Here is a 57,671-nt window from a genome sequence, read left to right on the forward strand (position 1 = left end):
AGGATTACATCGCCTACTACAACCAAGACCGCATAAGCCTCAGACTGAATGGCTTGAGTCCGATACAATTTCGGACCCAGGCACTAAATCAATAGCGTCTCCTGTCCAACTTTTGGGGGGCAGTTCACTAGAAGGCCTCTTTTTTTTGCGGCATTCGCCCGGGCCGCAGTGCGCAGGACGCGGTTTTGGCGGCTCAGCACCACGTGTTCTCAGGGTGCAGAATGGTGGTAGATGTTGATCTGGAGAAGTTCTTCGATCGGGTTGACCACAATACTTTGATCGATCGTTTGGGCAATCGGATTGCGGATCGGTCGGTTATCCGGCTGATTCGGGCGTATCTGGATGCAGGAACGCTGATCAATGGCGAGGTCGAGAAAAGCCGCTGCGGGGCGCCACAAGGCGGCCCACTGTCGCCGTTGCTGACGAATGTGCTGCTGGACGAAGTGGACCGGGAGCTTGAGCGCCGAGGCCATTGTTTTGTGCGCTATGCCGACGATGCGAATGCGTATGTTCGTAGCCTCAGTCCGGCGATGAGTCAGTTTCTGGAGTCGGGCAAACACCCTTTTGGCTATCGCTGCGTTGGCGAAATGCAGGCCCTGTGGGAAATGGTGTTCACCCGGCCGCCCAAGGTTCCAGCTTTTCTGGCGAGGGCGCTGGCGAACAAGGGGGCACAGCGCTATGAGAAAATTGGAAAAATACTAGGGGACTTCAAGGATGCCGGACTGTACCCGCTTCAACCGCGATTGGCGGACGTTCAAGCCAAGACATTGGTGGTGTGGGGGAGCAATGATCGGGTCTTTGATGTTTCGTGCTTGTACGAGGTCCGCCGGCTTTTGCCACAGGCCAGTATTTGCATTATCGAGGATGCGGGGCATGTACCCTACCTAGAGTATGCCGAGCAAACCCTGCAGGCTATCCAGCGGTTTCTTGCAGGGGCTCAGGCGTTGCCTGACCCTGTATGAGAGCGCCTGTAAACCTTAGGTAATTGAGGTTGACCCCTATTGAACCTATGAGTAGTATCCAACGGGTATTCAGGAATCACTCCTGCAATGCCCTCAAGACACAGGAAGTCTTAAATGTATTACCGACTATCAGTGCTGAAGAGCTCCCTCGGATCATCCTCCGAGTCCAACACTGCCCATCTTTCGGTTTTCAAAAGCAATATCTGGCGTCGCTAATCCAGCAACCGCCGGTGTCTTGCTGCCTGTTTCAGTCAAACACCCCCTTATTGGTAATTCATTAATAGCCGAGCGCTGTTGTTCGATTTTTCGTGGCTGTTCCCACGAGAATCGTAATACGCGAATGGTGCGCTGAAGTTTTGTCTCTTTTTGAGTAAGTACTTTTGCGGGCCCTAGTGGGCGCGTGGCTGATGAATCCTTCACATCAATAATTAGCCGGCTGAACTACCAGACAGCATGAGGCGTCGCCCTGCGCGCTCGATTCTCTGCTGTGTGAGCCTGTTATCAATAAAAAGGAGTTATATCATGCGTGGGATAACCACACCCGTGAGCGTTCAACTACATACTGAACGTTTGAAATGCGACCCGCTTGTAGTCTATGAAGCGGCGACAAAAGTACTCGGTGCCGATAAAATCTTCATTCTCGAATCGCTGTCCGGCCCCAGCCGGGATCGCAAGGCGACAATAATCGGAATAGAACCCCTGTTGGCGGTAAAGATTTATGAGGGGTATGCAACACTCGAAGCTAATGAGCAACTGCTCAGTTATTTAAGAAGTGCATTGTCGGCACAGGAAATAGTTCTGGATGACCAAGGGCGTATAAGTATTCGTTCGAACGATGCGGTATGGAATTTGCTGCGTGCGTTACAAACGCCATTTGAAGTTCCGCGTCAGACTAACCCCAGCCTCGCTTTTTTTGGCTATCTCTCTTATGACTGTGTTCGGTTTGTCGAGGATATTCCCGACCTCACCGAGCGAACCAATGATTATCCGATCATTGCCTTGACCGTGTTTCAGACGCTGGTGTACTTCCACGCCAATGGAACAGTGGACGTCATGGTTAACAACAGTCCACTCTGGAAATCCTGTAGCACCGATGACTACGTTGCGCTGCTGGCGGACGCTAAGGGTATCCCGGCTGTTGACTCGCCGATTATTTACCCATCGGCCACGGTCGCGCGCGATACGGTGCAAAAGGAGCAGTTCCTTAGTTGGGTCGACAAGGCGCTGGAGCACATTCGCCAAGGTGATATTTATCAGATCCAGTTGGGTCATGAGGTGCAGGTGGATACGCCGGTCAAACCCTTTGACGTGTATCGGGCGCTGCGCAGGAACAATCCGTCTCCCTACATGTATTTGGCCAACCTGGGTGGCGTTGACCTGATTGGCGCAAGCCCCGAGCTATTTGTTCGCATCAAGGACGATCTGATCGAGATGAGGCCCATCGCCGGTACCGTGGGCAAAACCCCTGGCATACCGTCCAGCGAGCTGATCCTAAGCATGACGCGCTCTGAAAAAGAGCGGGCTGAACATTTGATGCTGGTGGATTTGTGCAGGAACGACATTGGTCGTGTCTGCCAGCCAGGTTCACTTGAAGTCGATGAGTTAATGTTGGTCGAGGAGTACTCCCACCTTTATCACATGGTCTCCAACGTGCGTGGCTTATTGCGAAAAGGCTTCGACGCCTTTGACGTGATCAAGGCTTCTTTCCCCGCGGGAACCATGACCGGTGCCCCAAAAATACGTGCGATGCAGATTATCGAAAGCATGGAAAACAATCGTCGTGGGATATATGCCGGAGCAGTCGGCTTGATCGGATTCGACGGCAGCATCAATACAGCTTTATGCATTCGCTCGGCGGTTCATAAAGACGGTACTTATTACCTGCGTGCGTCGGCGGGCGTGGTGGCCGACTCGGTTCCGGATAAAGAGTGGACCGAAACCTTCTACAAAATGAGCTCTGTCTATCGTGCGGTTACTGGAAAGGAGATGCTGCAATGAAAGTTTTTCTGATTGATGCCTACGACAGTTTTGTATTCATTATCAGCCAGTATCTTGAACAGCTTGGACTGGAAACCCATGTGGAGCGCAATGATGTTCCAAATTTGATCGAACGAATCGAAGCGTATGCGCCAGACTTTTGTGTCTTGGGCCCAGGGCCTGGGCATCCACAGGATGCGGGGTACATTGAAGTAATCCAACATTTTAAAGGGGGACTGCCGATATTGGGCGTCTGTTTGGGGCATCAAGCCATCGGTCTGGCGTTTGGCGGGGCGGTCATTCGAGCCTCCCATGTCATGCATGGCAAGATCAGCATCATCGATAACGATGGGCGAGGTGTCTACACCCATACCGGGGGGCGTTCGATCAAGGCGACTCGCTACCACTCGCTGATTATTGATAACCAGGGGCTGCCCGGTGAACTGGCAGTGACGTCCACCTCGACGGATGATGGATACATCATGGGTGTACGGCACGCTGACTACCCCATAGAGGGTGTCCAGTTCCATCCCGAAAGTATTTTGACGGAGGACGGCATTGGAATATTCAAGAGTTTTATAGAACAACACTGTCGCCAAGCAGGATTGTAAGCGGCGCACAGCGGGTCGCTTGTTCAGTGGCCCGTTTTTAATTGAGCTGTATCAAAAAAGCTTCTATGAGTGGCAGGGACTCATCGTGGATGACTTATTTTGGATAAGCAAGAAGATGTAATCCTGAGGATCAATTTCAAAGAGGTATTGGATGACTTTTCCGTGCTGGCCAGCGACTTGCACCGGCGAGATTGGGAAAGCCATCTGCGCAAGGTGCTGCGTCGTATTGGCTATCAAAGCTATTTGCTGAGCTTGGGCCCTTCGACCACCAGTGACCTTTTTAACAGGATCATGACGACCTATTCTTCCGGCTGGGTCAGGCGGTACAAGGATGGGAATTTCATTCAGGTGGACCCGATAATCAGGCATTGCCACCATCACTTCGCGCCCCTTTTCTGGGGATTGGCGCGCAGACAGGCGCGAGGCCGTTCCAATCAGCTCTGGATTGGTGCGACTCTCATAACCTCAATCTCTCGAGCCGCCCGGTTCGGACCCGCATGCCGGGTGGTGTGGCAGGGGCACGGTCTTATGAAGACCGCCCCCTATTCCGATGCATTTCAAACGCTCGGCGTTTATATCCGGCCGAGCAACAACAGCACCAGCAGGACCACCAGCACGACACCCAGAATACCCGACGGGCCATAACCCCAGTTACGTGAGTGCGGGAATACAGGCAGGCCGCCAACCAGCAGGAGGATCAGGATAATGATCAGAATGAGGCTCATGGTTTTTTCCTTATAGATCTTGTGCCAAGACCGGTTATTAAATAACGCGCCCATTTAATTAAATACAGACGCCTTAACAACTCCGACCGTCTCACTCGATAGAAAATTCAGTGTTTTCTTAAAGCATTTTGTTCAGTGGGTTATTTCTTTTAACTCGTGCGCAAATCCATCTTATCAGTTGAAGTTTATTGAACTTAGGCTATACGCAGGCATCCGACCGAGCCCAAGGTTTGCTTGGGGCATTCATCAATCTGATGGTGCGTGGGTGCAGGAAAAACCTTCGCTACACTGCCGGTCACTTCTTTGGTGAACCACAAGGCTACTTCCTATGCAAAACCGCATGATGATCACTGGTGCCGGGTCCGGCCTGGGTCGTGAAATCGCTCTGCGCTGGGCCCGGGAGGGTTGGCAGCTGGCGTTGTCGGATGTCAGCGAGGCCGGTCTGCAGGAAACCCTCAAGCGGGTGCGCGAGGCGGGTGGTGACGGGTTCACCCAGCGCTGTGACGTGCGTGACTACAGTCAGCTCACGGCCTTTGCCCAGGCCTGTGAGGTGAAGCTGGGCGGCATCGATGTGATCGTCAACAATGCTGGCGTGGCCTCGGGGGGCTTCTTCGCCGAACTGTCCCTGGAGGATTGGGACTGGCAGATCGCAATCAACCTGATGGGCGTGGTCAAGGGCTGCAAGGCATTCCTGCCGCTGCTGGAAAAGAGCAAGGGCCGCATCATCAACATCGCCTCCATGGCCGCGCTGATGCAAGGCCCGGCCATGAGCAACTACAACGTGGCCAAGGCTGGCGTGGTGGCGTTGTCGGAAAGCCTGCTGGTGGAGCTCAAGCAGCAGGAAGTGGGCGTGCATGTGGTGTGCCCGTCGTTTTTCCAGACCAATCTGCTCGATTCCTTCCGTGGGCCAACCCCGGCCATGAAGGCGCAGGTAGGCAAATTGCTCGAGAGTTCGCCCATCTCGGCGGCCGATATCGCCGAGTACATTTACCAGCGCGTGGCTGAAGGCGAATTCATGATCCTGCCCCATGAACAGGGGCGCATGGCTTGGGCGTTGAAACAGAAAAATCCGCGATTGCTGTATGACGAAATGACGCTGATGGCCGACAAAATGCGCGCCAAGGCACAGGCCGTTAAAGGCTAATTCGGGTTTGGTCTGTCAGGTAAATTACCAGTCTGTGTAGGTGGTGACTGATTTACCCGCAAGGCATTGCCGGTGCTTCTTCAAGCGCGCATGGTCAAGGTCCTGTCACTCGAAAAGGACAACCGCCATGCTGGTCTTGAGCCGCGCCATAGGCGAAGTCATCTCCATTGGCGATGACATCGCCGTGCATATCCTTGAAGTAAACGGTGCCCATGTGAAATTCGGCATCCAGGCACCGGTGGACGTCAATGTTCATCGCGCCGAGGTGTACCAGAAGATTCTCGAACGCCAGGGCTCGCCCACCCATCCAGTGCCGTTACCCAATCCTTAGGCGGGAAGGTCAGTCGAACAGATGCTTGGGCACATCGTGCTTGAGCATCAACTGGCATTGCTCGCTTTCAGGGTCGAACACGATCAGTGCCTGGCCCTTGGTCAGCGCCTGGCGCACGCGCAGCACGCGGGTTTCCAGGGGCGTGTCGTCGCCATTGTCGGTGCCGTCACGGGTGACGAAGTCTTCGATGAGGCGGGTCAGGGTGTCGACTTCAAGTGCATCGTAGGGAATCAGCATACAAGCCTCAGGGGTCAGGTCCCGGCGATGCTACTGTGCCGGGACCTTTGTTTCCAGTACCAGGTGCAGGCCGCGTCAGGACTTCTGGCCGACCAGGCTGTCCACCGACGGCACGCGGGTGTCGCTCTCCATTTGCGTCTCATGCTCGATCTGATGACTGAACCGATCCAGGGAACCCTGGGCCGGTTGCGCATCGCTGGCGAACACCGGTGGGCTCAGAATGTAGGCGCCCAATAAGCGGCTCAGGGCGGCCAGGCTGTCGATATGGGTACGCTCGTAGCCATGGGTGGCATCGCAACCGAAAGCCAGCAGGGCCGTACGAATGTCATGGCCGGCGGTGACGGCTGAGTGCGCATCGCTGAAGTAATAGCGGAACAGGTCGCGGCGCACCGGCAGGTCGTTGTCCGATGCCAGGCGCAGCAAGTGCCGCGACAGGTGATAGTCATACGGCCCGCCGGAATCCTGCATCGCCACGCTCACCGCATGTTCGCTGGAGTGCTGGCCCGGGGCAACCGGGGCGATATCGATGCCGACAAATTCACTGACATCCCAGGGCAGGGCGGCCGCTGCGCCACTGCCGGTTTCCTCGGTGATGGTGAACAGCGGGTGGCAGTCAATCAGCAGCGGCTCGCCACTGTCGATGATCGCCTTGAGTGCCGCAAGTAGCGCAGCGACACCCGCCTTGTCATCCAGGTGACGGGCGCTGATATGCCCGCTCTCGGTGAACTCCGGCAGTGGGTCGAAGGCCACATAGTCGCCGATGCTGATCCCCAGGGAATCGCAGTCCGCACGGGTGGCACAGTAGGCGTCCAGGCGCAGTTCCACATGGTCCCAGCTCACCGGCATTTCATCCACGGCGGTATTGAACGCATGCCCGGAGGCCATCAACGGCAACACGCTGCCGCGAATCACGCCGTTATCGGTGAACAGGCTGACACGGCTGCCTTCGGCAAAGCGGCTCGACCAGCAGCCTACTGGGGCGAGGGTCAGGCGGCCGTTGTCCTTGATGGCGCGCACGGCGGCGCCAATGGTGTCCAGGTGCGCGGAAACGGCACGGTCAGGGCTGTTTTTCTGGCCCTTGAGGGTGGCGCGAATGGTGCCGCGCCGGGTCATTTCAAACGGGATGCCGAGTTCTTCAAGGCGCTCGGCGACATAGCGCACGATGGTGTCGGTAAACCCGGTGGGGCTGGGGATGGCGAGCATTTCCAGCAGCACTTTTTGCAGGTAGGCGAGATCCGGTTCGGGGATGGTTCGGGTCATGGAAACTCCTGATGAGTTGAGGGCATCGATGGTTTCGATGAGGGACAGGCGATACATCGCTCAAGTTGCCGGTTGACTATGGGGAAACAACAAATCCACAAACCTCTCCGCCGTCGGTTGCGGTTCATGATTGGCCAGCCCGGCCCGTTCATTGGCTTCGATAAACACGTACTCCGGTTGGTCGGCCGCCGGCACCATCAGGTCCAGGCCGACCATGGGAATGTCCAGGGCGCGGGCAGCGCGTACGGCAGCGTCCACCAGCGTTGGATGCAGGATCGCGGTGACATCCTCCAGGCATCCACCGGTGTGCAGGTTGGCAGTGCGTCGCACCGCCAGTTGCACGCCACGGGGCAGGATGCTGCTGTAGTCGAAACCTGCGACTTTCAGGGTGCGTTCGGTTTCCGCATCCAGCGGGATTTTGCTCTCGCCAGCGGTAGCGGCCTGGCGACGTCGGCTCTGAGCTTCGATCAAGGCGCGGATGGAATGCTGGCCGTCGCCGATGACCTCGGCGGGGCGCCGGATCGCCGCGGCGACCACTTCAAAACCAATCACCAGGATGCGCAGGTCCAGGCCCTCATGGAAGCTTTCCAGCAACACGCGGCTGTCGAACTGGCGCGCTGCTTCGATGGCTTGCTGCACTTCCTCGATCGTTTGCAGGTCCACTGCAACACCCTGGCCTTGCTCGCCATCCAGCGGCTTGACCACGATGCGCTGGTGTTCGTCGAGAAACTCCAGGTTGTCATCGGCACTGCCCGCCAATTGCTGTGAGGGCAGTTGCAGGCCAGCGGCCTTGAGCACCTTGTGGGTCAGGCTCTTGTCCTGGCACAGGGTCATGCTGATGGCGCTGGTCAGGTCGCTCAGGGATTCACGGCAACGCACGCGACGCCCGCCATGGCTGAGGGTGAACAGGCCCGCCTCAGCATCGTCCACCTGCACATCAATGCCGCGCCGATGGGCTTCTTCGACGATGATGCGCGCATAGGGATTGAACTCCGCCTGCGGTCCGGGGCCCAGGAACAACGGCTGGTTGATGCCGTTCTTGCGCTTGATCGCAAAGGTGGTCAATGCACGGAAGCCCAGCTTGGCGTAAAGGCTCTTGGCCTGGCGGTTATCGTGCAGCACCGACAGGTCCAGGTAGCTCAAGCCCCGGCTCATGAAGTGCTCCACCAAGTGACGCACCAGCACTTCACCGACGCCAGGGCGCGTGCAGTGTGGGTCGACGGCCAGGCACCACAGGCTGCACCCGTTTTCCGGATCCTGAAAGGCTTTCTGGTGATTGAGGCCCATCACACTGCCGATCACCGCGCCGGTGTCTTCGTCCTCGGCCAGCCAGTACACCGGGCCGCCTTGATGGCGCGGGGTCAGGCGCTCGGCGTCGACGGGCAACATCCCGCGGCCTTGATACAGTTGGTTGACGGCCTGCCAGTCCGCCTCGGTCTGCACCCGGCGAATACGAAAGCCGCGAAACACCCGGGTGGCGGGGCGGTAGTCGGTGAACCACAGGCGCAGGGTGTCGGACGGATCCAGGAACAACTGTTGTGGATCAATCCCGAGAATCTGCTGAGGCGCGGCTACATATAGCGCGATGTCGCGCTCGCCGGGCTGCTCATTGAGCAGTTCCTGGGCAAGGCTGGCCGGGTCGGGAAAGGTGTGGCCGATCAGTAACCGGCCCCAGCCGCAATGCACCGCAATCGGTTCGGCGGCCAGTGGGCTGCCATCTTCGGCCAGGCGCGCTTGCAGGCGCTCGTAGGTAGGTGCCTGGCCCTTGAGCAAGCGTTGGCTATAAGCCGCGGCATTCGGTTTCATGAATCAGATTCCTTGTTCGCTGAGCCACAGGTTCAGCGCCGCCAACTGCCACAGCTTGGAGCCGCGCAGCGGGGTCAGTTGGCCCTGCGGGTCGGTTAGCAAGCGGTCGAGCATGGCCGGGTTGAACAGGCCACGGTCCTGGCTAGGGTCCAGCAGCAGGTCACGCACCCAGTTCAAGGTGTCGCCCTGTAAATGCTTGAGGCCAGGCACCGGAAAGTAACCTTTCTTGCGGTCGATGACTTCGCTGGGGATCACCCGGCGTGCGGCTTCCTTGAGCACCTGTTTGCCGCCGTCGGGCAGCTTGAACTTGCCCGGCACACGGGCCGACAGTTCCACCAGGCGGTAGTCGAGAAACGGCGTACGCGCTTCCAGGCCCCAGGCCATGGTCATGTTGTCGACCCGCTTGACCGGGTCATCCACCAGCATCACCGTGCTGTCCAGGCGCAGGGCCTTGTCCACGGCGGCATCTGCGCCCGGCATGGCGAAGTGTTCGCGTACGAAGTCACCGGCGGCGTCGTTGGCGGTCAGCCATTTCGGTGCGACGGTGGCGGCATAGTCGTCGTAGCTGCGGTCAAAAAATGCCTCGCGATACGCGGCATACGGGTCGCTGGCGCCATCCACCTGTGGGTACCAGTGGTAACCGGCGAACAATTCGTCGGCACCCTGGCCGCTTTGCACCACCTTGCAATGCTTGGCTACTTCCCGCGACAGCAGGTAGAAGGCAATGCAATCGTGGCTGACCATCGGCTCGCTCATGGCGCGGAACGCCGCTGGCAGTTGCTCGATGATCTCGCTCTCGGCGATACGCAGTTGGTGATGGCGAGTGCCGTAGTGCTTGGCGATCAGGTCCGAGTACTGGAACTCGTCGCCGCGCTCGCCGCCGGCATCTTCAAAGCCGATGGAGAAGGTCGACAGATCCTGCACACCGACTTCACGCAGCAGGCCGACGAGCATGCTCGAGTCAACACCGCCGGAAAGCAGCACGCCTACATCCACCGCGGCACGCTGGCGGATGGCTACGGCTTCGCGGGTGCTGTCGAGCACACGGTCGGTCCAGTCTTCCAGGCTGAGGTTTTGCTCATCCGCATGGGGGCCATAGGGCAGGGTCCACCAGGTTTTCTGCTCGGTCTTGCCGCTGGCATCGATACGCATCCAGGTAGCAGGCGGCAGCTTTTCGATACCCGCCAGCAAGGTGCGTGGCGCGGGTACAACGGCGTGGAAGTTCAAGTAATGGTTAAGCGCCACCGGATCGAGGATCGGGTTGATATCGCCACCCTTGAGCAGCGCCGGCAACGCCGAGGCAAAGCGCAGGCGCTGGCCGGTGCGCGACAGGTACAACGGTTTTACCCCGAGACGATCACGGGCAATGAACAGGCGCTGGGCGTCACGCTCCCAGATGGCGAACGCGAACATGCCATTGAGCTTGGGCAGCAGCGCTTCACCCCAGGCGTGATACCCCTTGAGCAGCACTTCGGTGTCACCGCCGGAATAGAAGGCGTAGCCCAGGGCTTCCAGCTCTTCACGTAATTCGGGGAAGTTGTAGATCGCGCCATTGAACGCCAGGGACAGCCCCAGTTGGGCGTCAACCATCGGTTGGGCGGAGCCGTCCGACAGGTCCATGATTTTCAGGCGGCGATGGCCCAGGGCAATCGGGCCTTGGGCGTGGAAGCCCCATGCGTCGGGGCCTCGGGGGGCGAGGTGATGGGTGATGCGTTCTACGGCTGCCAGGTCGGCAGGTTGATGATCAAAGCGTAACTCGCCAGCTAATCCACACATAAGTTCCTTACCGGTTTTTCCGTTGGGGAGGGGTCAATACTCACTACGCCAAACGGCGCGTACCCAGAAACTGACCCAGTGCTATGCGTGGAGTTTTAGACCGATAAGTTATAAGGCAGATAGCCTCCTTGCCTTCAACCTCGCTCTTTTCGGACTGCGGCCTGGCCTCGAACCAAAGCGCGCAGGGCAAACCGGTTGGGGTGGCAAGCCTCGGCTACGCTGGCCGGTACCGGCAGTGGCTCATCATTCAGCCAGGCCGCCAACAGCTCACCGCACAGGGGCGCAGTGACCAGGCCGCGGGAGCCATGGCCACTGTTGAGATACAACCCGGGCAGCCACGGGCACAGCGTATCCGGCACTTGCCGGGCGTCTTTGCCGAGTACGGCATAAGCCTGCTGGAACGCCCCATGCTCGGCCAGCGGCCCGACGATTGGCAGGTAGTCGGGGCTGGTGCAACGAAACGCAGCACGGCCTTCCAACTGTTCGGCTGCCAGGCGGTCGGCGCCCAAGCGCTGCAGCAGGTCTGTGGAGATCTCGCGCAGCATCTCCAGGTTGCCAGTGTGTTCGGCGAGCGTGGGCGTGAGGTCTTGGTTGTTGAAGTCAAAACTGGCGCCCAGGGTATGTTCGCCAAGCCGGGCGGGTGCGACGTAGCCTTCGGCGCAGACCACGGTAGCGAGGGCCTCACTGGCCGGGGTTTGCGCCAGCCGGGTGATCTGCCCGCGAATGCGCTTGAGTGGCATGTCTGCGCTGAAGGAGAAACGCTTGATCTCGGCCGCCCCGGCGAGCACCACTACGCTGGCGCTGGCCAACACACGATCGCCTGCGCGGGCGTGCCACTGGTCGTCGAGCCGGTCCAATTCAAGCGCCTCATGGTGGGTGAGCACTTCAATCAGAGGATGTGTCGCCTGCCATTGGCACAGTGACGGTGGATGCACCCAGCCGCCCTCCGGGAAAAACAGGCCGCCGTGGGCCAGTTGGATTCCAGCCTGTTGTTGCGCCTGTTCGCGGTCCAACAGGTGCAGCAGTCCCGGTGCAAAAGCCTCGGCCAGTTGGGCCTGACGCTGACCTTCCTTGGCGTCAAAGGCCAGTTGCAACACGCCACAGCCATCCCAATCGACGCCTCGGTGTAAGTGCTCCAACAGGCGCCGGGTGTAACCGAAACCACTGAGTATCAGCTTGGATAATGCGGTGCCGTGGGCCGAAAGCTTGAGGTACAAGACGCCCTGAGGGTTGCCCGAGGCTTCCTGCGCAAGGTCGGCATGGCGCTCCAGCAAGCTGACGCGCCAACCACGGGCGGCCAGGCTGGCAGCCGTTGCGCAACCGGCCAGGCCAGCGCCGATAACCATGGCGTGGCGTTCACCGTCGATGGCTGGAGGGCGGGCGAACCAGGGTTTGCTTTTGGCAGGCGGCGGCGTGTCAGCAGGCCAGCCGAGAAACTCGCCGCGCAGGATCTCCCACTTGTGCCCGATGCCCGGCGTGCGCTTCATCTTGAAGCCCGCTGCGTTGATCAACCGGCGCACCCAGCCGGTGCTGGTAAAGGTGCTGATGGTCGAACCCGGCGCCGCCAGGCGCGCCAGCTCGGCGAACAACTCTGCGGTCCACATATCGGGGTTTTTCGCCGGGGCAAAACCGTCGAGGAACCACGCATCGACCTGTGCATCCAGTTGCGGAAGTTGCTCCAGGGCGTCGCCGATCAGCAGCGTCAGGGTCACGCGGCCGTTGTCCAGTACCAGGCGCTGGAAGCCTTGATGGATAGCGATGTACTGCGCCAGCAGTTGGTCGGCCAATGGTTGCAGTTCAGGCCAGAGGGCGAGGGCACGTTGCAGGTCGGCGTGGCTCAGCGGGTATTTTTCCACGCTGACAAAGTGCAGCCGCGCACCAGCCACCGCGTGTTGCTCAAACAATTGCCAGGCGCAGAGAAAATTCAGGCCCGTGCCGAAGCCGGTCTCGCCAATCACCAATCGCCCGCCCGCAGGCAAGGCGGCGAAGCGCTCCTGCAAGCGGTTCTGCTCAAGGAACACATAGCGAGTTTCTTCAAGGCCCGACTGGTCGGAGAAGTACACATCGTCGAACACCCGCGAGTGAGGGCGGCCTTGGTCATCCCAGTCGAGCTGGGCGTGGGTGATGGGGGTCATGGGCGGCTCATAGAAATACAGCAGGCAAAGACAAGGCGGCCATTCTAGCCGATCAACCGTGTTTGAATTGACCCAAGGCAAGTGCGGTTGGAATTTCCTGCCCCCGGGCGTTGCCCAATCCGCTAGTCTTTAGCCATCTTGAAACGGAGCTGCCCATGTTCGAATCCGCCGAAATCGGTCACGCCATCGACAAAGACACCTACGACGCCGAAGTACCGGCCTTGCGCGAAGCCTTGCTGGAAGTGCAGTACGAGTTGCAGCAGCAGAAGCGCTTCCCGGTGATCATCCTGATCAACGGCATCGAGGGCGCCGGCAAGGGCGAAACCGTCAAGCTGCTCAATGAATGGATGGACCCGCGCCTGATCGAAGTGCGCACCTTCGATCAGCAGACCGACGAAGAACTGGCGCGCCCGCCGGCCTGGCGCTACTGGCGGCAACTGCCCGCCAAAGGCCGTATGGGTATTTTTTTCGGCAATTGGTACAGCCAGATGCTGCAAGGACGGGTACATGGGCAGATCAAGGATGCGCGGCTCGACCAGGCCATCGCCGGTGCCGAGCGCCTGGAAAAGATGCTCTGCGATGAAGGCGCGCTGATCTTCAAGTTCTGGTTCCACCTGTCCAAGAAACAGATGAAGGCACGCCTCAAGGCCCTGGCTGATGACCCTCTGCACAGCTGGCGCATCAGTCCGCTGGACTGGCAGCAGTCCAAGACCTACGACAAGTTCGTGCACTTCGGTGAGCGCGTGCTGCGCCGCACCAGCCGGGATTATGCGCCATGGCATGTGATCGAAGGGGTGGACAGCAACTACCGCAGCCTCACCGTCGGCAAGATCCTGCTGGAGGGCCTGCAAAACGCCTTGAAACAGCCCAAGGGCAAGGCCAGCGGCATGAACCCGGCACCTTTGCCGTCGGCTGTGGACCAGATGAGTCTGCTCAATAGCCTCGACATGACCTTGCGCCTGGACAAGGACGACTACGAAGAACAGCTGATTACCGAGCAGGCGCGGTTCTCCGGCCTGATGCGCGACAAACGCATGCGCAAGCACGCGCTGGTGACGGTGTTTGAAGGCAACGACGCGGCAGGCAAGGGCGGGGCGATCCGCCGTGTGGCGGCGGCCCTGGACCCGCGTCAGTACCATATCGTGCCGATTGCCGCGCCCAGTGAAGACGAACGTGCGCAGCCCTATCTGTGGCGGTTCTGGCAGAAGATCCCGGCGCGGGGCATGTTTACCGTGTTCGACCGTTCCTGGTACGGCCGCGTGCTGGTGGAGCGGATCGAAGGCTTCTGCACGCCAGCAGACTGGATGCGCGCCTATGGCGAGATCAATGACTTTGAAGAGCAGTTGCGTGATGCCGGCGTGATCGTGGTCAAGTTCTGGTTGGCCATCGACAAGGAGACGCAACTGGAGCGCTTCCAGGCTCGTGAAGAAATCCCCTTCAAACGCTTCAAGATCACCGAAGATGACTGGCGCAACCGCGACAAGTGGGACGACTACCGTGCGGCGGTGGGTGACATGGTTGATCGCACCAGCACCGAGGTGGCGCCCTGGACCCTGGTGGAAGCCAACGACAAGCGCTGGGCGCGGGTCAAGGTGCTGCGCACCATCAATCGGGCGTTGGAAGAGGCGTTCGATAGAACCGACAAACACGACAAAAAGAAAAAGAAATAGCGTGGATCGAGCCTGATTCAAATGTGAGAGGGGGCTTGCCCCGATGGCGGCCTTATAGCCGACCTGATCGTTGAGGTGTGCGCGTACCCCCTGTGGGAGCGGGCTTGCTCGCGAAAGCGGTGGGTCAGTCAACCTCATTGTTTGCTGGGCCGACGCCTTCGCGAGCAAGCCCCCTCCCACATTTAGACTGCAGCGTATCCCAATTGAGTGACTTGCCCCTAGAATGCGGCTCCACTTCCTCTGGCATCTGGGGCACTCATGCACATCTCTTCCGGCCGCTGGGTCTATGGCTTTGGCTTGACTCTGTTGACCGCGTTTCTGTGGGGCATCCTGCCGGTCAAACTCAAGCAAGTGTTGCTGGTGATGGACCCGATCACCGTCACCTGGTTTCGCCTCACGGTCGCCGGCACCTGTCTCTTCCTTTACCTCGCTGCAACCAAGCGCCTGCCCAGTCGTAAAGTGCTCGGCCCCAAGGGCGGCTGGCTGGTGGGCATGGCGGTGTGTGGTCTGGTGGGCAACTACGTACTGTATCTGGTTGGCCTGAAGATGCTCAGCCCCGGCACCGCCCAACTGGTGGTGCAGATGGGTCCGATTTTCCTGATGATCGCCAGCGTGTTTGTGTTTAAAGAGCGTTTCAGCCTGGGGCAGGTTATCGGGTTGGTGGTGCTGATCGCAGGCTTTGGGTTGTTCTTCAACCAACGCTTGGTGGAACTGCTGACATCCATGGGCACCTACACCGCCGGAGTCCTGACGATCCTGCTCGCCACCACCATCTGGGTGTTCTATGCGCTGGGGCAGAAGCAATTACTGACGGTGTGGAACTCGTTGCAAGTGATGATGGTGATCTATCTGTCGTGCGCGGTGTTGCTCACGCCGTGGACGCATCCGCTGGAGGCATTGCAGTTGAGCCCGCTGCAAGGCTGGTTGCTGCTGGCATGCTGCATGAATACGCTGGTGGCCTATGGCGCATTTGCTGAAGCGCTGGCGCATTGGGAGGCCTCGCGGGTCAGTGCGACCCTGGCGTTGACACCGTTGGTGACCTTCGTGGCGGTGGCCTTGGCGGCGTGGTTGTGGCCGGACTATGTGCAGGCCGAAGAGATCAATGCCTTGGGGTATTTCGGTGCATTCGTGGTAGTGCTGGGTTCGGCGACCGTCGCGCTGGCGCCGTCGCTGCTCGCCGGGCTCAAGGCCCGGCGGCTGCGCATGACGGTTTAGCTACCGAGCATGTTTTCCGGGCGTACCCACTGGTCGAACTCGGCATCGGTGAGGTAGCCCAGGTCCAGGGCGGCTTCGCGCAGTGTCAGCCCTTCGGCGTAAGCCTTCTTGGCGATCTCTGCCGATTTGTCGTAGCCGATATGCGGGTTGAGCGCGGTGACCAGCATCAGGCCGCGCTCCAGGTGCGCGGCCATTTGCTCGGCGTCGGGTTCAAGGCCGGCAATGCAATGCTCCTGGAAGTTGTTGCAGCCGTCGGCCAGCAGGCGGATCGATTCGAGCAGGTTGTGGATGATCACCGGCTTGTACACGTTCAACTGCAAGTGGCCTTGGCTGGCGGCCATGCCGATGGTCACGTCGTTGCCCAGCACCTGGCAGGCCAGCATCGACAGTGCTTCGCACTGGGTGGGGTTGACCTTGCCCGGCATGATCGAGCTGCCCGGTTCGTTGGCCGGCAACTTGACTTCGGCAAGGCCTGCACGTGGGCCTGAACCGAGCAGGCGCAGGTCGTTGGCGATTTTCATCAGCGCCACGGCCAGGGTTTTCAGCGCGCCGTGCAAGGTCACCAGCGGCTCGTGGCCGGAGAGGGCGGCGAATTTGTTCGGTGCGGTCACGAACGGCAAGCCCGACAACGCCGCCAGCTCGGAAGCAATCGCCTCGCCAAAGCCATGGGGCGCATTGAGCCCGGTGCCGACGGCGGTGCCACCCTGGGCCAGCTCGCACACGGCGGGCAGGGCGCTGCGGAGCGCACGCTCGGCGTAATCGAGCTGGGCGATAAACGCCGAAAGCTCCTGGCCAAAGGTGATCGGCGTGGCGTCCATCATGTGCGTGCGCCCGGTCTTGACCAGCTTCATATGCCGTGCGGCCAGCTCCGCCAGGCCACCGGACAAGGTGGCGATCGCGGGCAGCAGTTGCTTGTTCACCGCTTGCACGGCGGCGATGCTCATGGCAGTCGGGAAGCAGTCGTTGGAGCTCTGGGAACGGTTCACATGGTCGTTGGGGTGCACCGGGCTCTTGCCGCCACGGTTGTTGCCAGCCAGTTCGTTGGCGCGGCCGGCGATTACTTCGTTGGCGTTCATGTTGCTCTGGGTGCCACTGCCGGTCTGCCAGACCACCAGCGGGAACTGGTCATCATGTTGGCCGTCGAGGACCTCGTCGGCGGCCTGTTCGATCAGGCGGGCAATGTCGGCGGGCAAGTCGCCGTTGCGGTCATCGACCCGTGCGGCAGCCTTCTTGATCAGGGCCAGGGCATGCAATACCGCCAGCGGCATGCGCTGCTCGCCAATCGCGAAATTGACCAGCGAGCGTTGGGTTTGCGCGCCCCAATACGCGTCATCGGGGACCTGTACTTCTCCCAGGCTGTCGGTTTCGATACGGCTCATCGGGCACCCTCCTTATCCAGTCGTGATTGGTCAGTTTAGGCCTTGGCGACCACTGTGGGTTCCCTAAACACGCATTTGTGCGATTGCGCCCCGCAAAACCAGGGCCTGTAAGGGGGTGGGGTTGAGCCGCGAGGTTTTTTAGGCGCAGAATGGTCGCCCTTGGGGGTAAGACCTCGCCTGCTAGAAAAGGAAACTCGATGACTCGTCTTCGTGCCATCTGTACCGCGGTTGCTCTGGTTTGCGCCAGCGGCCAGGTTTTTGCCGATACCGCCAGCCACAACGCCAGTGCCGAAGCCTTCCTTACCCTGGCCCACGCTGACAAGCTGGGGACCCCGGTGTACATGCAAGTGCAGCAAATGTTCGCCCAGCGTTTCGAACAGACCAAGGCGCCCGCCGCCAAGCAGTCCGTACTGGACAGCTACCAGGCCAAGGCCAACGCCGCCCTCGACCAGGCCATCGGCTGGCCGAAGCTGAAACCGGACATGGTCAAGCTCTACACCACCAATTTCAGCGAATCCGAGCTCAAGGACCTGGTTGCCTTCTACCAGTCGCCACTGGGCAAGAAAGTCCTGGAAAAAATGCCACAACTGACCCAGCAGTCGGCCCAGATGACCCAGGCCAAGCTGGAAAGCGCCGTGCCGGTGGTGAACAAGCTGTTGGAAGACATGACCAACGAGCTGACGCCAAAAGCCGCCGCACCGGCCAAGAAGAAGTAAGCAGGAATGACCATGCAACAGCGTATCGAAACGGCGCTCGCCGCCCTGGGCCCGCAACACTTGAGCGTGCTGGATGAAAGCCATATGCACAGCCGTGGGTTGCAGACCCACTTCAAGGCCGTGCTGGTCAGCCCGCAGTTCGAGGGGCTCAACCGCGTCAAGCGCCACCAGAAGGTCTACGCCACCCTGGGTGACCTGATGAGCGAATTTCATGCGCTGGCGCTGCATACCTACACGCCTGATGAATGGGCGAAAATCGACGCAGCCCCGGCCTCGCCGACCTGCGCCGGCGGGCATTGAGCGCAGCCTCGACCCGCGCCAGCGGGTCGAGGTGATGCCAGCCCCCGAATACATAAAACATCTTCTTGCACCACCTTCCCCCCTCCACCTTCCCTAGGCTTTCAAGACTACTTATTCACAAATGAGGTCTTGAGGTCATGTCTAATGCCATCCACCGAAATACGCCGTCCCTGGCCGCTGTCGACCCGCGTGGATTGATTGTTCGTAATATCGAGTATCACCGCTCAACGGCACAGGTTGAACCGCAAGCGCGTATTCATCGTCAGGTGTTTGGCAGTTCCGGCTTGATGATTGAGCAGTGGGATCCGCGCCTGCTGCAATTGTCGCGCTCAGAGGCTGGCACTCAGGCCAATCAACGCATGGTCTACAGCCTTGGCGGGCATGCATTGCGCATCGACAGCGTAGATGCCGGCTGGCGGCTCTCGTTGCCGGGGGAGGCCGGGCAGTTACTGGAAGAGTGGGATGGGCGGGGGGCCCATCAGGTGCATCACTACGATCAATACGTGCGGCCCGTCGCCGTTTTCGAGCAAGCGGCCAATGATGAGCAACCGCAGTGTGTCGAGCGTATTGCCTATGCTTCACCCTCGGACCATGAGGCCGCACGCAATCGCTGTGGCCGGGTGATTCGCCATGATGACGGCGGCGGGTCGTTGTTCCACGAGTTTTATGGGCTGCACGCAGACGTTGTCCAGCAAACCCGACGCTTCCGGCAGGCGACCGCTGCGCTGGATTGGCCGCTGGCCGATGCACAACGCGATGCGCGCCTGGAACCTGAGCGTTTCCACACATCAACGGGTTTCAACGCGCTGGGTGAGCGCTTGCATCACTCGGATGCCAAGGGCAATCGCCTTGAATATGCCTATGGCATTGACGGCCAGCCGGCGAGCATCGTTGTGTTGCCCACGGGCGGCGTGCGTACGCAGTTGATGGACCAGCGTCGCTACAATGCGGCGGGCCAAGTGATCAGTGAGCGCGCCGGGAATGGCGTTGTGCGTACCTTGCTCTACCGTGAAACCGATGGTCGCTTGCGGCAGATGAGTGCCCGTGTGCAAGGGGCGACGAGCACAGCGCTGCAAGATCTGACCTACGATTATGATTGCGTCGGCAACATTGTGCGGATCGATGATCTTGCCCAGCCGACACAATGGTCGAGCAACACCCGGATCAGTTCGGCCAGCGTCTATGAGTACGACACGTTATCGCAGTTGACCAAGGCCACCGGACGCGAAACCGCCGGCAACCAGGGTGGCCCCGCGTTACCGGCGAGGGTGGCGTTCGGCGCGACTGATGACAGCGTCTGGCGCAGCTACACCCAGCAGTTCAGCTATGACGCAGCCGGCAATTTGCTTGAGTTGCAGCATGTGCCCAGCAGCGGCACGGGTTTCACGCGCCGGATGAGCGTAGCCGCCACCAGTAATCATTTCGTGCCGCAGGCCGATGGCAGTGCGGTACCGGGGTTGGGGCAGCACTTTGACCGTAACGGCAATCTGCAAGCGCTGGAGGGCCATCATGGGATGGGCTGGGATGTGCGCAATCAACTGGTGCGCATTACCCAGGTGCTGCGCGAGGGCGGAAGCAACGATGAGGAACGCTACGCATACGATGCAACCGGTCGACGCATCCTCAAGCGCCGGGTAACCCAAGCCAGGGGCGTGTCGCATACGGCGCAGGTGCGCTACTTGCCAGGGCTGGAGATTCGCCATGACAGTGCAACGGGTGAGCAACTGAATGTACTCAACCTCGATGTCGGTACGCTCACTGTCCGGGTACTGTCCTGGGATCGTCATCCTTCGGGGGGCAGCCAGGATACGCAGATCCGTTACGGCTTGTCGGACCACTTGGGCAGCAGCACCCTGGAACTGGGTGAGCAGGCGCAACGGCTCAGCCAGGAAAGCTATTATCCCTACGGCGGTACTGCGTGGTGGGCGGCGAAAAGCGCCAGCGAGGCGAGCTATAAATTCATCCGCTATTCGGGCAAGGAGCGCGATGCCAGTGGGCTGTCCTACTACGGCTTCAGGTATTACGCGCCGTGGTTGTGTCGCTGGATCAGCCCGGACCCGACTGGCGATGCCGATGGCTTGAATTTGTACGCCATGGTCGGCGGTAACCCCGTCACGAAGGTCGATGAGCATGGGCTGACAGCCACACCGGCTTTGGAGCAGCCTAGCCAGACACAACTGCGCAGGCCTTCCATCAGGCGCAGGCTCGCGCATATGGAGCGTGTTTTTCGACCCAGGATACAGGCGGGTGCGTCGGCCGCGATTCGCGATGGTTTATCCACCTATATTGCCAATGCTATTTCGACGGGCGTCGATCTGGCGATTAACAACATCCAGCCCACGGCGCAACGCAACCAGATCTTGCGCCTTACCGTCGCGGTGCTGGATGCAGTGTCCACGGCACATATGAGCACCGGTGTCGCGGGTAACTGGACGCGATTTGCGCCGCAGATCGGTGCTCTTTTTGCAGGAGCGGCGGGTATGGGGTATGCCGTTTATGGCGACTCGATAGGTGATCAAGCCGAGCACAGCTGGGACCCGGTGGCGGTCCGGCGGTTGGGCGGGCATGTACGCGCGCTCTCCAGGGAACTCGTGCAGCAGGTCATTCGTGGGCACGGCACCGGTGTCTCCTGGGGCAGCACGCCTCTGCGCGGTAGGGTCACGCACACCACCGCAGCGACGGCGGCCTATGGCCTTGCAACCGTGGCCAACGCGATATACGGCGAAGAAGTGCCTGCGCTGATGCTGCCCAATGTCACACCGGCAATAGAAGCCTACGATGCAGCGATGGGAACGATGATTCGTGGCGGTCACCCGACGGCCGTCCACGATCCCCATGGCCAAACCCTGCAACGGCCGGACCCTGCCGCATTGGCCCACGGTGGGCTGAGCAGAATGTTCAATCAGGTGTGGACACACTGGGCCGCGTCCGGTGTCGAGGTCTTGACCGCCAGGCTGACGGGCTTGCCCTTGGCTGCCCAAAGCCGGATGACTCGCAACGTGGTGATGGCGGCCCGCGGCGTGATTTCCGCGCTGACCGAATGGCGGGGCTTTTTCGTCCAGTTGGCCAGGAGCGGGTATTCGACCTTGGAGTCGAGATGGCGCCGCGGTCCGCAGCCTGGGTAGGAGGACCAATGGGCCGCCGTCCTGCCGGTTGCCACGGCTTCACGCCTGCGTTGATCGTTCCCGCGCTCTGCGTGGGAGCGATCCAAACCTGGGGAACGCGCACTCTCTGGCGATCCGATCTGCCGGGCCCTTATCGTTCGTCAGTCAGTGCTTTGGAGGGGGCAGCTTGCAGCTCTTCGTAGGTATCGTTTTCATCTTCATTGACGGTATACCAGGCCCAATAAGTGGTACGCCGCATGAATCCTGCTGCGGTCAGTGTCTTTGTCGGGCGCCCGAGAGGGTCGTAGAACTGGCGGTCACTGTGGCCCAGCTCACGCATGGATTGATCATTGACGTAGGCGTGCTTGTCAGCGAAGTAGGGGCGGTAGACGCGAACGACCAGACCCTTGTTGTTGTATTCGACACGCTCGCTGACGCGCCAACGGGGGGCTGCATGCACTTGGCGCAGCTGTTTTTTCAAGGAACCGGGTGCCGTATCGGGTATCTCGTCGACCAGCAAGTTGCCCTTGTCGTCGACCGCATTGGCCAGGCCAGGCTCAGTCTTCTGCTTGGTCTGCAAGGTACGACTAAAGCCATCCCAGCAGGTCAGGGTCATGCGGATCTGTTGTTCGGCATCGTCCGGGTAGCGGTCGGCTTGCAACATGAGCCCATGGACTGGGGTCCGGCTGGCTTTGTCGATCAACGCCTTGAGTTGTCTGTTGCTGTCGCTGAGCCCCTGACGCGCGCGTGCGCCCAGGCGTGCCCTCGCGCTTGCGCGGATATGCCCGCTGGGAAGCAGATAGGCTTGGGCGACCCACTCCGGCTTGACGAGGGCCAAGTCGACCGCGCCCATCCAACTGAATGGGGCGTAGCAGTGTAGGTTGGCCATGTTTTGCAACACGCTTTGCGCGTGTTCTATGGCAAACCCGGGCGTTACATCCTTGAGCGGGCGGTAGCTCTCCAAGGCGGCGAAACCCACTCTGAGACTTTGTTCGTGACCGTGAAAGGTGTTGACGAGCAGTAGCCCGAAACCGTCATACAGCGCTTCTTGAATAGTGCCATTGGGGTCGACGATTTTTGTCGGCAGCAGCAAGCGATAGTCGTATTCGGCTTTGGTCACACAACCGTCGGGCATTTTTACACGCACGGTTTGCAACGTGTAGGGGTCATAGTTGAGTGTTGTTTCGCCATGGGCCTCGGTGGCCCGCAGCGCCCTTATCCGATAAAACTGGGTGGCTTTGCCATAGCGGGGAAAGTGCCGGCGAATCGACCACAGGCGGTTTTCCTCGGGCGGCGCCTCGCCGTCGAATAGAAAAAACAGCTCCATGGTGTGATAGCCACTGTCGCTGAGCTTTTTTACCAGATCAACTGCAGGTTGGTTGGGCATCGCCGGTATGTCCTTGTAGACATTCAGAGCGTTGTCATCCAGCTCTGCGGTTTCCAGGTAATCGGTCAAGGCCTGGGCAGTGGCGACGCCGGGCTCCAGGGTTTTACCGAGGCTACCGGCTTGCCGATAGCGTTGCACCGACAAGCTGCTCAGTTCACGCTTGGCACCTGCTGCCAATGGCCCGTCGCGGTTGTCGATGAACCCCTCATAGGCGATACGCCCCAGGTCTAACCCGCCGGCCGCTGGGGCTTTGCCCAGCACCAGGGTATTTTGTCGTTGGCGGTAGGGCAGGGCCAGGCGCCAGTGTTGTGCGTCGTCCAGATGAATGTGCTGTGCCAGCGTTTCGCTCAGGTAATAGGACTGTTGCGCGCTGTCATGGGTATCGCGCCACCAGCGCTGGTGATGTTCATCGATCAGCACGGCAGGCGGTGAGCTGGAGGCGCTTGTACGGCGGGCACAATGCAGGGTGACACCATGCACCAGGCAGCCATAGGCATCCCAGCGCAGGTTGATCTGGTGCTGGCACACCGGATCATCTTCCACCCCTTCATATTGATAGCTGATCGACTCCAGGGCTAATGGCAATAGCCGAGCATAGGGCGTATGGGCACTGTTCGGCGCCAGTTCACGGATCAGATAACGCTGTTGCGTGACAGCATAGGGCACGGTGCCTTGCGCCGGGTGCGCCGCTGCCACCTCCACGCGTAGCACACTGCCGCTGAGTGCGCGTGCCACTTCGCGTGCCAGCGGTGGCGCAGGATCGCTGATCAAGTCGTCGTGATGATCCAGCGGCTGTGCCCCGGATATCGCCTTGTATCGGCTGACCAGCGTGCGGCCCATCACCTTGGCCTGTGGGTCGTGCGTGCTATGGCCGAGGGTGGGCATGTCGATGGATTGCCCGGTATGAAACCAGGTTCTGGTGCGCACGGGGGCGCTGAAACCCTGGCTGTGTTGCGTGTCTTTGCTGCTCTCGGTGTCGGTTTGCAGCACCAGCCCGAAACCACGAAATTCGCGGTCTGTGCGGTCGTAATAAGCCTGGCGATAGCGCCAGTGTTGTGTCAGCCGGTTGCCGGTGATTTCGTCTCGTTGGGTGTGTTGGCTGACCAGCAGCAGCGCAAAGGGTAACTGGCTGATAGCCGGCTGGCCGTTGGCATGGCGCTCACGTTTTTCATCCAGCCATTCCTGGGCACTGCTGCGATATTTGATCGAGGCCTGAGCCCCCATGTTGTTGTCGGTTCGCAGGAGCAGCCAGGGCTTTTGGGTGAAAAAGTCGTAGCGCCAGTGCATGCGGGTCTGGTGGGCGGCGGTCAGGATCAGGCTAGGGCAGCCCAGGCCGTTCACGTCGACGACGTTGACCTGACAGTGGTCGTCGTAGCGCACGCCCTCTGGCCATGGAATTTTGATCGCATCCACCTCGAAGCCGTTGCCGCCTTTATTGAGGAAAATACTCAGGTGGTCGGCGCTCAAATACAGCAAGTCCGTAGCGCCACCTCCATTCAGGTCGACGAGCAGTACATGGGTTGCCTTGAATATTTCATAACGCAACGGCAGCGTGGCCAACACAAACCCTCGGGCAAAACGTCCTCGACCCAGGTTTGGCCAACATTTCACTTCGTTATGACGTATACGCACCAGATGCTGCTGGCCCGTGGCGAGCACATCGCTGAACGCCACCAGTTCGTTGGGCGAGGCAGAAACGATCGGCAAGGTGTCGTCGAGCGTATGAGGCACCTCAATGGCGGGTTCGAAGCCTTTTTTTCGGCGATTGGCATACAGGCGCACACTACGGGGGCCGATCATGGCAACGTCAGGATGTCCCGTCCCCATCAAGTCGGCGAGTATTCCCTGGGGATGGAAAAATTCCGACGGGAACGCATCGAACGGCGTGAAGGTTGACCAGTTGCGCTGTTCGTCCAGGCTGAAAAAACCGCTCATCCCCGGTTGGGCAACCAGCCAGTCCAGACGGCCATCGCCGTCCACATCGGCCAGCGCCTGGTGGATGGGCCGAGTGCTGTCGGCGACCGGCACCCGCGCCAACTCCTGGGCCGCGCCGTAAATCACCTCGTCGCCGGTTTTCGTGTGCTGCGCCCTGACGGGTTCACGGTAGTACCAACTCTTGTCGGCGCGATACAACACACCGGGTAGGCCTTCGCCATACAGATCGACCAGTTGATAACGCTCACTGTCATGCAGCCCGGGCAGCGAACTGAAGGGCTGATAGCTGCTCTGGTCCACCTTGAGCTGGCTCGATTGGTAAAAGCACTCCAGCGGCGGGCGGCTCACGCTATTGCCCAAGCTGTCAAAAGCCTGCTCATGCACCCCCATCAACAGGCTGACATGGCTGGGGGCGCGGTATTCCAGCAGCAGACGTTTGACCAGCACCGGGTCGGCGCCCATTTGTGCTTCCTTGGGGAAGTGGTGGAACATCAGAATCTGGTTGCAACGGCGCAGGGTGCGCAGCTCGAAGCCGAATGAAAAATCCGAGCAGGGGTCGGGGCGTGCCGGCCATTCCCGTGTGGCCTGGTACGTCGGTCGCTGATCCAGTTCAAGGTCACGTTCGCCATAATCAAAGAGCAACTGAAAGTGCCAGCCTATGTCCGGCTTATCGTCGGTCTGCCAGAGGTAGAGCTGTTCCTGCTCCTTGGCGGTGAAGTTGCCGTAGCAGACGCGTTCCAGGTAATGCTGGGCGCGACAGTCCCTCGGGTAGTGTGAGGGATCGGTTTCTTTTTTGTAGTGATAGTAAATGTGCTCGCCGTGGGCATTCAGGCTTTCCTGCAACAACCATTGCGCTACATGGTGCGGGTGGTCCGGATCGGCAATCCGGGCCAATGCGGTCTTCCCGTAAAAGTGCTGACTGCCATCGGCACTTTGTATCAACCAGAAGCCTGCCGTATCGGTTGCCGAGTGCCAGTGCTCGATACGGTCGAAGTGGCTCTCGATCCTGGGAAAGTACCGGGTGACCGTGTAGGCGATGGTCAGTGGCAAACCATTGAAAGAGGTCGTGGACCGGCTGACGATCGCACCTGCGGCGTCGCGTTCGGGTAGCCATATTTGCGCATCGGGGCCCACCAGTACGTCGTGCTCCGTGTAGGCCGGCACGCCATGGGAGGTACGTCGGCTGACGGCGCGCAGGGGCACTCCCCAGCCCAGGCCGAAGGGGCCGTTACCGGCGCCGCTGTGGTAGGTCAGCGACATGACGGGCGTGTAGCCGCGCGCGGGAGAGATCGGTAAGGGAATCTCAAAGCTTGCCGTACCACTGGAGCCGATATCTCCCCAGCCCTTGCCGGTGCCTTGGATGGCAGCACCGCCTTTGGGCAGCGCCGGGGTGTTGACCTGCAGTTTGAGAGTGTCGTCGCTCATGCCTGACCCCGGCTCGCTGGGGCGGGGGCGCGAGGGTGTGCGTGATCAATCAGTTGGGCGAGCAAGGAGCTGCTGTCGGCTTGCATATTCATACGTTCCTTCACTCCCGCCGATGGGTTCGGCGGGAAATGAAAAAACGCTATCACGCAGGTTAACGGGGCCGGGCCTAGGTATTTACACCGCCGTAGCCCAGCATCTGTGGCGGTAAGCGTTTGTTCCCGTTGGGCTGCGCAGCAGACTCAATCGTATTCTGCCCCTGTAATTAGATACATAAAACCGCTCGCAATACCCCCACTCCACAGAGCGCCTCCCTAGACTTTTTTGACCTTAGCTAATCAGGTCATGAGTTTATGTCTAATTCTCTGCATCGAAATACACCTACCTTGAAGGCCATGGACCCTCGTGGACTGGCCGTACGTACCCTTCAATATCACCGCGAGAACGTGACGCAGACCCCGCAGGCACGGGTCACACGACAGGTGTTTGGAACCAGTGGTTTGTTGCTCGGTCAGTGGGACCCACGACAATTGGCGCGCGGTGCTGTGGGTGTGGCGTCGCAATCGAACATTTACAGTCTGTCGGGCGAGCCAGTGCACACCGAGAGCGCCGATGCCGGCTGGCGCTTGGTATTACGCGGTGAAGCGGGGCAGCTATTGCATCGCTGGGATTCGCGTCAAGCCCATCAGGAGTGGCGCTACGATCGCGTGTTACGCCCCGTGGCGGTATTTGAACAGGCTGCGGATGAGCCACGGCCGCGTTGTGTCGAGCGCCTGACCTATGCGGCAGCCGAGCCCGCGGAGGCGGCCGGCAACCGTTGTGGTCAACTGATTCGTCATGCGGACCCGGCCGGCGTTCTGTGGATGGATGAGTACGGAGTCGGTGGGAGCCTCATCAATCAGACCCGACGGTTTCGCATGGATACGTCGACAGTTGACTGGCCATCGAGCGATGACAAACAAGCCGAACAGTTGGTGGGCGAAGCCCATACCACGACCTGGCGCTACGATGCCTTGGGGGCGCTGCTCGAGCAGGTCGACGCAAAGGATAATCGCCGGCACTGGCGCTACGGGCAACAGGGCTGGCTGAAGGAAGTAGCGCTGACCCTGAAGGGGGGAACGCGTCAGGTGTTGATGGACCAGCGCGTGTACAACGCCAACGGGCAAGCGGAGTCCGAGCGTGCGGGCAATGATGTCACCAAAGTAGCGAAGTATGCTGCTGAGGATTATCGCTTGCTGCAACTGACGGTGTATCGCAAGGGCGAGGCCACCACGCCTTTACAGGATCTTGTGTACGAGTACGACCCAGTAGGCAATATCCTCAGTCTCAGCGACCAGGCCCAGCCGACCCAATGGCACAGCAATGCGCGCATTGATGCGGTCAGTCGTTACCAGTACGACACGCTGTACCAGTTGACCCAGGCCAGCGGTCGGGAAAATGTCGGCAACAGAGGGCAGGCGGCGCCAGGGCGGGTGACGTTCGGTGCAACCGACCCCGGGCTCTGGCGCAATTACACCCAGCATTATACCTACGATGAAAATGGCAACTTGACACGTCTTCGCCATGTGCCGGGTAGCGGAACAGGTTACACCCAGGACATGCGTGTGGCTGCGGGTAGCAATCGTGCCTTGTCAGTCACTGACGGCGCGCCGGGGCACTGGGCGACGATGTTTGATGCCAACGGTAATCAGCAAATGCTGGGCGGCGGCCAGCAGCTCGGCTGGAACGTGCGCAACCAACTGACTCACGCGACCCAGGTGCAGCGAGAGCAGGGTGACCCCGATGTGGAAAGTTATCTCTACGACAGTCAGGGCCAGCGGGCAGCCAAGCTCAGAAGCCAGCAGGTCGCAAGCACCCCCCATACACATCTAACGTATTACTTGCCGGGTTTGCACCTGCACATACAACCCGGCAAGCGCTTGAACGTGCTGGACATTGATACGGGCGGCGGCCGGGTCACGGTGTTGCAGTGGGACGCCGGTCGCCCCAGTGATATGAGTGCCGAGCAGTTGCAATTCAGCATCCTCGATCACCTCAATAGCCATTCACTGGAGTTGGACGAGCAAGCGCAGTTGCTGAGCCAGGAGCATTATTATCCTTATGGCGCAACGGCGTGGTGGGCAACCAACGGTACGCAGCGAGCCAACTATAAGGTGCGCCGCTACGCGGGTAAGGAGCGCGACGCAACCGGGTTGTATTACTACGGCTCGCGCTATTACGCGCCGTGGCTGCAACGCTGGATCAGCCCGGACCCGTTGGGTGATGTGGATGGTCTGAACCTGTATGCGATGGTCCTGGGCAACCCCCTGCGGTTCAGGGATGCCGATGGCACGCAAACGTCGTTTGGCGAGCAGTTCCAGCCGGGGCGAGGCGACATAATCTTCGGTTTGGCTCATACGGTGGGCAGTTACCGCAGCTTCTGGTCGATACTGAGTGGGCGTGGTGACACGATGGCGGCCTATTTTCCAGGTGCGGATCTACAGCGCTGGACTGCCGGGCTGGGGTCCAACGTTCGCCAGTTCTTCACTTTCCGCGAACTTGCGCCTGTCGAGTTCACGGACTTGGTGACGCCGGTGCCGGGTGAAGATTCGATAGCAACACGTCTCAAGGCAGAACTTCGTGAGCAAATATCGGCCAACGTTCAGCCCTTCTATGAAGGTATTGTTGCGAGGTACTCAGGTTGTACGGCGACCACTTGCAACCAGCAGTTCGCGAGGAGATTTGTACGTAATCTTGCGGCAGGAAAATATTCAGCCGAGGCAACTGCTATCCAATTCATCGGCGAGGGTTTACTCGGTATCCAGCAAAAGCTGGTCAATCGAAGCAGCAAATCCGCTTTGGAAACCCTGACCGATCCGCAGAGTAACGCGGTGGTCCATTTCGCCCTTGACGATCTGGCGATCGGGCAGGTGGTCAAAAAGTCACGACCATCGGCTACGGCCTCGGAGCTGCGCTGGCTCTATCGGCATCGAGCGCAACTGGGCGGCAGGGTAATTTTCTATAGGGGTCAACGCAGGGTCGATGCGCCGTGGGAGGCTAACCCAGCCAAGTGGAGCGCCTACAGCCCCAGAAGCGCTACGCCTGCACGTGCAGGGCGGCGCCGCTGATTGAGGCATCACCGTGGCGGTGACTCAACTGAGTCGCCACGGTGGCTTCACGTTTCAGCTGTGGGAAGACAGTTCGTGCGCAGGCGGCTCCCAGGTATCGTTTTCATCCTCGCTGACGGTGTACCAGGCCCAGTAGGTGGTTTGTCGCACGCTATCCCTGGCCGTGAGGGTGCGGGTGGGGCGACCGAGGGGGTCATGGAACTGTCTGTCACTGTGCAGGAACTGGCGCAAGGCCTTACCGTCGATATACCTGTGGCGGTCGGCATAATAGGCGCGATACACCCGAATGATCTGGCCCTTGGGGCTGTACTCGGTGTGCTCGCTGACACACCAGCGCGGGTCAGCCTCAACCGTCTGGAGGGCGCCGTTCCTGGCGCTCAGGTCACCGTTGTCGGCCACGGCACAGGCTGGTCCCGGCTCGGCTTTTTGTTTGCTTTGCAAGGTGCGCCCAAAGCCGTCATGGCAGGCGAGGGTCATGTGGATGAGTTGCTCTTGGTCGTGGGTATAGCGGTCGGCGGTCAATATCAGGCTGCGGGCGGGTTCGCGCCGGGTCTTGTGGATCAAGTCAACCAAGGCTTTTTCACTTGTACTCAAGGTTTTTGCCTTGTTTTTCAGGCGCAGCCTGGCAGTGGCGCGTATATGCCCGTCGGGCAACAGATAGCGTTGGCTGACCCACTGCGCTTGCCTGTCCGCCGCAGCGATCGAGCCCATCCAACTGAGCGGGTCGTAGCAACAGGCACTGGCCGCCTCGCCGAGAACCCCTGCGGGTGACTCAATGGCGGAATCGACGCCCGCGCCCATCGGCCTGCGATAGGCCGACAATTGCCCAAAGCCGACGGGCTTTCCCGCTTCTTGCCCTTGGACGCTGGTCGCGAGCACGCGACCGAACGCATCGTACAGCGCTTGCTCGCGTGTGCCGTTAGCGTCGGTAATGCTGGTCGGCTGGAGCAAACGGTAGTCATGCGTGATGTGGGTGATGCAGCCGTCGGCGTGTTTGACTTGGATAACCTGACACCTGTAAGGGTCATGGGTCAGCGTGGTTTCGCTCTCGGCTTGCGTCAGCCGCCAGGCCTGTAAGCGATAGAAACGCTTGGCGTTGAGGTAGCGAGGAAACTGGCGACGGATTGACCAAAGGTCGGGAGGCGCTTGGCGCTCCTGGTCATTGGCATGAAAAAACACGGCCATGGGGCGATAACCGATTTGGCGCAGGCGGCTTGGCAGGTCTTCGGCGGATTGGCCCGGCATGTCGGGAATTTTTTCCAACGCTTTCAACGCGGCGGGGGCCAGTTCGGCGGTTTCTTGATAATCGGCCAGCGCCTGGAAGGTTGCGGTTCCAGGCGCCAAGGTCTGCCCCTTGCTGCCTGGCTCGCGGTAGTACTGGATCGACAAGCTGTTCAGCTCGCGTGGCGCTTGCGGCCCCAGTGGCCCTGAAAGCCGGTTGACCAACGTTTCGTAGTTGATCGCCATCGCGTTCAACCCCGCAGGTGGCTGGCCCTTGGGCAGGGTCCAGGCGTTGTCGCGCCGACGATAGGGCAGACCCAATCGCCACTGGTCGTTGTGTGACTGATGAATCCATTGCGCCAAGGTTTCGCTCAGGTAAAACACCTGCTGCGCCGGGTCGTGGGTGTCACGCCACCATTGCTGCTGATGCTCATCATCGAGCAGTCCCGGTGGTGCATCCTTGGCGGTCGTGCGCCGTGCGCCATGAATTGTGACGCTGTGAACCAGGCTGCCATAGGTGTCCCAGCGCAAGTTGACCTGATGTTCGCAGACTGGATCATCGGGTACCTGCTCGTACTGATAACTCACGGACTCCAGCGTCAGGGGCAGCATTCGCGCCCAGGGTTTTGAGCCAGGTGCCAGCCGGCGGACCCTATAGCGATACTGTTGCACCGAGTAGGGTGTCTGGTTGGCGGAATCGAGGGCGAATACTTCCACCCGTAATGGCAGGCCCCGGAGCGCGTAGGCTGCCTCCCGTACTTGCTGTGACGTGGGTGATGCGATCAGGTGGTCTTGATGGTCGGTCGGTTGTGGCTGCTCAGGGGCATCATGTTGCCCCAGCAGCGTGGGGCCGAGCTTGATAGCGTCAGCGTCATGGCGGCTGTAATCGTCCTGGGGCATATCCAGCGCTTGACCGGTGTGAAACCAACGTTTGGTGCGCACCCCTGCTTCGGGCGCCTCGCCGGTTCGGGTTTCGTTGTCGGTTTGCAGTAACAGGCCGAAGCCCTGGAAGGCCCGCTCATCGGCATCGTAATACGCCCGACGATAGTTGAAACGTTGGGTCAGGGTGTTATTGCTGATCTCATCACGCAGTACTTGACGATTGACCAGAGGGAACGCGAAGGGCAGCCGGCTGACGGCGGGCTTGCCGTCGGCTTGAGGCTGCTGTTTCTCATCCAGCCATTCCTGCGCGCTGCTGCGGTAGCTCACGTTGACTTGCGCGCCGAGGTTGTTATTGGCAATGCTGAGCAAACAGGGCTTGTTGTCAAAAAAAGCATAGCGCCAATGGCGAGGGCGCGGATGCATGACGCTGATGATCAGGCTGGCGTAACCATCGCCTTGCAGGTCCGTCACGCTCACTTGGGATAAGGCGTCGTACTCCACGCCTGACGGCCAGGGTAATACCAAGGGGGTTGTGGCGAAGCTATTACCGCCCTGATTGATGAAAATGCTTACCCCCTCGGTCGTCAGGTACAGCAAGTCGCTGGCACCACAGCCATCCAGATCCGCCAGCAACACGTTGGCAGCGTTGAACGTCGTCTCCCTGAACGCCAAGGTGGCCAATACCCGACCCTTGCCGAATCGCCCGTGGCCCAGGTTGGGCCAGCATTTGATTTCGTTGTAACGGATACGCACCAAGTGCTGCTGGCCGCTGCCGAGGATGTCGCTGAAGCCGACCCAGTCGGCAGGAGAGCGGGAGAAGGACGGCAAGTTGTCGCCGTCTACCCTGTGCACCCGCTCGATACCCGGGCCGAAACCGTTCTGGCGATTGGCGTACAAGCGCACACTACGCGGGCCCACAAGTGCGAGGTCACCCAAACCACTGCCCATCAGGTCGGCAAATATTGCGTCAGAGTGCAGCAATTCCACCGGCAATGCGTCGAACGGCACAAACCCCATCTCTTTGCCTTGGGGGTCAAGGTTGAAGAAACCACCCATGCCTGGCCGGGCAAGGACCCATTCCGGGCGACCATCGCCATCGATATCGAGTAAAGCCTGATACACGGGGCGTGAACCGTCAGCCACGGGAATGGCGGGCAGTGCTTGGGTGGGTGTGTAGGTCACCTCATCGCCCGTGGAAGCGTCGGCCCGCTGAGGCGCTCGGTAATACCAGGCTTGCTCACCACGATACAAGATCCCCGGCAGGCCTTCGCCGTATAAATCCACCAGTTGGTAGCGCTGGCCGTCATTGAGGCCGGGCAAGTCATCAAAGCGCTGGTAGCGACGGATGTCCAGTTTCAGGCGTGAGGGTTGATACAGGTATTCTTGCGGTGGCAGGCGGCTGAGTATTCCTTGAGCGTCAACGGCCTGCTGGTGTGCCGCGAACAGGGTGCTGAGCCCATTGCGAGCGGTTTGATGCTCGAGCCACAGGCGCTTGACCAGCACTGGGGTGGGGCCCATGTCGGGCTCATCTGCAAAGGCGTGGAACATCAGGATCTGCCGACATAGGCGCAGCGTTCGAAGCTCAAAGCCGTAGATATAACTGGAAAATGGATCGTCGCGCAGGGCCCATGGCTTGAGCGCGTCGTAGGAGGGTAACGCGTCGCTGGTCGTGGTGCGCTGGCCATAGTCGAACACCAGGTAAAAGTGCCACGCCACACTGGAGAGGTCGTCGGTCTTCAGCAGATAGGGGGTCTCTTTTTCGCGGGCTTTGACGTTGCCGTAACACACGTTGTGCAGATAACGCTGGGCCCGGCTGTCATGTGGCTCGGTTTGGGGCTCGGTCTCGGCCAGGTACTGGTAGCCGATATGTTCGCCATGGGCGTTCAGGCTTTCTTCAAGCAGCCATTGCGCCACATGGCTTGGGTTATCCGGATCGGCGATGCGCGCCGAGTGGGTTTTGCCGTAGACATGTCGGTCGCCATCAGGCGCCTGGATCAGCCAGAACCCGGCGGCGTCGCCCTCTGAGCGCCAATGCTCGATGCGCTCGAACCGGCGCTCGACCCGGGGGAAGTAGCGCGTGACGGTGTAGGTGAGGCCCAGCGGCACCTGGTCAAAACTGTCGCGCTGTGTCTGTACGAGTATGCCGTCGGCGGTGCGCTCGGGCATCCAGGGTTGTGCATCCGGACCTTGGAATGTATCGGCTGCGGCGTAATCGGGAACGCCTCTCTGGGTGCGCCGTGTGACGGCGCCAGGGTTGACGTCCCAGCCGAAACCGAACGCACTGTTACCCGCCGTGCTGCGATAGATCAATGACAGTGTGGGGGCATAACCCCGACCGGTAGAAATCGGCAACGCAATCTCGAAGGTCGCCGTGCCGTCGACGCCCACGTTGCCCAAGCCTTTGGCGAGCCCTTCGATGGCGTTGCCCGCAGTGGGCAGCGCTGGCACCTTGAGGGGTGATTCATTCGCTTGAGTGCTCATGCTTCACTCCTGCCGGGCCTTGCGGTATAGCGCACATGAATGATGATGTCGGTGATGGATTCAAGCAGGTTTTTCTGGTGCAGCGGATTGGTAAAATTCAAGCTCCAGCAAGACACGGCGCCGGTGTATTCAAACGGCAGGTAACGCGGATCGTTGTCGAAGTTGAGGGTAAACAGGCCGTCATCATCCAGCCCGCGTGACAAAGCGATTTGCTGGTGTGCCTTGAGGTCGATTTGGAGGGTGCCATCGGGCAGCTGAATTTCATTACGGGTTTGGGTCAGTGTCGCCTTGATGTCTTCATAGGGCCCCAGCGTGGCGGGGAGTGAGACGCTGACGTGCTTGATTCGCCGCAAGGTGTGTCCAGGATAGTCTTCATTCAGCAACTCGTGGCTCAGGGCAAAACCAATCGTGCCGCTGCTGACCAAGGCAGTCTTATGCTCGGCCCAGGTCTTGGCGGGTTGAGAGGATTTTCCTTCGGTTGTGACCGAGCACTCGATCAGGCGATGGCGCAGTGACACGGTTTTGCTGATTTCCAGCTCGCGGGGCGTGTGCTGCAGGTACGCCGTGTTCATTTTCACCAGGTTCAGTTTCAAGCCTTCGGCACTCAGCAGTCCTCGGGAGGAGTGGTGCCAAGCCTCACCTTGAAAGAACTGGCGTCTGTCGGCGGTTTCATACTGCCAGCAGGCTTCAGCGGCCAGGCACAGGGAGTGGACGCTGTCATACAGAGCGTAATAGAACGTGCTCAGTTGCGCAGTGAGCCATTGATAAAGCTGCGCCCCTGTAAAGCGCATGCCGAGCAATTGGTAGGCTGACTTGGCCTGGGCCAATGCGGTGTGGGCACTGCGCAGTTGCAGGCGAGTGGCTTTTTCCTGCTCGGCGTGCACGAGCAGCAGGGCGTCGATCTGGGCCAGCTCCAGGCGGGCCTGTTGTTCGGCGTGGGTCCACTCCTGGGCGCGACGATTGAACTGCTCGGTGCGCTCCAGCTCATTACCGTTGGCGCGGGCAGTGTTGGCCTCGCCCTGGGCGAAGGCTTGGAACGCATGAAACGCGCCCTCAAAACGCATGCCTCCGAACGACGTGCCGAAGATATTGGGCGCGAGCATGGCGGCACCAGCGCCCATACCGGCAAGCGTGATTTTTCTCTCCCAGGCGGCGCTCTCCAGATAGTGTTGGCCGGCTGAAATTTCCCCGGGGCTGATGCCTTCGCTGAGCTGGCGCGTCAGGAAATCCAGCCGCCCCTGAACGATTGAGCGGCTGCGACGTAGCGCGTCTTTGTTTTTTTCATCGATGGCCAGTGCCTGGGTCTGTTGGGTCAACACCAGTTCGGCCAATTGCCAGGCGTTTTGCTGTTGCACCTCAAGGTAGTGCGCCTGTTCCTGGCGCTCGATCAGCGTGAGCAGCGTGTTGCCGAACTGCGCCAGACTGTCGACCGCACTCAGGGCATGCCCCTGCATGACCTGGAACCGGTAGTGACCCACTTCAGGACGGACCGGTGGCAGGGCACTGGCGCCACCCGCGGTACTTTGTGCGTTCCGTGCCAGCAGGGCGGCGGGGGACAAGGGGGGCGCAAAGAGGGGTTGGCGCAACGGCTTGCCAGCAATGTCCAGATGATGGCGCAGCCCATGCAGGCGACTTTCCAATGTGTCCCAGCGTGCCACCAGTTGCGTGTTTAGCGGGCGGTATAAGTAGGGGCTGTCCGTGAGCCAGGCGCGTTGACCCGTGGTTTTACACTGCTGGGACAGTCGCGTGGTGTATTCGAGTTGATGTTCCAACTGGCGTATTGCCGGGGAGGATGTTTTCGCCAGTGTTTCCAGTGTGCGCGCGGTCCAGGTATCGGCGCGCGTGACCGACGGGCGCATGCCGAGCAGGTTCTGCGCCTGCATGTACCAGAGTTTGGCTTCGGCCAGGCTGTCGGGGCTCAATTGGCGATAGGCCGCGTCGCCCCGGTTGAGCAGAATATCTACATTGAGGTAATGCAACGCCTTGCGCAGGTAGGTCGGAAAGCTGAGAGCCAGGTAATGTGGGCTCTCGGGGTGTTGGCAGGCGTAGCTCAGCTCTACGGGCTGGCTTGGCAGCGAACTCAGCGCCCCGGCGTTGGGTTGGCGAGGGTCGAACAGGTAGTGCAACCAGGTTTCGGCGTGAGCGTACTGCTGTTGCTGGTTGAAGTAATGGGCGATGGTCCAGGGCAAATAGATAAACAATTCACGCAAACTTTTGCCGTGCGCACCCTGGAAGTCCAAGGGTACGGGAGAGGCGTCAGCAGCCAGTGCCGGTTCCGTCAAGTCCTCAGGGGATCGTAAAAATGAAGGGTCGAAGCTGAGCGTCTGGGTCAATTTATGCGCAACGCTGGTATTGAGTCGGATTGCCGGGATCGTCGGGCTGAAGCTGCTGGAAAAATCAATGGATTCGACGGTTTCTCCGGTTTTTTGCGGTCGGCGCGTGATGCGCGGGGAATGTGCAGGTTTGTCGACGGCAGGGGAGGTACCGAGGGCGCATTTGACGGCCTTGAGTGCATAGCCGAGAACTTTCACCTTGTTCTCTTGACTCTCAAGCGTGATGACACCATGGATCAAGGTGATGGCTGATGCGGGTTGCTTATTGGGTAACGTTATCCGCGCACTCGCCAGATGGCCGGCTGCTAATTCTGGGGATGCGCCGGCCAGACTTTCGTGTTCGATGTCCGTGAAGTTAAGGATTCGGGCGGTGTTGTTATTGATGGCTTGCGGGGTGGGCACGTCTGCCAGTTTGGACTGCATGATGACGTGCTTGTAGAAACGCAAAATGGGCGCTGAAGTGTTGGTGGACTCTAGCCTCACGTCATTCACAAAGTGCAGTTTTTGGTTGGCGGGCTCGTCACCTGGCAGGTTATAGCCGCTGTAGCGGTCGAGTATCATCAGGAAGGGATCCTGATAATGGGTATATAAGTGCAGGAATGCATTTTTGTTAAGACGCTTCCCTGCCAGTGAGAATTCAAAGGCGGTATAGGATTGACCTTCATACCCTCTTCTCAAGTCTTTCCTCGTTATCGTCTCTTTTTTGTCGAGGCTAAACAATATGGAGCCTTTGTCATAAATAGCGTTGGAATAGCTTTTTCCGGTCCTGGGGTTTTTGAAAAACATCGAGTGATACGTGGCCTTCACTTCGGGGAATATCGCGCAGTCGATCCTCAGAACCGAGCCGCTGATGAGTTCAACTTCGGATAAAGTCGGGTCATGCAACGCAGAGTTGGTGACGAGGGTAATGCTCATCTGGGTGTAATGGGAGGCAAGGGTGATGCTGTAAGTCTGCAGGAAGGGCTTAGCGATTTTCGAGGTGAAGACGAACTCGTTGGTGACGGGATCAAAGTTTGTGGTGGCAGTATCGGTGGCGACTATATCGGTGCTTTTGGATTCAAAGTTCCACTTCTGTTGATCTTCTATTTGGGGTGTTTGAGCTTCCAAGGCTACCGTTCTTTTGTCCTCTCCCTGCGCTACGTGAGTCTTGAATTGTAAGTTGTCCTTGTTTATATCGAAAAACAGACGGAAGTATTGGTGGGCGAACGAGGGGAGCAACACGCTGGAAAATACGTTGTCCTGATCGACGCCGCCCAACAACGCAATCTGCAGTGGCGTGTTTTTTGTGGACTCATAGGCTTCCAGTAACCTGACCGTTTCCCGAGCAACGTCGGAACCCGGCACAATCTTGTATCGGCCAGGGCTGCCCGCAGACGCGACGATTTTTATACCCAATGACTGATCGACACTGATGGCCTGGAAGAATTCGCCCATTTGGTCGCTGCCATGATTCAGCGTATTGGCCCTTATACCCAGGAACAGTGAGTGAGGGGCGCGGCTATCGACCACGGCAACGGTCTGCGTGATGCTGCTAAGTTGCGCCGGCGTGAGTGCGTTGATACCCCGCGTAACGCAGTGTTCTTCCAGGCCTGTGTGCGGAAGGCTCCAGGTGCCATCCAGTTTTTTATAGGAAAAGCACAGGCGAAACTTCACGAACCGGCCGTTCAGCCACTCACCCTGGCGTTGTTTTTCGTCGTCGTCGTCCTCGCTTCCGTTGTAGCCATTGCCGTTTCCCTGTGCCTTGAAGTATTGGGAGGGCGCAGGCTTGATGCTCTCGGCCCAAACAATGAACAACCGATGGTTGAACATCACGGGGCGAACACTGTGGGCGGGCGTCTCGGCGGCAAACGTCAGGTTGATGGGTTTCCAGTCTGACCAGGCGAGGGGCGCAGGTGCCTCGGCCTTGAGGGTGGAGCGTTTGGACAGGTCCAGCGAGCGCCAGTAATAGAGCTCATCGGTGGTGGATTTGCCGACGAAGTAATAGGTGCTGGTATCCCACTGTTTGACGTCGCCATCGATGTAACCATTGAGCGTCTGAATGTTGGCGACTTCTTCGAACCGTGACAGGTAGCCTTGCACGGCGTTCTGCACGGTGGCGGGTTGAATGCGATGCTGGTTGAGCTCGTTTTCCAGTTGCTCAAAGCTCTCGCTCTTGTCCTCGCGCAGCGTGGGGTCGAGGAAGTTTTGCGGGTGATAGCGCAGTTGCTGGCTGGCGCTCCACAGCGGGTAAGTGTGCAGGGAGGTCTGCCAGGCCAGGGTCTCGTGAGGCGACATGCCCTGTGTCTCATAACCGGGTTCCAGGCCCGAGTGAATTCGGTTGATGTAGTGCTGCAGGCTGGTGATCGCACTGGCGACCGGGCTGGTTGGCACTGCTTGGCTGACTTGTACGTCCAGTAGCCAGTAGTCGTACAGGTCGTTGGGTGTACGCAACGAGTCTTTAAGGGCGGGGCTGATGCAGTGAGACAGATAGTAGCTCAGCATGGCATCACGCCAGGCTTCATTGAGGCGCTGGTCGAGGGGCTCAGACATGGTCATTCCTTGAGTCTGCTGGTTGAAAGTAAGCCGTTATTGATGTGCGGCGATGATGGCTTCGCCCACGAGCTTCCATTGATTGAAGTCGCTGGCGTTATCCAATTCGCTGGTGTTGAGCAGTGTTTGGCTAGAGAGCCGGGTAATGGTGCAGGCTTGTCGACAGCGCATGATCCAATCCAGTTGGTCCATGGACGTGACCCTGCCTGTGGGCAAGGTCTCGGTGAGTACCCGCAGTTCTTTTTCGTCCCACCCTAACCATTGACTCAGCCGGGTATCGAGGGCTTGAGACCCGTTGCTGTTGGCGCTCTGGAAATACGCCAAGAGGCTGTCCTGTGCCAGGCCATACGCATCGCAGCAGTCTCTGAAACGCTGTAATAGATAGAGTGTGCCCAGGCTCAGCTCGACCAGCCCTGTGGGTGAATTATTGCTGTCCAGCCAACGGGGGTTGAGCAGCAATTGACGCAGTGACGCGCTGTTGACCGGCAACGGCAACAGCGTGGTGATATCCGGCGCCAGCAGGATCAGGTGGTTGGGCGCAGGCTCAGTCTTCGTTTTGTTGAAATGTAGGGTGTAGTAGAGCGTAAGCTCATTGCTGTAGAGGGCCGGCGTTGGTTTTGCCAAGAACTCTTGGATGCACACCTCAGGTCCCTTTGGCAGTAAGTCGACCCAGCGCTTGAGCGCCGGGTTATCAGTGGCGGGCTCCAGCAGCAATCGCTGGCGCAGCTGCGTTACGCTGGTGTTACTGTCCCTGAGCCAGGTGACGGCCCAGTCCAATTGCATGAGTACATCGAGAAAGCCCATCTCGGTGCTCAATGTGGGGGTGACCAGCTGGCTCCAGGTGGACGGGCCGAGCAGGTCGGCCAGTTGTTTGCAGTGCAAGACAGAAAGGCCGAAAACCTGGGCGATGCGTGCCAGCCGATAGATCACGGAGTACGTGGCAATATTCCTGACGACAGGTTTGGGTAACACATCTGTCAGCAGGTGCAGCGAATCCGGTGTATCACTCAACGCCAATGCGGCGCAAAGCTGCTGGCGGGTATGCGAATCGAAGGCCTGGTCGTCCAGCGGTAGCGGTCGCCCGGACACCAGGGTGCGATTGAACACCTGATCGAATAAGGGTTGCTCGTTGGCGCTGGCCTGCACGGGCAGGCGATCCAGCCACGCCGAAAACTCCAGCGGCTTGAGCCTGTAGCGCCCACGCAGGTACCGGTAGACACCTAGTACGCGCAGGGTGGTGTGGCTTATCTGAAGAGCGGCGTTGGCTGTGCCCTCAAGCACCATGGCGCTGACGATCAGCGTATCCAGTTCGGCGAACGGTAGATCGACCCACTTTAGCAGGCGGATCATCCGATGCAGACGGTCGAACCGATCGGGGCTGGTATTGAGTAGTGTCGCAATTTTCCCGTCGCCGGATTGGCCGACCTCTAGCTTGGGCAGACGGTCTGTGCCATTGACATAGCGGGCACCATAGATCAGCAACGTTTGTTTAGGTGCTGAGCGGGAGGCATGGGGGGCGAAACTGTTTTGCGCCAGGAGGGCTTGCAACTGGGTACTGTCCAGCGCCGTACATTTCAGAAAGTCGTCAAGATTTTCCGGTGCACGGGGTCTGCCAAAGTAGGTTTCAAACAGCGTGCTTCCCGTGACGGGTGGTTGGGTCAACAGTTTTTGCTGTGGGGGATTCAGTTCGCTTAGCAGGCATTGCGCGTCACCATTGCGCGTTTTGACCGTGCCGTACAGTGCGTTGCCGGCATCGTCAAACGGCAGCCGCTTGCTGAGTCGATAACTCAATTCACCCAAGGCGTGCCGGGTTCCCGACAGCCCCAGGCGGCATTGAAGGTGATGATGGTGGTAAGGCAGCGTCAAGGGGTAGTGTTGCTTGCTGAGCAGCGGGTGCAATTTCTCCTGCGGGTGATGGTGTTTGATCTGTTTGCGCAACATGTCATCGATCAGCGTCAGCAGCGGGCGCTGGGCAAAGGTCGTGTCGTGGTCAATCAGTAAATTTCTCAGGTCCGGGCGCCGTTGGTTCAGGGGGATTTTGGCTTGCGTTCCCCTCCCGTTGTTTTCAAGCTGAGTTGCAAAAAGAAACAGTGCGCGCAGGTAGGCGACAGGCGAATCGATAGCGGCAATGGCATCGGGGTGGCAGGTATTCCCCCAATCCCCGTTGGGCAGGCTGGGCACGTTCGATTCCAGGTCGCGTTTGCTACGAGTGAGGGCTGGCGCGTTCACTGGTTGTTGGTCGTACAGCCACTGCAACTGCATGGTGTAGGACAGCGCATTTTCGTAAGCTTGGGCGCCATCGTCATCATTGGAGTGGGCCAGTTGACGGATGAACTCGGCCTTGGGCAGCGCGACAATGTCGAAGATGCTGGTGAAGCCGAGTTGATGCAGGGCGGTGGTGAAGTTGACCTTCCCAACACCTGGAGGGACGGGCCGCTCCACCAGTCTGGCCAATAACGAGCGGTTTGAAGTTTCCATGTCATCGAGCTTCCTGTGAGCCCAAAGGTGGATCCAATGGGCAACGCAAGACGCTATCACGCAGGCTGTGCGGGCCGAGGTCAGCCAAAGCCGTGAGCGAGTCAAGGAAATATCGGTGACTGAGTGTCGATGCAGTAGCGTCGCGGTTTTGTTAGAATGCGCGCCGCGCGGCTTGGCCTGCATTTTTCTACATCCGGTTCACCCCTTACGAGGGTAGCCACCTGGAGATAACACCCATGACTCAACCGATTGTCGTGGCGGCACTGTATAAGTTCGTCACCCTCGAAGATTACGTCGCCCTGCGCGAGCCACTGCTGCAGGCGATGGTCGACAACGGCATCAAAGGCACCTTGCTGATCGCCGAAGAAGGCATCAACGGCACCGTTTCCGGCACCCGCGCAGGCATTGATGGCCTGATGGCCTGGCTGAAGAAGGACCCGCGCATGGTCGATATCGACCACAAAGAGTCCTACTGCGACGACCAGCCGTTCTACCGCACCAAGGTCAAGCTCAAGAAAGAGATCGTGACCCTGGGCGTCGAAGGCGTCGACCCGAACAAAAAGGTCGGCACCTACGTCGACCCGCAGGACTGGAACGCGCTGATCAGCGACCCTGAAGTGCTGTTGATCGACACCCGTAACGACTACGAAGTGTCCATCGGTACGTTTGAAGGCGCAATCGATCCGAAAACCACCAGTTTTCGCGAATTTCCCGACTATATCAAAGCCAACTTCGACCCGGCCAAGCACAAGAAAGTCGCCATGTTCTGCACCGGCGGCATTCGGTGCGAGAAGGCCTCGAGCTATATGCTCAGCGAAGGCTTCGATGAGGTCTACCACCTCAAGGGCGGCATCCTGAAGTACCTCGAAGAGGTGCCCCAGGAAGAAACCAAATGGCAGGGCGACTGCTTTGTGTTCGACAATCGCGTGACTGTGCGCCACGACTTGAGCGAAGGCGACTACGATCAATGTCATGCCTGCCGCACACCGGTGAGCATCGAAGACCGTGCATCCGAGCACTATGTGGCCGGCATCAGTTGCCCCCATTGCTGGGATAAGCTGCCTGAGAAGACCCGCCGCAGTGCGATTGATCGCCAGAAGCAGATTGAACTGGCCAAGGCCCGCAACATGCCGCACCCGATTGGCTTCAACTACAAGCAAACTCCTTCCGAGGCCTGAACCATGTCCGCGCGCCTGCTCTATGTAATGGATCCGATGTGTTCCTGGTGCTGGGGCTTTGCCCCGGTGGCGCAGGCGCTGGTTGAGCAGGCCCAGGCGGCGGGTGTGGACCTGCACCTGGTGGTGGGCGGCTTGCGCACCGGCAGCGGTGCGGCGCTGGAGCCGACGACCCGGCGCTACATCCTCGAACACTGGCAGGCCGTCACCGACGCCACCGGCCAGGTGTTCAAGCGTGAAGGTGCGCTGCCTGACGGTTTTGTCTACGACACCGAGCCGGCCTGCCGCGCCATCGTTACCGCGCGCAGCCTGGCGCCGGATTGTGCGTGGACGTTGTTGGGGCTGATCCAGCGCGCGTTTTATGTCGAAGGCCGCGATGTGACCCTGGCCAGCGTGCTGGTGGAGCTGGCGGAGCTGGCGGGCATACCGCGTATCGAGTTTGCCGGTGCCTTCGACCGCGCCGAACAGCATGCCGCGACGGCGGCGGATTTTACCTGGGTACAGGATCTGGGCATCGCCGGTTTCCCGACCCTGTTGGCTGAGCGCGACGGCCAGTTGGCGCTGCTGACCAACGGCTACCAGCCGCTGTCCGAATTGTCGCCATTGCTTGCCCGCTGGCTGGAGCGAGCCGCCTGTGTATGAGCAACCTCAACGCACCGACCGCCTGACCTGGGCGGAAATCCGCCGCCTGGCCCTGCGTCACAAGAAATCCCTGTGGATCGCCAATGGCGTCGCCGTGCTGGCGACCCTGTGCAGCGTGCCCATCCCGCTGTTATTGCCCTTGCTGGTGGACGAAGTGCTGCTGGGCCATGGTGATGCCGCGCTCAAGGTGATGAACCACGCATTGCCCTTGGGTTGGCAGAAAGCCGCCGGTTACATCGGCCTGATGCTAGTGGTGACCCTGGCCCTGCGTTGCGGTGCGCTGGTGTTCAACGTGGTGCAGGCGCGGCTGTTTGCGCGCTTGGCCAAGGACATCGTCTATCGCATCCGCGTGCGCCTGATCGAACGCCTCAAGCGTATCTCCCTGGGCGAGTACGAAAGCCTGGGCAGCGGGACTGTCACTACGCACCTGGTCACCGACCTGGACACCCTGGACAAGTTCGTCGGAGAAACCCTCAGCCGTTTCCTGGTGGCCATGCTGACCCTGGTCGGCACCTCTGCGATCCTGGTGTGGATGCATTGGCAACTGGCGCTGCTGATCCTGTTGTTCAACCCACTGGTGATCTACGCCACGGTGCAGTTGGGCAAACGCGTCAAGCACCTGAAGAAGCTGGAAAACGACAGCACTTCACGCTTTACCCAGGCGCTGACCGAGACCCTGGATGCCATCCAGGAAGTGCGCGCCGGCAATCGCCAGGGGTTTTTCCTCGGGCGCCTCGGCCAGCGTGCCCAGGAAGTGCGTGACTATGCCATCCATTCTCAATGGAAAACCGACGCTTCCAGCCGCGCCAGTGGCCTGCTGTTCCAGTTTGGTATCGATATCTTCCGTGCTGCGGCCATGCTCACCGTGCTGTTTTCAGACCTGTCCATCGGCCAGATGCTCGCGGTGTTCAGCTACTTGTGGTTCATGATCGGCCCCGTGGAACAACTGTTGAACCTGCAATACGCCTACTACGCGGCAGGCGGGGCGCTGACGCGGATCAACGAGCTGTTGGCGCGTGCCGATGAACCGCAATACCCAGGCGGCGCAGACCCGTTTACCGGGCGTGAGACCGTCGGCATCGAAGTGCACGGCCTCGACTTCGGCTACGGCGAAGACCTGGTGCTTGACCAATTGAACCTGGCCATCGCACCGGGTGAGAAGGTGGCGATTGTCGGCGCCAGCGGCGGCGGCAAAAGTACCCTGGTGCAACTGCTGCTGGGGCTCTACACGCCGCAGGCCGGCAGCATTCGTTTTGGCGGTGCCACCCAGCAAGAGATCGGCCTGGAGACCATTCGCGAGAATGTCGCTGTGGTGCTGCAACACCCGGCGCTGTTCAACGACACTGTGCGCGCCAACCTGACCATGGGCCGCTCCCGGAGTGATCAAGCCTGCTGGCAGGCGCTGGAAATCGCCCAGTTGGATGCTACTGTCAAGGCACTGCCTTTGGGGCTGGACAGCATAGTCGGGCGTTCTGGCGTGCGCTTTTCCGGTGGGCAACGGCAACGCCTGGCCATCGCTCGCATGGTGCTCGCCGAGCCTAAGGTGGTAATTCTTGATGAGGCCACCTCGGCGCTGGATGCGGCCACCGAGTACAACCTGCACCAGGCACTGGCGCGGTTTCTCACCGGGCGTACTACACTGATCATCGCCCACCGGCTGTCTGCAGTGAAACAGGCAGACCGGGTGCTGGTGTTCGATGGCGGGCGTATCGCCGAAGATGGCGACCATCAGCAATTGATTGCCGATGGCGGGCTGTACGCCAAACTCTATGGGCACCTGCAACAAGTGCGTTGATTTAGATTAGGCTGTGCTATAGGGAGCGGATTTTCGCGTGCGTATCTAGCAGTGCATGTGCAAGGGACTTCATGAAGCAAAAGCGGACTCTCGGAACGCCACGGCTGCTGGGTATCGTCTGGCCCTTTATCGCTGTGGTCTTGTTCCAGGCATTGTTGGGCTGCGGCAGTCTCTATGTGCTTTCTGCGGTGCGTGGTTATGTGGCTGGCGAAAGCTTGTGGTCCAAGGGCCAGAAAGACGCCATCTACTATCTGACCCTCTATGCCGATAGCCGCGACGACGCTACCTACCTCAAATACCAGCAGGCCATTGCCGTGCCCCAGGGCGGGCATGAACTGCGTATCGCCCTGGACAGCGCAACGCCTGACCTGCCTGCTGCCCGCCTGGGTATCATCAAGGGCGGCAACCATCCGGACGACGTTTCCAGCCTTATCTGGCTATACCTCAACTTCCGCCATTTCAGTTATCTGGAAAAAGCCATTGAACAGTGGACAGTGGGCGATGGTTACCTGGAACAGCTGGATGAACTGGCCCGCGAGATGCACCGCGCCATCGGCGCTGATCAGGTCACGGGTAATGATGTGCGCAGCTGGAAGGCACGCATCATTGCCATCAACGAGGGGGTGACACCGGCCGCCAAGGCGTTCAGCGATGCCTTGGGCGAAGGTTCGCGGATGATCCTGCGCCTGTTGTTGATCACCAACCTGGCCACTGCCTTGGGGCTGATCGTCTTGGCGTTGCTGCGTACCCATAAGTTGCTGGCCCAGCGCCATGCCTTCGCCGATGCCTTGCAAGCGGAGAAGGAGCGGGCGCAGATCACTCTGGAGTCGATTGGTGACGGGGTGATTACCACCGACGTTGACGGCGCCATTGCGTATATGAACCCCGCAGCCGAAGCGCTGACCCACTGGAAGTCGGAGCAGGCCCAGGGCTTGCCGTTAGCTGCGCTGTTCAAGCTGCTGGATGAAAACGCCGAGCCCGATGGCTTCACCCTGATCGAGCACATCATCAAGGGCCAACTCAGTGGCGGCAGCGAGCACTCCAAGCAGATCCAGCGCCTGGACGGCAGCACCGTCTCGGTCACCCTGGTGGGCGCGCCGATCCGCAGCGCTGGCAAGGTCAGTGGGGCGGTGCTGGTGCTGCACGACATGACTCAGGAGCGCCAGTACATCGCCAACCTTTCCTGGCAGGCGACCCACGACGCCTTGACCGGGCTGGCCAACCGCCGTGAATTCGAGTTCCGCCTCGAGCAAGTGCTGCAACAGGTCGTACGCCAGCAAAGTGGGCGACACGCCTTGATGTTCCTCGATCTCGACCAGTTCAAGCTGGTCAATGACACCTGCGGCCATGCGGCGGGCGACGAGCTGCTGCGCCACATCTGCGCGTTGCTGCAATCGGACTTGCGCGAGGGCGATACGCTGGCCCGCTTGGGCGGCGATGAATTTGGCATCTTGCTGGAGAACTGCCCGGCGCCGGTAGCGGAAAAGATCGCCGAGAGCTTGCGCCATACCGTGCAGAGCCTGCACTTCGTGTGGAAAGGCCGGCCCTTCATGACCACCGTCAGTATCGGCCTGGTGCATATATCGCAACCCCCGACCACCCTGGAAACCTCCTTGCGCGCCGCTGACATGGCCTGCTACATGGCCAAGGAAAAGGGCCGTAACCGCGTGCAGGTCTACCATGCCGATGACTCGGAGTTGTCCCTGCGCTTTGGCGAGATGGCCTGGGTGCAGCGGCTGCACATGGCCTTGGAAGAAGATCGCTTTTGCCTCTACGCCCAGGAAATTTCGCCTTTGGGGCAAACCGAGGCCGGCAACGGGCACATTGAAATTCTCCTGCGCCTGCATGACGAGGCGGGGCGAATCATCCTGCCTGACAGTTTCATCCCCGCGGCAGAACGTTACGGCTTGATGACGTCCCTGGATCGCTGGGTGGTGGAAAATGTCTTCAAGGTTATCGCCCGCTGCATGAGTGAGCGCCCGGGCCGACCCATGGCGATGTGTGCGATTAATCTGTCAGGCATAACTATTGGCGATGATGATTTTCTAGGTTTTTTGCGTGAGAAATTTGACACTTACAACATACCGCCAGACATGATTTGTTTTGAAATAACTGAAACCAGCGCTATAGCGAATTTGGGTAGTGCGATTCGATTTATTAATGAACTCAAAGCCTTAGGTTGCCATTTTTCACTCGATGATTTTTGCGCCGGAATGTCCTCATTCGCATATTTGAAACATTTACCTGTAGACTTCCTGAAGATCGATGGAAGTTTCGTAAAGGATATGCTGGACGACCCGATTAACCGCGCCATGGTCGAAGTGATCAATCACATCGGCCACGTCATGGGTAAGCGCACAATTGCCGAGTTCGTTGAGACACCGCAGATCGAACAGGCTTTGCTTGAGATCGGTGTGGATTACGCTCAGGGCTACCTGATTGAACGCCCGCAATTGTTTACCTTTGATAGCTTGCAGTGTCGACCTGTGCGGCCACAGCCTCTGTTATTCAAGGCGCCCGGCACATTCCGCTGAAACATCTGCTGGTCTGTACAATCACACTTAAAAAGGAGCCCCACAGTGATCGACACATTCAACAGAACCGGCCCGCTTATGGAAGCCTCGAGTTACCCAGCCTGGGCGCAGCACTTGATCCAGGCCTGTAGCGAGAGCAAGCGTCGAGTTGTCGAGCACGAACTGTATCAGCGCATGCGCGACAACGCCCTCAGCGCCAAGACCATGCGTCACTACCTGATTGGTGGTTGGCCGGTGGTGGAACAGTTTGCCTTGTACATGGCGCAGAACCTGACCAAGACCAAGTTTGCCCGCCATCCTGGGGAGGACATGGCGCGACGTTGGCTGATGCGTAATATTCGCGTGGAACTCAATCATGCTGACTATTGGGTGCACTGGGCGCGTGCCCACGGCGTCAGCCTTGAAGAGCTGCAAGCGCAGGATGTGCCGCCGGAGTTGCATGCACTGAGTCATTGGTGCTGGCACACCAGTTCGGCAGATCCGTTGATCGTCGCGATTGCCGCCACAAACTACGCGATCGAGGGGGCGACGGGGGAGTGGTCCGCCGTGGTCTGTTCTACCGGTGTGTATGCCGCCGCCTTCCCCGAGGAAGATCGCAAGCGTGCGATGAAGTGGCTGAAGATGCACGCCCAGTATGACGACGCCCACCCTTGGGAAGCCCTGGAAATTATCTGCACCCTCGCCGGGAACAACCCGAGCAGGGCCTTGCAGGAGGAGCTGCGCCAGGCGGTGTGCAAGAGCTATGACTACATGTATCTGTTCCTGGAAAGCTGCATGCGCCTGGAGAACGTGGAAAAAGACAAAGAAAAGGCGCCAGCCGTTCGCGAGCGCCCAGTGCGCGTCGCCAGCGAGGCGTGATGCGAGGGTGATGGCGGGGGCTTACCCCGCCATCGCCAGTCTGTTGCGGCCTTCGCGCTTGGCCACGTACAACGCATTGTCGGCCCGGCGCAGCAGGCTTTCAGCCGACTCTGCAGCCAATAACGTCGAGCAACCGAGGCTCACCGTCAATTCGATCCGCTTGCCCTCCACCCAATAGTCCTGGGCTTGTGCCGCCTGGCGCAGGCGCTCACCGACCATCCCCGCTGCATCGCGGCCGGTGTTGGACAGCAGGATCAGAAACTCTTCCCCGCCAAACCGGAACACCATATCCACGTTACGCAACTGGCGTTTGATCGCCCCAGCCACGGCGCGCAGTACGCTGTCGCCAGCGGCATGCCCATGGGTGTCGTTGATTTTCTTGAAGTGGTCGATGTCCAGCATCAGTAAAGACAAGGGGTGCATGTGCCGCCGGGCCATGTCGATTTCCCGTTGCAGAGTCTGGTCCATGGCGACGCGGTTGCCGGTTTCGGTCAATGGGTCCCGCAGGGCGCTGCGCGTGGCCGCGCGGTAGAGCAGGGCGTTGCGCATCGGGTAAAGCAAGCTCACCAGCAGGCTTTCGAGCTGGCTGAGTTCCTCATCGGTCAAGTGCTGGTTACGGCGCAATATCAGTTCACCCAGGTGCTCGCCTTCGTGGCTCAAGGTATAGCTTACTGAGTGGTGGCCCCGGTGACCGAACTCCAGGCGCAGATCGCTGGCGGCGTGACGGTATTGCAACGCGTCCAGTGGCACCAGGCGCTGTATTTCGCGAAAGAACAGGCCGAGGATGCGTTCCGGCTCCAGGCTGGTTTGCAACTGCTGGTTCAATTGCTGGCGAAGTTCGGTAAGCGTAGCGGGGCGGTAAGGGCGAAGGGACGGCTGACCAAATCCCAGGCGTTGCAATTTGGCACTGTCGAAGTCAATTGCGTTGGTCTGGGTGGGGGTTTTCATAAGCGGGTGGCCTCTAAGCGCTAGACTGTCTTACAGGCGGGATGAGAGTGGCGAGTGCCAAGCGTCTTACTGTTCCTTCAGTATCGTAAAACAATGGAAACAGTTTAAACCGCTTTGCCTCGGGTTATAACCCCGGAACACTGCCGCACGTCTTGTCATCGCGTAACCTGCTTGAAAACAAATAGAGCGAGTTTCATGCCAAACTCGCTGGATTTGTAAAAACCCTTATAAATCAATCATGTTTTCTTGAAGTAAGAAGAGTCTGTCAAACAATGGCGCCATATATTTGGCTTTTTACGGGCTGAGTTACCGTCAGCCCGATCAGCTTTACTGATTAACGCCGGTTTTAAACCGCAAATGAATCGTGTGCGCCCGTCACGACACACCCAGGCGTACCTCCTTGCACTCGATAGGGTCAAATAACCGCGTTATATCAAGGTGCTACGGTCGATCTGCGCGATTGAAGTGACGCCGGTGAGCGTCATGGCCACGCGCATTTCCTTGGCAAATATGTCCAGCAGGTTCTCTACCCCGTGCTGGCCCTCGGCAGCCAGCGCATAGGCAGTGGCACGTCCCAGCAGGCACGCCTTGGCGCCCAGGGCGAGCATGCGCACCACGTCGAGCCCGGAGCGAATGCCTGAGTCCACCAGCACGGTCAGGTCGTCGCCCACTGCTTCGGCAATCGGCGGCAACGCCTTGGCCGTGGACAGCACGCCGTCGAGCTGGCGACCGCCATGGTTGGAGACCACGATGCCGTCGGCGCCGAAACTCACCGCATCCTTGGCATCCTGTGGGTCGAGAATGCCCTTGATGATCATCGGGCCCTTCCAGAACTCACGGATCCACTCCAGGTCTTTCCAGCTGATTGACGGGTCGAAGTTGTTGGCGAGCCAGCCGATGTAGTCTTCCAGGTGGGTGGGTTTGCCCAGGTACTTGGAGATATTGCCCAAGTCGTGAGGGCGACCCATCAAGCCTACATCGAACGCCCATTGTGGCTTGGTTACCGCCTGCAACATCCGCCGCTGCGCCGCGTACGGGCCGGACATGCCCGAGTGAGCATCGCGGTAGCGCGCGCCGGGTGTGGGCATATCGACCGTGAACACTAGCGTGGTCACCCCTGCCGCCTGCGCCCGCTCCAGGGCGTTGCGCATAAAGCCGCGATCCTTGAGCACATACAGCTGGAACCAGATCGACTGCGAGCTTTGGGAAGCGACTTCTTCAATCGAGCATACCGACACCGTCGACAGGCAGAAGGGGATGTTTTTGTTAGCGGCCGCCTTGGCTGCTTGCACTTCACCGCGCCGGGCATACATGCCGGTCAGGCCGACCGGGCTGAGGATGACCGGCATGGCCAGTTCCGTGCCGAACAGGTTGGTTGTCAGGCTCAGGTTGTCGACATTGCGCAGTATGCGCTGGCGCAGGCTGATCTCGGCCAGGTCCGAACTGTTGGCGCGCAGGGTGTGCTCGGCGTAGGCGCCACCGTCGATGTAGTCGAACAGAAAGCGCGGCAACTTGCGCTTGGCCGCGGCGCGGTAGTCGGAAGCGGACGAGATGATCATCTACGGTGTCTCCAAAAGGCAAAGTGCTTCACCTTAAGCAAAGTTGTGACATGATAAAAGCAACTTTTATCACTGACATCCAGTCGCAAAAGGAATACGTGTGAACCTGCGAACACTGCGCGCATTTGTCGAGGTGGTGCGCCAGGGAGGGTTCTCCCAGGCGGCCGACGTAGTGGCCCTGACCCAATCCACCGTCAGCAAGGCGGTCAAGACGCTGGAAGACGAGTTGGGCACGCCGCTGCTCAATCGCCTCGGCCACAAGAACGAACTCACCGCAGCCGGCGAAATTGCCTACCGTCGGGCCTTGGTGATGCTCGCCGAGCGCAACGACCTGATGGCGGAAATAAACGACCTGCGCGGTCTCAAGCGCGGCGTGCTGCGCATCGGCTTGCCGCCGGTGGGGTGCGGTGTGTTGTTTGCAGCCATGTTCGCCACCTACCGCAGCCGCTATCCAGACATCGACATTGAACTGACTGAGTACGGCAGTAAAAAACTGCGTGAGTGCCTGGAAGCAGGGGAGGTCGACCTGGCGGCCTTGCTGTTGCCGGTGGACGAAGGTTTCGACTACCAACCGGTACGCAACGAACCGTTGATCGCGGTGCTGCCCATCAGCCACCCACTGGCGCGACGCAAACGCATCGACTTCACCGACCTGGCGGACTCGCCATTCATCCTGTTCGAAGCCGGCTTCGCCCTCAACGCCAAGATCCTCAGCGCTTGCGAGCGCAAGGGCGTGAGCCCCAAAGTCACCGCCCGCAGCGGGCAAATCGACTTTATCGTCGACCTGGTCGCCGCAGGGCTGGGCGTTGCCTTCCTGCCACGGATGCTGGCGCACAAACACCAACACGCCGGCATCGCCTTGATCCCCCTGGACGAACCCCACACTGACTGGCACATCGCCCTGGCCTGGCGCGCCAGCGCCCACCTGCCGCCAGCGGCGCGAGCCTGGTTGGATCTGGCCAAGGACCCTGCGTTTTCCACAGACCTTGGAGGCTAATTGCGGCAGATGTCAGGGAAAGCTTGACTTCTTCTTTTTAATCAGTAACATACGGCGCATTCCGCGATAGCTCAGTTGGTAGAGCAAATGACTGTTAATCATTGGGTCCCTGGTTCGAGTCCAGGTCGTGGAGCCAGATAGAGAAAAGCCTGCAGAGATGCAGGCTTTTTTTTTGCTTTGCGCCCACCATGGGGCGCAATCTTGTGGGTAAAGGTCCCACCGTAAGCTGATCACAGCGAACGAAGTGAAGCGCAACGGTCACGTCATTGCTACAGGGAACTGACGCGCCGGTTAACCCACCATACGAAGGTAGCTCCCAATCATTAGCTATCTGCCAACCATGAACGAAAGTCCGGTAACTGTTGGGCCAAATGTGCGTTTCTACATCCAAGACTGGCGAGATTGATCGACTCACCCATTATTAAATCAGGTGATTAAAGATGAGTACGTTAAGGGAATTGACAGCTGAAGAACTGCTACTTGTTGCAGGTGGGGGATACATCACAGGATCCGATTTCCCATGATCCTGGGCCAGGTCTGGATGATGGTATGAGTCATGACCAAGGGGACGTATCTCCTCCAGATACTATTTCAATGTCATTTATAGGGGTTGTGTATGTCGATACATGTAGCCAATTTTTATTCACTTAGAGATTGCTAGGAGGTCTTATATAAGTAGGGAGATCTTTTGATCTTGCCAAAGCATCCCAATTGGCAAGGCGTGCCGTTTTTTCGTGTAAAGAATATAGGCATAACTCAGCGCCTACTTGATTTTTCATGGACGGTGGAGGCTTTATACCCTGAATTAAAACGGCAACGACTCCATCTGGCTCAGGGAAAAACGCCGACGACCCCAGGGCTGAAGGGTTTATCAAGCTGGTCAAGCCTTTACATTCCTTTATGGCCGCTTCAATAATCTGGGTTTTTCCTACAGAGGCTGCGTTTACGAAGTTGCAAGAAACCCCAAACACCAAAAAAACGAATAACAGAGATTTCAATTTCAAGCTCCTCGTGCAGTAGTTAAAGCAGGCCTACCGTTGAGTTTATGCGATATCGTGACTGAACCGAAGGTACTTATTTAGCCGCCCGTGTGAATCGTAGATGGCAAATGCTCAGGCATCAATAGCAGCCCAGCGAATTGTGCTATGCGTTTGGAAGCCTGGGGCAAATTTTAGGCAAAAAACCGCTGGCTTTGCGCATAGGCCAGGTCCGCCGTCAGTGCCAAGGTTGGATGGTCAGCAGCACGTTTCTATTTCAGTTAAAACGACACGCCTGTATCAGGGGCGCCATCGTCAGGATCTGGCTCAGGATCAGGATCAGGAGTCGTCGAATCAGTGGTGGTGCCACCGGAAACTAGCAATAGTTCTTCTGCCGTTAACGCTCTCATTATCAGTTCTCTTGTGTGGATTCTATAGTTGCCGAGTGAAGCTGGTTTTTTTTGTAAAGATCATTAAAGGGTATGTCACATCGAGTCGATTAATCCGCAGTGTCGTGCGGGCAGCTCATAGTTAAATATAAGAATGTTTCTGAGTTACGCAGTAGTCGTGAAGATCTCTTTGAGATAGCTCGGGTGCGCCTTCAGCGTTTGCAGTCAATTAATATCAAACCGGTAGGGACACCCTCGGCGTTTTTTCTTTGCGTGTACAGTACGGCAAAAAATAACGCGGCTTTCCACATGATGAGCGGATTGGAGTCCATAGGGATCAGTCGGGCATCCAGGTCTTGCTTTTTCATCTGATATTGCCATTGCTGAAAGTCCAGTGTGCTCGTTTCGGCGCTCAATGAGTAGAAGAGCACACAATCCAGATCGCCTGGGATGACCGTTGAGTCCAGAAAACTTCCACCTATCAGTATGATTTCAACGCCAATATCAGCCATCGCCAACTCTGCTATAGCGGTTTTAAGTCGTGCGCAGAGCAAGCTCCTTTTCGGATCTTTAGGTTCTTCAAAAAAGCGTGAAAGAGACGTTAGATAAGGTGCTGAATTGATTGGGTTGCAAGTTGCCTTGTTGCCAATGAAGGCTGGGAACTCCATGGTCTTGGCGTTGGAGTAATGCTGTGAAAAAAGCGAGTCTAAGTCGGTGTTGGCCATTGTGAATTATCCAATTGTCTGAGGTGAAAGCTGGTTTTGTTTTAATTTGGTAGGGGGCGGGAGTAGACAATGTATTACGTGTCTGCTGAGGAGCGCAACATGTCAAGTAGGGGCAGGCTAATAAAATTACGAAGCAGTAAAAGTTTCACGCGAATTTTGGAAAAGTGTCATATTTCGTTGGTAGAGTGTTCTTTCTTGAAGGAATAGCTATTTTCAAGTGTTGTTGTCGCAAGCGTTATTTGTGCGCGAGGCGCAGGGCCGAAATGAAATGGATTTTGTCGTGGCAAAAGTAAAAACACATTTTAGAAAATCTCTAACTTATCCAGTTGGATTGGTGCTGACTGAGGGAACGGTTAAATCAGTGCTTAACGCTCAGGCAAGACTTGAGACGTATAAAAATAAGCCGTGGCCTGTTTCGTCCGGATCGGTATCGGCAGTGTTGGCGTGCGATGGCAAATCGCGGTGCTTCCAACATCCACTGTTCGAGCATTATGCAACGAATGATGCGTTGGAACCCTTGGATAATAGGACGCCTACTGAACAACAGTATGTAGAGGTTTTTTCATCAGCACTTGAACAGTCCCTGGTCACCTTGAAGTACTCGACGATTTGTGAGCTGTTGGAAGCCGCTGCCTGCGCGCTCACAGGCACCGCTGTAACAATCAGGACGACGCGAGTAGGTGTCAGGCCTGATAAGCGTGGCTGTACAGTAGAGTTTGTTCAGGCGGCTGATATACCATCGGCACTTATGGCCCTTTGGAAGTATGTGGCCGATTTACCGAGCAGTCGCCAAGACTTATTTGGTGCATCCGTTGCTGCCGTAGGGCTAATGAATTGTCATCCGTTCGTAGATGGTAATGGGCGATTGGCACGTGTGTTGTTCAATGCCCTGATGGGGCGTACTTCGCAAAACTACATTCCCTTATATGACTTTTATAACTGTTCGCCCGGCGCTCATGTATTGCGCATCCGGCAGGCTGAGCTATTTGGTGAGTGGGATGATTGGGTGCGCTTCCATTGCGACATCATTGGCTTTATGGCCGGTCACTAGGTTTATTTCCTCAGAGGGAATTGAGGCGCCCATCAGGGCAAATAACCAACGGGCGGGCCATGGACGGCTCTTTCCGTCGCCAAGGAGTTATCAAATGCGTGTACTGACGGAAAAAGAGTTGGCGCTTGTTTCGGGCGGCCAGACGACGGTTGAGCCTGTCACTGATTGGGAACCAGGAGAGTTTGAGTGGTTGGGATCAAATGGCGGTTACACAGGACCGACCTGGACTTCGGGTAATACCAGCGTCACCGTAGGCGGCTCTGCTTCGGGAGGCGAGCTATCGGGGGGAGTCGGTTTAACTATTACGTACTAAGTGAAAAAAGTGTGCCTTGATTGGCACACTTTCTATGAGTGACCGAATATGAAAAATACATTACTCGCCTTGGCGCCGTTGCTGTTTTACACCGTCGCTCATGCTGCTGACCCGGCCAGTGTGCTAGGCCATGCATTCGGTTCTTTGAGCTGTGTAGAGCAGCAGGATCCTGATGGTCGCAGTACCTGTGAAGCCAGGGCACTGTCAAATGGAAAGGGTTGCTATGGCTTGTCCAGCCAAACAATGCGGGATAAGTGTTTGGATGAGGCCTTGTACCCCGTGAGCAGCGGGGAAATTGCAACAAAAGTAAAAAAGACCACTATCGCCAATCCGCTGCCGTCGCCGCAAAAAGCGTTCACCGTGCCACCGAAGTCGCTGCTGTCGGAAGACGAAATTAAAAGGCTCGAGCGATCATTGGGACTGAAAAATGGGCCGCAATAGCCTCACTCTATACGTGGTTGCATTCTTGCTGTCGAACCCAGTGAGTGCTGTCGAGTTGCAGGACATACAAGCTAAACTGTATGCCCCGAGTTCTATTCCATTACGCGGTTTGGACGCATCAAGAATAGACGCTAATACGCTGCTTTCCGCCGTTCTGGCCAGGGCACAGTCCAAGAAGCCCGCGACGCCAGTCAGCCTTAGTGATTGCGCAGTCCTGAATGTGGAAAACACGGCGACCGCCTGCAAACTCATACTGCTCGGTAATCACCTGAATGATGGGCACTTCGCGGCTTATGCGCAGGTACTGGTGTCCATGACTGCAGAACAGCTTCGTCGAGCCGAACAGTTTATCGCTCAGTTGGATGTCGATACGCTCAAACGTGTGGGCGATCGGCAAATCGGCTTATTGAAGCGCACTCAAATACTCTTAAGCAGTGAAGAAAATGATTATCTGAAAAGCGCTACCGACCCTTTGCTTGAAGTTGAAATCAATGGGCATGCGGCAAAGGTCTTGTTTGATACGGGTGCGAGCGTGACAGTTATCGGCGAGTCTGATGCCCTCCGCTATGGCGTTGAATTGATTAAGTTGCCGGTGGAAATCAATAGCTATTACAGCCGGCAATCGGTGAATGCCCAGTACGGCTTGATCAGGGAGATGAACCTTTCGGGCATTGAACTCAGAAACGTTCTGGTTATCGTGGGCGGGTCGCTCAGTTTGTTTGGTCTGGACCTGATGTCTAGTTTCGACAATGTCATTGTTGGAAGTGAGCATATTGCACTGAACGTAACCCCCGCGGAAATAGAGGCGCTTGAACAGCAGTGCGTGGGCAGCGTCTTTCTAGGCAGCTCTTATTCACGACAAACTCAGTTTTTATATGTGCTCGCTAATGTGGATGGCCAACAAACCGCTGCTTCCCTTGATACCGGCAATCTTTACTACTTAAGTGGTGGCGAGACCAGGGTCGGTTCAGCGAGGAGTGATCAGCGAAGCAAAATAATGACCGATGCGAATGGTACATTTCCCCGAGCAATTATCCATACCACCACCCATCTGAACATAGGGGGGAGGGCGAAAGATGTTTCCTATACGACACTGGCCGAACAAAAGTACCTGACGCCCTATGTCTTGGGATGGCCAGCGTTTCAAGACTACGAATTAATATGGAACACACATGAATCAAGAGCCTGCTACAAACAAAAAATTCCAGTTCAATAAGCGGCTGATGGCAGCCTGCTGTGCCCTGTTTCTCTCGGCCGCGCACGCGGCAAACATAGACGACGCGCGGGCGGCCTACAACCGAGATGACTATTCAAGTGCTTATTCCCTGGCTTCTACGCTAGCCAAGCAAGCTAACGATCCTGATGCCAGAAATATGCTAGCGGGATTGCTATTCACGGGGAAGGGGCACACCCGGGATGTCAACGCCGCACTAAACCTATGGACTGACTTGGCCCAACAAAACCATGCCGCTGCACAGGCGACCTTGGGTGCCTTGTATCTGGACGGACAGGCGATTGGCGCAGCTGACTATGTTAAGGCCAAGCATTATCTGGAACTTTCAGCAGCACATGAAAACCCGACTTCTATCTACAATTTAGGCTTTATGTACGAGTCCGGTCTTGGGGTAAGCAAGTCCATACCCCAAGCCGTTGAGTACTATAAAAAATCGGCACAGCTAAATTATTCAAAAGCGTTGTTTCGTTTGGGCTCCTTGAGTGCTAACCACCTGATCGCGGACGCTAGCCCTGAATCGGCTTGTCAATACTATGAAAAGGCAGCGAAGGCCGGTCTTGGTGAAGGCGCTTTTCTAACCGGTAAGTGTTTCGCCACGGGTGTTGGCATGCCCAAAAATCTGCCCATGGCCACCCAGTGGTACACAGAGGCAGCGATGCTTGACGTGCCTCAGGCGCAAGCAAATCTTGGCTATATCTTCGAGAAAGGGCTTGGTCAGGCAGTCAATTTACCCGAGGCCTACAAGTGGTATTGGCTAGCCAGTGCACGGGTTCCCGAAGCCGCCAAGCGCCTGGGAATTATCGAGAAAAAAATGCCCGCTCTCAGTGATGCTGCCGACGAGCAGACAAAAGCTGCATGGCGAAAGCAAATACAAACGTTCATCAAAGATGACAATAACCGACGCGGACTA

The 57,671-nt window shown here is 58.5% G+C and carries 39 protein-coding genes, 1 tRNA gene and 1 pseudogene (1 of these 41 running past the window's edge); 26 read left to right on the forward strand and 15 right to left on the reverse strand.

Annotated features, from left to right (window positions below; genetic code table 11):
* The 6 genes and pseudogenes from JFT66_RS18950 to JFT66_RS29840 all read left to right on the forward strand — a co-directional run.
* On the forward strand, positions 1 to 95 hold a 95-nt coding region (locus JFT66_RS18950; RefSeq protein WP_198859121.1), incomplete at its 5' end, for an IS3 family transposase.
* A gap of 54 nt (positions 96 to 149) precedes the next feature.
* A pseudogene (locus tag JFT66_RS18955) lies at positions 150 to 518 on the forward strand (reverse transcriptase domain-containing protein); the annotation flags it as partial.
* An 87-nt stretch (positions 519 to 605) separates the two neighbouring features.
* Positions 606 to 962, forward strand: a complete 357-nt coding sequence (locus tag JFT66_RS18960) for an alpha/beta fold hydrolase (protein WP_233094188.1) — start codon at positions 606 to 608, stop codon at positions 960 to 962.
* Between the two features lie 522 nt (positions 963 to 1,484).
* Positions 1,485 to 2,960 carry an anthranilate synthase component I family protein gene (locus JFT66_RS18965; RefSeq protein WP_034116965.1) on the forward strand — a complete coding sequence of 492 codons (1,476 nt, stop codon included), beginning with the start codon at positions 1,485 to 1,487 and terminating at the stop codon, positions 2,958 to 2,960.
* Complete coding sequence (locus JFT66_RS18970; protein WP_034116964.1) at positions 2,957 to 3,550, forward strand: anthranilate synthase component II; 594 nt, start codon at positions 2,957 to 2,959, stop codon at positions 3,548 to 3,550. Before JFT66_RS18965 ends, JFT66_RS18970 begins: the two co-directional genes overlap by 4 nt.
* 213 nt (positions 3,551 to 3,763) lie before the next feature.
* Positions 3,764 to 4,195, forward strand: a complete 432-nt coding sequence (locus JFT66_RS29840) for an autoinducer binding domain-containing protein (RefSeq protein WP_235365448.1) — start codon at positions 3,764 to 3,766, stop codon at positions 4,193 to 4,195.
* Here the strand turns inward: JFT66_RS29840 and JFT66_RS18980 are convergent.
* Positions 4,123 to 4,275: a DUF3309 family protein gene (locus tag JFT66_RS18980; protein ID WP_015885095.1), complete on the reverse strand. Its 153-nt coding sequence runs from the start codon at positions 4,273 to 4,275 to the stop codon at positions 4,123 to 4,125. The genes JFT66_RS29840 and JFT66_RS18980 overlap by 73 nt on opposite strands.
* 328 nt (positions 4,276 to 4,603) lie before the next feature.
* Between JFT66_RS18980 and JFT66_RS18985 the strand changes: the two genes are divergently transcribed.
* The gene (locus tag JFT66_RS18985; RefSeq protein ID WP_198859869.1) at positions 4,604 to 5,419 is read left to right on the forward strand and encodes an SDR family oxidoreductase; all 816 of its coding nucleotides are present in this window, start codon (positions 4,604 to 4,606) and stop codon (positions 5,417 to 5,419) included.
* A 127-nt stretch (positions 5,420 to 5,546) separates the two neighbouring features.
* On the forward strand, positions 5,547 to 5,750 hold the full coding sequence (csrA, locus tag JFT66_RS18990; protein WP_034116961.1) for a carbon storage regulator CsrA: 204 nt from the start codon (positions 5,547 to 5,549) through the stop codon (positions 5,748 to 5,750).
* A 9-nt stretch (positions 5,751 to 5,759) separates the two neighbouring features.
* Here the strand turns inward: csrA and JFT66_RS18995 are convergent, their stop codons facing one another.
* From JFT66_RS18995 to mnmC, 5 genes are all read right to left on the reverse strand, one after another.
* A complete protein-coding gene (locus JFT66_RS18995; RefSeq protein ID WP_003192759.1) occupies positions 5,760 to 5,987 on the reverse strand; it encodes a YheU family protein in 228 nt (75 codons plus the stop codon).
* Between the two features lie 75 nt (positions 5,988 to 6,062).
* Positions 6,063 to 7,247, reverse strand: a complete 1,185-nt coding sequence (locus tag JFT66_RS19000; protein WP_034116960.1) for an osmoprotectant NAGGN system M42 family peptidase — start codon at positions 7,245 to 7,247, stop codon at positions 6,063 to 6,065.
* 60 nt (positions 7,248 to 7,307) lie between these two features.
* Entirely contained in the window at positions 7,308 to 9,053 is a 1,746-nt protein-coding gene (ngg, locus tag JFT66_RS19005; protein WP_198859870.1) for an N-acetylglutaminylglutamine synthetase, read from the reverse strand.
* Positions 9,054 to 9,056: 3 nt separating this feature from the next.
* On the reverse strand, positions 9,057 to 10,829 hold the full coding sequence (locus tag JFT66_RS19010) for an N-acetylglutaminylglutamine amidotransferase (protein WP_153871033.1): 1,773 nt from the start codon (positions 10,827 to 10,829) through the stop codon (positions 9,057 to 9,059).
* Between the two features lie 134 nt (positions 10,830 to 10,963).
* Positions 10,964 to 12,964: a bifunctional tRNA (5-methylaminomethyl-2-thiouridine)(34)-methyltransferase MnmD/FAD-dependent 5-carboxymethylaminomethyl-2-thiouridine(34) oxidoreductase MnmC gene (mnmC, locus tag JFT66_RS19015; RefSeq protein ID WP_198859871.1), complete on the reverse strand. Its 2,001-nt coding sequence runs from the start codon at positions 12,962 to 12,964 to the stop codon at positions 10,964 to 10,966.
* 155 nt (positions 12,965 to 13,119) lie between these two features.
* On the opposite strand from mnmC, the gene pap reads away from it, so the two are divergent.
* Positions 13,120 to 14,634 carry a polyphosphate:AMP phosphotransferase gene (gene pap, locus JFT66_RS19020; RefSeq protein WP_034116956.1) on the forward strand — a complete coding sequence of 505 codons (1,515 nt, stop codon included), beginning with the start codon at positions 13,120 to 13,122 and terminating at the stop codon, positions 14,632 to 14,634.
* 258 nt (positions 14,635 to 14,892) lie between these two features.
* Positions 14,893 to 15,849: a DMT family transporter gene (locus JFT66_RS19025; RefSeq protein WP_153838063.1), complete on the forward strand. Its 957-nt coding sequence runs from the start codon at positions 14,893 to 14,895 to the stop codon at positions 15,847 to 15,849.
* On the opposite strand, the gene JFT66_RS19030 is transcribed toward JFT66_RS19025, so the two are convergent.
* A complete protein-coding gene (locus tag JFT66_RS19030) occupies positions 15,846 to 17,228 on the reverse strand; it encodes a class II fumarate hydratase (protein WP_198859872.1) in 1,383 nt (460 codons plus the stop codon). The genes JFT66_RS19025 and JFT66_RS19030 overlap by 4 nt on opposite strands.
* A 197-nt stretch (positions 17,229 to 17,425) precedes the next feature.
* On the opposite strand from JFT66_RS19030, the gene JFT66_RS19035 reads away from it, so the two are divergent.
* From JFT66_RS19035 to JFT66_RS19045, 3 genes are all read left to right on the forward strand, one after another.
* Positions 17,426 to 17,944, forward strand: a complete 519-nt coding sequence (locus JFT66_RS19035; RefSeq protein WP_003236690.1) for a DUF2059 domain-containing protein — start codon at positions 17,426 to 17,428, stop codon at positions 17,942 to 17,944.
* Between the two features lie 6 nt (positions 17,945 to 17,950).
* A complete protein-coding gene (locus JFT66_RS19040) occupies positions 17,951 to 18,244 on the forward strand; it encodes a BolA family protein (RefSeq protein WP_034116952.1) in 294 nt (97 codons plus the stop codon).
* A 137-nt stretch (positions 18,245 to 18,381) separates the two neighbouring features.
* Positions 18,382 to 21,369 (forward strand): RHS repeat-associated core domain-containing protein, encoded by a 2,988-nt coding sequence (locus tag JFT66_RS19045; RefSeq protein WP_198859873.1) that lies wholly within the window; start codon positions 18,382 to 18,384, stop codon positions 21,367 to 21,369.
* A 130-nt stretch (positions 21,370 to 21,499) separates the two neighbouring features.
* Here the strand turns inward: JFT66_RS19045 and JFT66_RS19050 are convergent, their stop codons facing one another.
* On the reverse strand, positions 21,500 to 26,095 hold the full coding sequence (locus tag JFT66_RS19050; RefSeq protein ID WP_198859874.1) for a SpvB/TcaC N-terminal domain-containing protein: 4,596 nt from the start codon (positions 26,093 to 26,095) through the stop codon (positions 21,500 to 21,502).
* A 350-nt stretch (positions 26,096 to 26,445) separates the two neighbouring features.
* Between JFT66_RS19050 and JFT66_RS19055 the strand changes: the two genes are divergently transcribed.
* The gene (locus JFT66_RS19055; RefSeq protein ID WP_198859875.1) at positions 26,446 to 29,199 is read left to right on the forward strand and encodes an RHS repeat-associated core domain-containing protein; all 2,754 of its coding nucleotides are present in this window, start codon (positions 26,446 to 26,448) and stop codon (positions 29,197 to 29,199) included.
* Between the two features lie 54 nt (positions 29,200 to 29,253).
* Here the strand turns inward: JFT66_RS19055 and JFT66_RS19060 are convergent, their stop codons facing one another.
* From JFT66_RS19060 to JFT66_RS19070, 3 genes are read right to left on the reverse strand one after another with little or no spacing between them, the layout of a single operon-like run.
* Positions 29,254 to 33,783, reverse strand: coding sequence for a SpvB/TcaC N-terminal domain-containing protein (locus JFT66_RS19060; RefSeq protein WP_198859876.1), 4,530 nt, complete (start codon positions 33,781 to 33,783; stop codon positions 29,254 to 29,256).
* Positions 33,780 to 38,645 (reverse strand): neuraminidase-like domain-containing protein, encoded by a 4,866-nt coding sequence (locus tag JFT66_RS19065; protein ID WP_198859877.1) that lies wholly within the window; start codon positions 38,643 to 38,645, stop codon positions 33,780 to 33,782. Before JFT66_RS19065 ends, JFT66_RS19060 begins: the two co-directional genes overlap by 4 nt.
* A gap of 36 nt (positions 38,646 to 38,681) precedes the next feature.
* Positions 38,682 to 41,306, reverse strand: a complete 2,625-nt coding sequence (locus JFT66_RS19070; RefSeq protein WP_233097139.1) for a Tc toxin subunit A — start codon at positions 41,304 to 41,306, stop codon at positions 38,682 to 38,684.
* 53 nt (positions 41,307 to 41,359) lie between these two features.
* Here JFT66_RS19070 and trhO point away from each other — a divergent pair, with 53 nt between their 5' ends.
* The 5 genes from trhO to JFT66_RS19095 all read left to right on the forward strand — a co-directional run bounded on the left by trhO (position 41,360) and on the right by JFT66_RS19095 (position 48,127).
* Positions 41,360 to 42,301 carry an oxygen-dependent tRNA uridine(34) hydroxylase TrhO gene (trhO, locus tag JFT66_RS19075; RefSeq protein ID WP_034116945.1) on the forward strand — a complete coding sequence of 314 codons (942 nt, stop codon included), beginning with the start codon at positions 41,360 to 41,362 and terminating at the stop codon, positions 42,299 to 42,301.
* Between the two features lie 3 nt (positions 42,302 to 42,304).
* Entirely contained in the window at positions 42,305 to 42,940 is a 636-nt protein-coding gene (locus JFT66_RS19080; RefSeq protein WP_034116944.1) for a DsbA family protein, read from the forward strand.
* On the forward strand, positions 42,933 to 44,735 hold the full coding sequence (locus JFT66_RS19085; RefSeq protein WP_162524851.1) for an ABC transporter ATP-binding protein: 1,803 nt from the start codon (positions 42,933 to 42,935) through the stop codon (positions 44,733 to 44,735). The genes JFT66_RS19080 and JFT66_RS19085 overlap by 8 nt, the downstream gene beginning before the upstream one ends.
* A 71-nt stretch (positions 44,736 to 44,806) precedes the next feature.
* Entirely contained in the window at positions 44,807 to 47,269 is a 2,463-nt protein-coding gene (locus tag JFT66_RS19090) for an EAL domain-containing protein (RefSeq protein ID WP_034116942.1), read from the forward strand.
* A gap of 78 nt (positions 47,270 to 47,347) precedes the next feature.
* Positions 47,348 to 48,127: an iron-containing redox enzyme family protein gene (locus JFT66_RS19095; protein ID WP_233097145.1), complete on the forward strand. Its 780-nt coding sequence runs from the start codon at positions 47,348 to 47,350 to the stop codon at positions 48,125 to 48,127.
* 21 nt (positions 48,128 to 48,148) lie between these two features.
* Here the strand turns inward: JFT66_RS19095 and JFT66_RS19100 are convergent, their stop codons facing one another.
* On the reverse strand, positions 48,149 to 49,075 hold the full coding sequence (locus tag JFT66_RS19100) for a GGDEF domain-containing protein (protein WP_034116940.1): 927 nt from the start codon (positions 49,073 to 49,075) through the stop codon (positions 48,149 to 48,151).
* Between the two features lie 428 nt (positions 49,076 to 49,503).
* Complete coding sequence (lldD, locus tag JFT66_RS19105; RefSeq protein ID WP_034116939.1) at positions 49,504 to 50,634, reverse strand: FMN-dependent L-lactate dehydrogenase LldD; 1,131 nt, start codon at positions 50,632 to 50,634, stop codon at positions 49,504 to 49,506.
* A gap of 100 nt (positions 50,635 to 50,734) precedes the next feature.
* On the opposite strand from lldD, the gene JFT66_RS19110 reads away from it, so the two are divergent.
* Entirely contained in the window at positions 50,735 to 51,631 is an 897-nt protein-coding gene (locus JFT66_RS19110) for a LysR substrate-binding domain-containing protein (protein WP_034116938.1), read from the forward strand.
* A gap of 60 nt (positions 51,632 to 51,691) precedes the next feature.
* Positions 51,692 to 51,767 (forward strand) — tRNA-Asn (locus tag JFT66_RS19115).
* Between the two features lie 511 nt (positions 51,768 to 52,278).
* On the opposite strand, the gene JFT66_RS19120 is transcribed toward JFT66_RS19115, so the two are convergent.
* Positions 52,279 to 52,629, reverse strand: a complete 351-nt coding sequence (locus JFT66_RS19120; RefSeq protein ID WP_198859879.1) for a hypothetical protein — start codon at positions 52,627 to 52,629, stop codon at positions 52,279 to 52,281.
* A 580-nt stretch (positions 52,630 to 53,209) separates the two neighbouring features.
* A complete protein-coding gene (locus JFT66_RS19125; protein ID WP_034116936.1) occupies positions 53,210 to 53,722 on the reverse strand; it encodes a DUF6932 family protein in 513 nt (170 codons plus the stop codon).
* A gap of 268 nt (positions 53,723 to 53,990) precedes the next feature.
* Here JFT66_RS19125 and JFT66_RS19130 point away from each other — a divergent pair, with 268 nt between their 5' ends.
* The 5 genes from JFT66_RS19130 to JFT66_RS19150 all read left to right on the forward strand — a co-directional run.
* A complete protein-coding gene (locus JFT66_RS19130; protein ID WP_198859880.1) occupies positions 53,991 to 54,773 on the forward strand; it encodes a Fic family protein in 783 nt (260 codons plus the stop codon).
* A gap of 94 nt (positions 54,774 to 54,867) precedes the next feature.
* Positions 54,868 to 55,086, forward strand: coding sequence for a bacteriocin (locus JFT66_RS19135; protein WP_152612295.1), 219 nt, complete (start codon positions 54,868 to 54,870; stop codon positions 55,084 to 55,086).
* 48 nt (positions 55,087 to 55,134) lie between these two features.
* Positions 55,135 to 55,527 (forward strand): hypothetical protein, encoded by a 393-nt coding sequence (locus JFT66_RS19140; protein ID WP_153838055.1) that lies wholly within the window; start codon positions 55,135 to 55,137, stop codon positions 55,525 to 55,527.
* Complete coding sequence (locus tag JFT66_RS19145; RefSeq protein WP_198859881.1) at positions 55,514 to 56,743, forward strand: retropepsin-like aspartic protease; 1,230 nt, start codon at positions 55,514 to 55,516, stop codon at positions 56,741 to 56,743. The genes JFT66_RS19140 and JFT66_RS19145 overlap by 14 nt, the downstream gene beginning before the upstream one ends.
* A protein-coding gene (locus JFT66_RS19150) for a tetratricopeptide repeat protein (RefSeq protein WP_153871020.1) crosses the window boundary here: on the forward strand, positions 56,700 to 57,671 show its 5' portion. The gene runs 15 nt beyond the window's last position; 972 of the gene's 987 nt are visible here — the first part of the coding sequence; its start codon is at positions 56,700 to 56,702; the stop codon falls past the right edge of the window. The genes JFT66_RS19145 and JFT66_RS19150 overlap by 44 nt, the downstream gene beginning before the upstream one ends.

The organism is Pseudomonas sp. MF6755, from assembly GCF_016405635.1.
In the GTDB taxonomy this organism is placed as follows: Bacteria; Pseudomonadota; Gammaproteobacteria; order Pseudomonadales; family Pseudomonadaceae; genus Aquipseudomonas; species Aquipseudomonas haemolytica.

Excerpts from the sequence above, each read along its gene's own strand:
- JFT66_RS18960 (WP_233094188.1), top strand. The coding sequence starts at position 606 with ATGGTGTTCACCCGGCCGCCCAAGGTTCCAGCTTTTCTGGCGAGGGCG.
- csrA (WP_034116961.1), top strand. The coding sequence starts at position 5,547 with ATGCTGGTCTTGAGCCGCGCCATAGGCGAAGTCATCTCCATTGGCGAT.
- JFT66_RS18965 (WP_034116965.1), top strand. The coding sequence starts at position 1,485 with ATGCGTGGGATAACCACACCCGTGAGCGTTCAACTACATACTGAACGT.
- pap (WP_034116956.1), top strand. The coding sequence starts at position 13,120 with ATGTTCGAATCCGCCGAAATCGGTCACGCCATCGACAAAGACACCTAC.
- JFT66_RS19145 (WP_198859881.1), top strand. The coding sequence starts at position 55,514 with ATGGGCCGCAATAGCCTCACTCTATACGTGGTTGCATTCTTGCTGTCG.
- JFT66_RS19065 (WP_198859877.1), bottom strand. The coding sequence starts at position 38,645 with ATGTCTGAGCCCCTCGACCAGCGCCTCAATGAAGCCTGGCGTGATGCC.
- JFT66_RS18980 (WP_015885095.1), bottom strand. The coding sequence starts at position 4,275 with ATGAGCCTCATTCTGATCATTATCCTGATCCTCCTGCTGGTTGGCGGC.
- JFT66_RS19080 (WP_034116944.1), top strand. The coding sequence starts at position 42,305 with ATGTCCGCGCGCCTGCTCTATGTAATGGATCCGATGTGTTCCTGGTGC.
- JFT66_RS19070 (WP_233097139.1), bottom strand. The coding sequence starts at position 41,306 with ATGCAGGCCAAGCCGCGCGGCGCGCATTCTAACAAAACCGCGACGCTA.
- JFT66_RS18970 (WP_034116964.1), top strand. The coding sequence starts at position 2,957 with ATGAAAGTTTTTCTGATTGATGCCTACGACAGTTTTGTATTCATTATC.
- JFT66_RS19135 (WP_152612295.1), top strand. The coding sequence starts at position 54,868 with ATGCGTGTACTGACGGAAAAAGAGTTGGCGCTTGTTTCGGGCGGCCAG.
- mnmC (WP_198859871.1), bottom strand. The coding sequence starts at position 12,964 with ATGACCCCCATCACCCACGCCCAGCTCGACTGGGATGACCAAGGCCGC.
- JFT66_RS19035 (WP_003236690.1), top strand. The coding sequence starts at position 17,426 with ATGACTCGTCTTCGTGCCATCTGTACCGCGGTTGCTCTGGTTTGCGCC.
- JFT66_RS18995 (WP_003192759.1), bottom strand. The coding sequence starts at position 5,987 with ATGCTGATTCCCTACGATGCACTTGAAGTCGACACCCTGACCCGCCTC.
- JFT66_RS19010 (WP_153871033.1), bottom strand. The coding sequence starts at position 10,829 with ATGTGTGGATTAGCTGGCGAGTTACGCTTTGATCATCAACCTGCCGAC.
- JFT66_RS19130 (WP_198859880.1), top strand. The coding sequence starts at position 53,991 with ATGGATTTTGTCGTGGCAAAAGTAAAAACACATTTTAGAAAATCTCTA.
- JFT66_RS19030 (WP_198859872.1), bottom strand. The coding sequence starts at position 17,228 with ATGAGCCGTATCGAAACCGACAGCCTGGGAGAAGTACAGGTCCCCGAT.
- trhO (WP_034116945.1), top strand. The coding sequence starts at position 41,360 with ATGACTCAACCGATTGTCGTGGCGGCACTGTATAAGTTCGTCACCCTC.
- lldD (WP_034116939.1), bottom strand. The coding sequence starts at position 50,634 with ATGATCATCTCGTCCGCTTCCGACTACCGCGCCGCGGCCAAGCGCAAG.
- JFT66_RS19090 (WP_034116942.1), top strand. The coding sequence starts at position 44,807 with ATGAAGCAAAAGCGGACTCTCGGAACGCCACGGCTGCTGGGTATCGTC.
- JFT66_RS19055 (WP_198859875.1), top strand. The coding sequence starts at position 26,446 with ATGTCTAATTCTCTGCATCGAAATACACCTACCTTGAAGGCCATGGAC.
- JFT66_RS19040 (WP_034116952.1), top strand. The coding sequence starts at position 17,951 with ATGACCATGCAACAGCGTATCGAAACGGCGCTCGCCGCCCTGGGCCCG.
- JFT66_RS19050 (WP_198859874.1), bottom strand. The coding sequence starts at position 26,095 with ATGAGCGACGACACTCTCAAACTGCAGGTCAACACCCCGGCGCTGCCC.
- JFT66_RS19100 (WP_034116940.1), bottom strand. The coding sequence starts at position 49,075 with ATGAAAACCCCCACCCAGACCAACGCAATTGACTTCGACAGTGCCAAA.
- JFT66_RS18985 (WP_198859869.1), top strand. The coding sequence starts at position 4,604 with ATGCAAAACCGCATGATGATCACTGGTGCCGGGTCCGGCCTGGGTCGT.
- JFT66_RS19125 (WP_034116936.1), bottom strand. The coding sequence starts at position 53,722 with ATGGCCAACACCGACTTAGACTCGCTTTTTTCACAGCATTACTCCAAC.
- JFT66_RS19060 (WP_198859876.1), bottom strand. The coding sequence starts at position 33,783 with ATGAGCACTCAAGCGAATGAATCACCCCTCAAGGTGCCAGCGCTGCCC.
- JFT66_RS19000 (WP_034116960.1), bottom strand. The coding sequence starts at position 7,247 with ATGACCCGAACCATCCCCGAACCGGATCTCGCCTACCTGCAAAAAGTG.
- JFT66_RS19140 (WP_153838055.1), top strand. The coding sequence starts at position 55,135 with ATGAAAAATACATTACTCGCCTTGGCGCCGTTGCTGTTTTACACCGTC.
- ngg (WP_198859870.1), bottom strand. The coding sequence starts at position 9,053 with ATGAAACCGAATGCCGCGGCTTATAGCCAACGCTTGCTCAAGGGCCAG.
- JFT66_RS19095 (WP_233097145.1), top strand. The coding sequence starts at position 47,348 with ATGGAAGCCTCGAGTTACCCAGCCTGGGCGCAGCACTTGATCCAGGCC.
- JFT66_RS19045 (WP_198859873.1), top strand. The coding sequence starts at position 18,382 with ATGTCTAATGCCATCCACCGAAATACGCCGTCCCTGGCCGCTGTCGAC.
- JFT66_RS19025 (WP_153838063.1), top strand. The coding sequence starts at position 14,893 with ATGCACATCTCTTCCGGCCGCTGGGTCTATGGCTTTGGCTTGACTCTG.